Annotated in this window: 53 protein-coding genes and 5 pseudogenes (2 of these 58 running past the window's edge); 20 read left to right on the top strand and 38 right to left on the bottom strand. The window is 48.1% G+C overall.

Translation table 11 applies throughout. From position 1 onward, the window contains the following. Positions 1-149 carry the 5' portion of a VOC family protein gene (locus DFP94_RS05120; protein WP_114495315.1) on the bottom strand. The gene continues 265 nt to the left of window position 1, outside the view, so the window shows 149 of its 414 coding nt (coding positions 1-149); it begins with the start codon at positions 147-149; its stop codon lies beyond the left edge, outside the window. Between the two features lie 185 nt (positions 150-334). Between DFP94_RS05120 and DFP94_RS05115 the strand changes: the two genes are divergently transcribed. Continuing rightward, positions 335-1,090, top strand: coding sequence for an ATP-binding cassette domain-containing protein (locus DFP94_RS05115; protein ID WP_114495314.1), 756 nt, complete (start codon positions 335-337; stop codon positions 1,088-1,090). A 40-nt stretch (positions 1,091-1,130) separates the two neighbouring features. Next, positions 1,131-1,484, top strand: a complete 354-nt coding sequence (locus DFP94_RS05110; RefSeq protein WP_342768214.1) for an ABC transporter permease — start codon at positions 1,131-1,133, stop codon at positions 1,482-1,484. A 56-nt stretch (positions 1,485-1,540) separates the two neighbouring features. Here the strand turns inward: DFP94_RS05110 and DFP94_RS05105 are convergent, their stop codons facing one another. The 3 genes from DFP94_RS05105 to DFP94_RS05095 all read right to left on the bottom strand — a co-directional run bounded on the left by DFP94_RS05105 (position 1,541) and on the right by DFP94_RS05095 (position 4,083). Then, a complete protein-coding gene (locus DFP94_RS05105; RefSeq protein ID WP_114495313.1) occupies positions 1,541-2,560 on the bottom strand; it encodes a phosphotransferase in 1,020 nt (339 codons plus the stop codon). Positions 2,561-2,642: 82 nt separating this feature from the next. Then, the gene (locus DFP94_RS05100; protein WP_114495312.1) at positions 2,643-3,431 is read right to left on the bottom strand and encodes a TetR/AcrR family transcriptional regulator; all 789 of its coding nucleotides are present in this window, start codon (positions 3,429-3,431) and stop codon (positions 2,643-2,645) included. A 76-nt stretch (positions 3,432-3,507) separates the two neighbouring features. Next, a complete protein-coding gene (locus tag DFP94_RS05095; RefSeq protein ID WP_114495311.1) occupies positions 3,508-4,083 on the bottom strand; it encodes a TetR/AcrR family transcriptional regulator in 576 nt (191 codons plus the stop codon). Between the two features lie 205 nt (positions 4,084-4,288). Between DFP94_RS05095 and DFP94_RS05090 the strand changes: the two genes are divergently transcribed. Continuing rightward, on the top strand, positions 4,289-5,485 hold the full coding sequence (locus DFP94_RS05090; RefSeq protein WP_114495310.1) for an MFS transporter: 1,197 nt from the start codon (positions 4,289-4,291) through the stop codon (positions 5,483-5,485). Positions 5,486-5,630: 145 nt separating this feature from the next. Here the strand turns inward: DFP94_RS05090 and DFP94_RS05085 are convergent, their stop codons facing one another. Together DFP94_RS05085 and DFP94_RS05080 are read right to left on the bottom strand one after the other, a co-directional pair. After that, complete coding sequence (locus DFP94_RS05085; RefSeq protein WP_114495309.1) at positions 5,631-6,497, bottom strand: alpha/beta fold hydrolase; 867 nt, start codon at positions 6,495-6,497, stop codon at positions 5,631-5,633. Positions 6,498-6,634: 137 nt separating this feature from the next. Continuing rightward, a complete protein-coding gene (locus DFP94_RS05080; RefSeq protein WP_114495308.1) occupies positions 6,635-7,678 on the bottom strand; it encodes an HD-GYP domain-containing protein in 1,044 nt (347 codons plus the stop codon). Positions 7,679-7,883: 205 nt separating this feature from the next. On the opposite strand from DFP94_RS05080, the gene DFP94_RS05075 reads away from it, so the two are divergent. From DFP94_RS05075 to DFP94_RS05065, 3 genes are all read left to right on the top strand, one after another. Beyond that, a complete protein-coding gene (locus tag DFP94_RS05075) occupies positions 7,884-9,485 on the top strand; it encodes a spore germination protein (protein ID WP_114495307.1) in 1,602 nt (533 codons plus the stop codon). Beyond that, positions 9,482-10,678: a Ger(x)C family spore germination protein gene (locus DFP94_RS05070; RefSeq protein WP_114495306.1), complete on the top strand. Its 1,197-nt coding sequence runs from the start codon at positions 9,482-9,484 to the stop codon at positions 10,676-10,678. Before DFP94_RS05075 ends, DFP94_RS05070 begins: the two co-directional genes overlap by 4 nt. A gap of 252 nt (positions 10,679-10,930) precedes the next feature. After that, positions 10,931-12,052: a GerAB/ArcD/ProY family transporter gene (locus DFP94_RS05065; protein WP_181873023.1), complete on the top strand. Its 1,122-nt coding sequence runs from the start codon at positions 10,931-10,933 to the stop codon at positions 12,050-12,052. A 17-nt stretch (positions 12,053-12,069) separates the two neighbouring features. Here DFP94_RS05065 and DFP94_RS05060 read toward each other — a convergent pair whose 3' ends face one another. After that, complete coding sequence (locus DFP94_RS05060; protein WP_181873022.1) at positions 12,070-12,909, bottom strand: prohibitin family protein; 840 nt, start codon at positions 12,907-12,909, stop codon at positions 12,070-12,072. A 278-nt stretch (positions 12,910-13,187) separates the two neighbouring features. Between DFP94_RS05060 and DFP94_RS05055 the strand changes: the two genes are divergently transcribed. Continuing rightward, positions 13,188-14,051: a GNAT family N-acetyltransferase gene (locus DFP94_RS05055; protein ID WP_114495303.1), complete on the top strand. Its 864-nt coding sequence runs from the start codon at positions 13,188-13,190 to the stop codon at positions 14,049-14,051. Here the strand turns inward: DFP94_RS05055 and DFP94_RS05050 are convergent. After that, a complete protein-coding gene (locus DFP94_RS05050; protein WP_114495302.1) occupies positions 14,048-15,766 on the bottom strand; it encodes an ABC transporter ATP-binding protein in 1,719 nt (572 codons plus the stop codon). The genes DFP94_RS05055 and DFP94_RS05050 overlap by 4 nt on opposite strands. Before the next feature lie 233 nt (positions 15,767-15,999). Between DFP94_RS05050 and DFP94_RS05045 the strand changes: the two genes are divergently transcribed. Then, complete coding sequence (locus DFP94_RS05045; protein WP_114495301.1) at positions 16,000-16,863, top strand: class I SAM-dependent methyltransferase; 864 nt, start codon at positions 16,000-16,002, stop codon at positions 16,861-16,863. 2 nt (positions 16,864-16,865) lie between these two features. Beyond that, the gene (locus tag DFP94_RS05040) at positions 16,866-17,633 is read left to right on the top strand and encodes an RluA family pseudouridine synthase (RefSeq protein ID WP_114495300.1); all 768 of its coding nucleotides are present in this window, start codon (positions 16,866-16,868) and stop codon (positions 17,631-17,633) included. A 322-nt stretch (positions 17,634-17,955) separates the two neighbouring features. Here the strand turns inward: DFP94_RS05040 and DFP94_RS05035 are convergent, their stop codons facing one another. Both DFP94_RS05035 and DFP94_RS05030 read right to left on the bottom strand, forming a co-directional pair. Then, positions 17,956-18,372, bottom strand: coding sequence for a MarR family winged helix-turn-helix transcriptional regulator (locus tag DFP94_RS05035; RefSeq protein WP_114495299.1), 417 nt, complete (start codon positions 18,370-18,372; stop codon positions 17,956-17,958). A 225-nt stretch (positions 18,373-18,597) separates the two neighbouring features. Continuing rightward, positions 18,598-19,671: a branched-chain amino acid aminotransferase gene (locus tag DFP94_RS05030; protein WP_425459240.1), complete on the bottom strand. Its 1,074-nt coding sequence runs from the start codon at positions 19,669-19,671 to the stop codon at positions 18,598-18,600. Between the two features lie 116 nt (positions 19,672-19,787). Between DFP94_RS05030 and DFP94_RS05025 the strand changes: the two genes are divergently transcribed. From DFP94_RS05025 to DFP94_RS25910, 4 genes are all read left to right on the top strand, one after another. Then, the gene (locus DFP94_RS05025; RefSeq protein WP_114495297.1) at positions 19,788-20,675 is read left to right on the top strand and encodes a LysR substrate-binding domain-containing protein; all 888 of its coding nucleotides are present in this window, start codon (positions 19,788-19,790) and stop codon (positions 20,673-20,675) included. 185 nt (positions 20,676-20,860) lie between these two features. Beyond that, positions 20,861-21,826: a hypothetical protein gene (locus DFP94_RS05020; RefSeq protein ID WP_114495296.1), complete on the top strand. Its 966-nt coding sequence runs from the start codon at positions 20,861-20,863 to the stop codon at positions 21,824-21,826. Between the two features lie 181 nt (positions 21,827-22,007). Further along, positions 22,008-22,187, top strand: a complete 180-nt coding sequence (locus tag DFP94_RS05015; RefSeq protein ID WP_114495295.1) for a small acid-soluble spore protein H — start codon at positions 22,008-22,010, stop codon at positions 22,185-22,187. A 277-nt stretch (positions 22,188-22,464) separates the two neighbouring features. Beyond that, on the top strand, positions 22,465-23,154 hold the full coding sequence (locus DFP94_RS25910) for a ParA family protein (protein WP_245954487.1): 690 nt from the start codon (positions 22,465-22,467) through the stop codon (positions 23,152-23,154). Positions 23,155-23,180: 26 nt separating this feature from the next. On the opposite strand, the gene DFP94_RS05005 is transcribed toward DFP94_RS25910, so the two are convergent. Beyond that, positions 23,181-24,134, bottom strand: coding sequence for an aldo/keto reductase (locus DFP94_RS05005; RefSeq protein ID WP_114495294.1), 954 nt, complete (start codon positions 24,132-24,134; stop codon positions 23,181-23,183). Positions 24,135-24,292: 158 nt separating this feature from the next. Here DFP94_RS05005 and DFP94_RS05000 point away from each other — a divergent pair, with 158 nt between their 5' ends. Then, positions 24,293-24,958, top strand: a complete 666-nt coding sequence (locus DFP94_RS05000) for a TetR/AcrR family transcriptional regulator (RefSeq protein ID WP_114495293.1) — start codon at positions 24,293-24,295, stop codon at positions 24,956-24,958. Between the two features lie 184 nt (positions 24,959-25,142). On the opposite strand, the gene DFP94_RS04995 is transcribed toward DFP94_RS05000, so the two are convergent. Then, the gene (locus tag DFP94_RS04995; RefSeq protein WP_114495292.1) at positions 25,143-25,373 is read right to left on the bottom strand and encodes a hypothetical protein; all 231 of its coding nucleotides are present in this window, start codon (positions 25,371-25,373) and stop codon (positions 25,143-25,145) included. 143 nt (positions 25,374-25,516) lie between these two features. Between DFP94_RS04995 and DFP94_RS04990 the strand changes: the two are divergent. Then, positions 25,517-25,804 (top strand): annotated as a pseudogene (locus tag DFP94_RS04990) (transposase); the annotation flags it as partial. Positions 25,805-25,955: 151 nt separating this feature from the next. On the opposite strand, the pseudogene DFP94_RS04985 reads toward DFP94_RS04990, so the two are convergent. The 5 genes and pseudogenes from DFP94_RS04985 to DFP94_RS04965 all read right to left on the bottom strand — a co-directional run bounded on the left by DFP94_RS04985 (position 25,956) and on the right by DFP94_RS04965 (position 31,683). Continuing rightward, positions 25,956-26,854 (bottom strand): annotated as a pseudogene (locus DFP94_RS04985) (VanZ family protein). 672 nt (positions 26,855-27,526) lie between these two features. Continuing rightward, entirely contained in the window at positions 27,527-28,735 is a 1,209-nt protein-coding gene (locus tag DFP94_RS04980) for an L-serine ammonia-lyase, iron-sulfur-dependent, subunit alpha (protein WP_114495290.1), read from the bottom strand. 22 nt (positions 28,736-28,757) lie between these two features. After that, positions 28,758-29,522 carry an enoyl-CoA hydratase/isomerase family protein gene (locus tag DFP94_RS04975; protein ID WP_245954486.1) on the bottom strand — a complete coding sequence of 255 codons (765 nt, stop codon included), beginning with the start codon at positions 29,520-29,522 and terminating at the stop codon, positions 28,758-28,760. A gap of 61 nt (positions 29,523-29,583) precedes the next feature. Beyond that, positions 29,584-30,423 carry an enoyl-CoA hydratase/isomerase family protein gene (locus DFP94_RS04970; protein ID WP_014278044.1) on the bottom strand — a complete coding sequence of 280 codons (840 nt, stop codon included), beginning with the start codon at positions 30,421-30,423 and terminating at the stop codon, positions 29,584-29,586. A gap of 33 nt (positions 30,424-30,456) precedes the next feature. Continuing rightward, positions 30,457-31,683 (bottom strand): M20 metallopeptidase family protein, encoded by a 1,227-nt coding sequence (locus tag DFP94_RS04965; protein WP_114495786.1) that lies wholly within the window; start codon positions 31,681-31,683, stop codon positions 30,457-30,459. Between the two features lie 224 nt (positions 31,684-31,907). Between DFP94_RS04965 and DFP94_RS04960 the strand changes: the two genes are divergently transcribed. Then, positions 31,908-33,221, top strand: coding sequence for a transcriptional regulator (locus tag DFP94_RS04960; protein WP_114495288.1), 1,314 nt, complete (start codon positions 31,908-31,910; stop codon positions 33,219-33,221). A gap of 23 nt (positions 33,222-33,244) precedes the next feature. Here the strand turns inward: DFP94_RS04960 and DFP94_RS04955 are convergent, their stop codons facing one another. The 8 genes and pseudogenes from DFP94_RS04955 to DFP94_RS04920 form a co-directional block, all read right to left on the bottom strand. Further along, positions 33,245-33,517 (bottom strand): type 2 periplasmic-binding domain-containing protein, encoded by a 273-nt coding sequence (locus DFP94_RS04955; protein ID WP_114495287.1) that lies wholly within the window; start codon positions 33,515-33,517, stop codon positions 33,245-33,247. 68 nt (positions 33,518-33,585) lie between these two features. Beyond that, a pseudogene (locus DFP94_RS04950) lies at positions 33,586-34,524 on the bottom strand (VanZ family protein). 734 nt (positions 34,525-35,258) lie between these two features. Next, a complete protein-coding gene (locus tag DFP94_RS04945) occupies positions 35,259-35,498 on the bottom strand; it encodes a NifU family protein (RefSeq protein WP_114495286.1) in 240 nt (79 codons plus the stop codon). Positions 35,499-35,536: 38 nt separating this feature from the next. Next, entirely contained in the window at positions 35,537-35,761 is a 225-nt protein-coding gene (locus tag DFP94_RS04940; protein WP_114495285.1) for a hypothetical protein, read from the bottom strand. Between the two features lie 57 nt (positions 35,762-35,818). Continuing rightward, complete coding sequence (sufB, locus tag DFP94_RS04935) at positions 35,819-37,216, bottom strand: Fe-S cluster assembly protein SufB (RefSeq protein WP_114495284.1); 1,398 nt, start codon at positions 37,214-37,216, stop codon at positions 35,819-35,821. A gap of 53 nt (positions 37,217-37,269) precedes the next feature. Then, the gene (sufD, locus tag DFP94_RS04930) at positions 37,270-38,577 is read right to left on the bottom strand and encodes a Fe-S cluster assembly protein SufD (protein ID WP_114495283.1); all 1,308 of its coding nucleotides are present in this window, start codon (positions 38,575-38,577) and stop codon (positions 37,270-37,272) included. 23 nt (positions 38,578-38,600) lie between these two features. Further along, a complete protein-coding gene (gene sufC, locus DFP94_RS04925) occupies positions 38,601-39,380 on the bottom strand; it encodes a Fe-S cluster assembly ATPase SufC (RefSeq protein ID WP_114495282.1) in 780 nt (259 codons plus the stop codon). Further along, entirely contained in the window at positions 39,361-39,882 is a 522-nt protein-coding gene (locus DFP94_RS04920; RefSeq protein ID WP_114495281.1) for a MarR family transcriptional regulator, read from the bottom strand. Before DFP94_RS04920 ends, sufC begins: the two co-directional genes overlap by 20 nt. Positions 39,883-40,306: 424 nt before the next feature. On the opposite strand from DFP94_RS04920, the gene DFP94_RS25905 reads away from it, so the two are divergent. From DFP94_RS25905 to DFP94_RS04895, 4 genes and pseudogenes are all read left to right on the top strand, one after another. Next, the gene (locus DFP94_RS25905) at positions 40,307-40,477 is read left to right on the top strand and encodes a helix-turn-helix domain-containing protein (protein ID WP_245954484.1); all 171 of its coding nucleotides are present in this window, start codon (positions 40,307-40,309) and stop codon (positions 40,475-40,477) included. A 53-nt stretch (positions 40,478-40,530) separates the two neighbouring features. After that, positions 40,531-41,202, top strand: coding sequence for a FadR/GntR family transcriptional regulator (locus DFP94_RS04905; RefSeq protein WP_114495280.1), 672 nt, complete (start codon positions 40,531-40,533; stop codon positions 41,200-41,202). Between the two features lie 54 nt (positions 41,203-41,256). Continuing rightward, positions 41,257-41,421: pseudogene (locus tag DFP94_RS25900) on the top strand (multidrug ABC transporter ATP-binding protein); the annotation flags it as partial. A gap of 337 nt (positions 41,422-41,758) precedes the next feature. Next, positions 41,759-43,000: pseudogene (locus tag DFP94_RS04895) on the top strand (CynX/NimT family MFS transporter). Positions 43,001-43,424: 424 nt separating this feature from the next. On the opposite strand, the gene gyrA reads toward DFP94_RS04895, so the two are convergent. From gyrA to DFP94_RS04830, 13 genes are all read right to left on the bottom strand, one after another. Continuing rightward, positions 43,425-45,860, bottom strand: a complete 2,436-nt coding sequence (gene gyrA, locus DFP94_RS04890) for a DNA gyrase subunit A (protein ID WP_114495279.1) — start codon at positions 45,858-45,860, stop codon at positions 43,425-43,427. 13 nt (positions 45,861-45,873) lie between these two features. Then, positions 45,874-47,859: a DNA topoisomerase IV subunit B gene (parE, locus tag DFP94_RS04885; RefSeq protein WP_114495278.1), complete on the bottom strand. Its 1,986-nt coding sequence runs from the start codon at positions 47,857-47,859 to the stop codon at positions 45,874-45,876. A 115-nt stretch (positions 47,860-47,974) separates the two neighbouring features. Then, on the bottom strand, positions 47,975-48,985 hold the full coding sequence (locus DFP94_RS04880) for an ABC transporter permease (protein ID WP_245954483.1): 1,011 nt from the start codon (positions 48,983-48,985) through the stop codon (positions 47,975-47,977). Next, on the bottom strand, positions 48,966-49,949 hold the full coding sequence (locus DFP94_RS04875) for an ABC transporter ATP-binding protein (RefSeq protein ID WP_245954481.1): 984 nt from the start codon (positions 49,947-49,949) through the stop codon (positions 48,966-48,968). Before DFP94_RS04875 ends, DFP94_RS04880 begins: the two co-directional genes overlap by 20 nt. A gap of 19 nt (positions 49,950-49,968) precedes the next feature. Continuing rightward, on the bottom strand, positions 49,969-50,781 hold the full coding sequence (locus DFP94_RS04870; RefSeq protein ID WP_114495277.1) for a GDSL-type esterase/lipase family protein: 813 nt from the start codon (positions 50,779-50,781) through the stop codon (positions 49,969-49,971). Positions 50,782-51,116: 335 nt separating this feature from the next. Further along, positions 51,117-51,623, bottom strand: coding sequence for a DUF4178 domain-containing protein (locus DFP94_RS04865; RefSeq protein ID WP_114495276.1), 507 nt, complete (start codon positions 51,621-51,623; stop codon positions 51,117-51,119). Positions 51,624-51,664: 41 nt separating this feature from the next. Continuing rightward, positions 51,665-52,336 (bottom strand): PspA/IM30 family protein, encoded by a 672-nt coding sequence (locus DFP94_RS04860; protein ID WP_114495275.1) that lies wholly within the window; start codon positions 52,334-52,336, stop codon positions 51,665-51,667. Between the two features lie 110 nt (positions 52,337-52,446). Further along, complete coding sequence (locus DFP94_RS04855; protein ID WP_114495274.1) at positions 52,447-52,740, bottom strand: RNA polymerase alpha subunit C-terminal domain-containing protein; 294 nt, start codon at positions 52,738-52,740, stop codon at positions 52,447-52,449. Positions 52,741-52,786: 46 nt separating this feature from the next. Further along, positions 52,787-53,299 carry a CAP domain-containing protein gene (locus DFP94_RS04850; protein ID WP_114495783.1) on the bottom strand — a complete coding sequence of 171 codons (513 nt, stop codon included), beginning with the start codon at positions 53,297-53,299 and terminating at the stop codon, positions 52,787-52,789. Positions 53,300-53,496: 197 nt separating this feature from the next. Then, on the bottom strand, positions 53,497-54,504 hold the full coding sequence (mglC, locus tag DFP94_RS04845) for a galactose/methyl galactoside ABC transporter permease MglC (protein WP_114495273.1): 1,008 nt from the start codon (positions 54,502-54,504) through the stop codon (positions 53,497-53,499). A 24-nt stretch (positions 54,505-54,528) separates the two neighbouring features. After that, positions 54,529-56,040, bottom strand: a complete 1,512-nt coding sequence (locus tag DFP94_RS04840; RefSeq protein ID WP_114495272.1) for a sugar ABC transporter ATP-binding protein — start codon at positions 56,038-56,040, stop codon at positions 54,529-54,531. 157 nt (positions 56,041-56,197) lie between these two features. Continuing rightward, positions 56,198-57,226, bottom strand: a complete 1,029-nt coding sequence (locus DFP94_RS04835; RefSeq protein WP_114495782.1) for a galactose ABC transporter substrate-binding protein — start codon at positions 57,224-57,226, stop codon at positions 56,198-56,200. A 184-nt stretch (positions 57,227-57,410) separates the two neighbouring features. After that, positions 57,411-57,671, bottom strand: the 3' portion of a protein-coding gene (locus tag DFP94_RS04830) for an MBL fold metallo-hydrolase (RefSeq protein ID WP_114495271.1). 549 nt of this gene lie beyond the right edge of the window; only the last 261 of its 810 coding nucleotides appear in the window; the start codon falls outside the window, past its right edge; it ends in the stop codon at positions 57,411-57,413.

Here is a 57,671-nt window from a genome sequence, read left to right as displayed (position 1 = left end):
ACCATCATCTGCTTGTCCCCCACGATAATACCTGCTGACTCGTCGCTGCCAGCTTGCCGTTGATTCAGCGTAAACCCCAATTTTACGAAAAAAACTTTCGACTTCTCGATATCCTTAACCGGAAGATTAATCCACAGATCCCTGGCCACCTTTGTTCCTCCTTTGACTTTTATCATCAACACAGTAAAAATTTGCAACATTACCATATCATATTTCAGCCTGAATCAAAATCCATCTGTCGTAAAATGAATCTTGCAGTACTATTGTTTACTAAATATACTGTTTATATAAGGCACTGTTTATAACATATACAATTAAAGGAGGTTTTTTCGTTATGAAGGCACTTGCCATTGAAATCAAAGGAATGCGAAAATCGTTTCGACACCAACGTGTTCTTGACGGGATTGACCTGGAAATTCCGCAAGGATCCGTCTTTGCATTGCTCGGCCCCAACGGTGTCGGCAAGTCTACTTTAATTAACATCCTGAGTACCCTGATAACACCCGATTCAGGGATCGCTCGCATTGCCGGATTCGATCTGGAGACGGAAAAGAATAAAGTCAAAGCATCTATCAGCCTTACCGGACAGTTCGCGGCCGTGGATGAGGTATTAACCGCCGAAGAGAATCTGCTCATGATGTGCAGGCTCAGTGGATTGTCCCGCGCCGAATCCCGAATTCGTTGCAAAGAACTGCTGGTGACTTTCGATCTCTCCCCTTCGGCCCGCAAATCCGTAAAAACATTTTCGGGCGGCATGCGAAGACGCCTCGACCTGGCGATCAGCCTCGTTGTCGAAAGGCCCGTGTTGTTCCTGGATGAACCCACGACCGGTCTCGATACGCGCAGCCGCCGCGCGCTGTGGGACAGCATTGTGCAATTGAAGTCAAGCGGAATAACCGTATTTTTGACGACCCAGTATCTGGAAGAAGCGGACCGGCTGGCGGATAGCATAGCCGTCATTTATGATGGGAAGATTGCGGCGGTCGGAACGGCGGAACAATTAAAATCCCGGGTGGGCGGCGAGGTCATCGAAATCAGGGATAAACACGATGAAGTGATAAAAAAGCCACGGGGATCGTTATCGGAGTAGCTTTATTGATCGGCTTCCGGCCTACTGGTAATTTTTCAGAGTGGATTCTGGCTATTTCGGTCATTTCCCTGTTCATTTTGGCCTTTACCTGGCTGTTCGCCGCCATCGGTCTTGTTTCAGCAGCCCTGCGGCAGCTAACGGCTATGGATTTGCCCTCCTGTTTCTCCCGTATCTCTCCAGCGCCTTTGTCTCAACGGATACGATGCCGACTTGGCTTCAATGGATTGCCTCCAATCAGCCCATTACGCCGATTATCGAATCCCTGCGCAGCCTGCTGACAGGAACGGAGATGCAGAATCATCTTTGGTTGGCCGTTGTCTGGTGCCTTGTCCTTCTAGCCGGCTCCCTGTTTTGGAGCAACTGGGCGTTTCAACGAAAATCCAACCGCCGTTAATCGGCATATCTAAAAATAACGGCGGCCCGCTCAGTAGCGAACCGCCGTCCATCGTTTCAATCCCAGCCCAGCCGATCCAACATATACTCCCTCAGGATCTCGCGAATCCAAATTTCATCCTGACCGAACTCCTTAAGCTCGGCTGCCAAAGCCACAGACTGGACTCGCAGCACATCCGGACCATCCGTTCCGTTCAGATAGCGGCTCATGAAATGCAGAAATACATCTACCTTCCTCAACCGGATTAACGTAGGGATATGGGATATTTCTTCAGGTTTCAAACGCAGCAGGCTGCCAAAACCGACACAAAACTCCCGGATTGTCTCCTTTTTCCCTTCATACCCGAGCAGGTCGGAAATGACGACAGCCGGTTCCATCGCTCTGACATCCAGCGTACAGAACTCAAAGTCAAGCAGTGCGGCGATCTGATCATGATGTTGCTGATCGACCAACAGGTTCGACGGATTAAGATCTCCATGGACAAGCTGCCGCGGCAGCTTTTTAACCTCTTCCAGGCGGTCGCAAACATCATCATAGGCCTCTCCCAGTGTTGTTATACTATCATGCAGATTACGGAAAACTTCAGGCGGATGCTCGCAAAAATGACGCACGACATCATAACTGCAGCTCGGATAGGACTGCTGCAATTCATAATAAGGGCGGTATGAGGGACTGAGTTCCGGTTTCACTTTCGCAAGCGCGATCACTAATTCCGCCACCGCTTGTCCAAAGGAATGGGCCGCCTGGAAACTGCCGTTCTTCGGAAGGGCTCCTTCGATATATTCAAACAGGCAAGCATACCGTGCACTGCCGTCTCCCATTTGCAAAATCGTTTCTCCGTCGGGAGTCCTTACCGGCTGAGGCACTTTGAAGCTGAGCTCGATCTCCTGCAATCGGCTCAACACCTCGTGCTCATATTGTATTTTGTCCCGGTCGCGGTGGCTCTCATAAATTCTGAGCACACAGCTTAATCCTTTATTTTCAATATAACGGGTCGTATTGTTCCAGCCGCTTGCACCTTCCCGGATCTCTCCGTTCCATTCCGGCCAAAACTGCTTAACCATCGAATCTGACATCTTCTATTCCTCTCCCGGTCGTATCAAACTAACTACCAATTACTCCACTTACCGCAAAAAGCTGACGGAACTTCCAATTCGCCTATCGGCTCTTTTCGTCAAGATAGCATTCAACTCCGTCCAGAATCCGCTCCAGGCCGAACTCGAAATCACTGGCAGCGCTATCGAACTCCTGATTTTCTTCGGTATAAGCGCCCGATACAAGCACCGGATACAAATCCGGATAACGGTCCTCCGTTACGAGCATTTTCAGGGCGGATCCGTAATCCGGATCTCCGTTTTGTTCCTGGCCGCTGCCCGCAGCCTTTACTCTATCCACGTCCCGCTGGATGATTCCGCTCGATCGCGCAAAACTGCTCAACAAGACGACTATGGACATTTTTTCGTAATCATTCAGCGCGAAATTCCGCATGCAGCGCAGCCCCCAATCGACGATCCTCAAGAGATTGGGCGTCACGGGAGAGCTGGTGATCGGAATATCTCCGAACCAAGGATGCTCCCTGAAGACATTCATGCTGCTCCTGACAAAGTCTCTCATGCTATCCCGCCAGTCCATTTCCTCTTCCACTGGAGGAATCGCAATGTTGGATACCGAATCCTGCATCAGCAGCAAAAGGTCCCCCTTGCTCGGTATGTATCTGTAAAGCGACATAGCGGTAAAGCCGAGCTCTGATGCGACCCGACCCATCGACACCGCAGCCAGACCTTCCGCATCAGCCAAATTTACCGCAGTCTCGACGATTTGCGCTATGCTTAACTCCCGCTTCGGTCCTCGCTGCGGTTGCTTTACCAAGCCCCAGCTAAGTTTTACCCCGCCGGGCAATTTTTCGATTGCCGAATTCTCCGTTTGAGGAGCTTTCTCTTGATCCAATTGTATCCCTCCTCTGCAGTCTCATGGTCACGCGTAAATTGTATACTGAACAAACAGTAAATCACATTAAACCCCCTCAAACTGCAAGCCCCGCAAATGCGTATTTGACCAAATTTTCAACGTACAAATCATCCATATCATTACTCAAAATTAGCAATCTATAAAAAATCGGCCCGTAAATAAGGTCAATGCCTAATTCAATATCCAGGTTTTCCTGCAGCTCCCCGCGTTGAAGCCCCCGTTCTATAAGCTGTCTGGCTTCCAGCCTGCGAGGATGAAAAAAACGGGTTCGATAAGCTTCTGCGAGTCCTGAATCGACTTGTCCTTCTCCAATCAATTCCATAATGATGTTGCCCTCCCGGCTTGTTAAAAACCGGGCTAAATTGGCGGCATGGATCACGATGTCGTTTAATGCGGAGCCCGTGTCGGGGACGGGCATTCTTTCCGCAGCCGAAGACAGGAAACCATCCATCACAACAGCGGCTTTATTGGGCCACCATTTATAAATGGTAGCTTTACTAACCCCGGCACGCTCCGCAATTTTCTCAACGGTGACCGCACCGAATCCATTTTCCAACAACAGATCATAGGAAGCGGAAAGAATAGACTTTTGAGTTTCAACATTACGCGGACGACCTCTCTTAGCATTCATAAGATTCCACTCCTTTCGCTAAAAAAACTGTACGTTCATTATACTAAAGTTTCATAAAAAAAGAGATGCGAAAATAACTATTTACAAAACGATACGTTCAGTATATTATTTAATTAATAATTACTAAACTATACGTTCAGTATATTATTTAATTAATAATTACTAAACTATACGTTCAGTATTTAATTATGCGAGGTGGATGAAAATGAAAACAACGCAAGTCGTCAAAGGAAAACAAATTTCAAGCTGGATTCTGTTTGTATTGTCGTCCGCATGCGGTCTCATCGTGGCAAATCTATATTATGCTCAGACCCTTATAGGACCCATCAGCATCGATACCGGTCTTTCTTCCGTAGCAGCAGGATTGATTGTTACCTTAACGCAAATCGGTTATGTTATCGGATTGCTTTTTATTGTACCGCTCAGTGACATTATCGAAAATCGGCGCCTGGCGGTAATATCGTTAATCGTCGTAATCGGTGCATTGCTTACAGCGACATTCTCCGCTAACGCGCCGTTATTTCTGACTTCATCCTTGTTTATCGGACTGGGATCCGTGGTAGCTCAAATCCTGGTTCCCTATGCTACTTATTTAGCTTCCGAAGAACAGCGAGGCCGTGTGGTCGGAAACGTAATGAGCGGGCTTTTACTCGGAATTATGTTCGCCCGTCCGGTCGCGAGCTTGATCGCAGGCCTTTGGGGTTGGCAAGCGGTATTTGCATTCTCCGCAGTAGTTATTACGCTTTTGACAATTCTGCTGTCACGTATTCTTCCTGAGCGTAAGCCTTCCCCTGCATTAAGTTACGGAAAACTAGTCGTTTCTTTAGGCGTCCTTTTAAAACAGACACCGATATTGCGCCGACGGGCTATCTATCAGGCTTGTTTATTCGGAGTCTTTAGCCTCTTTTGGACCGTAGTTCCCTTGCGATTGGCAAATGACTTCGCCATGTCGCAACAAGGGATAGCCTTATTCGCCTTAGCCGGCGTGGGTGGAGCCATAGCCGCCCCGATTGCCGGAAGACTCGCGGACCGCGGCTTGACGAGAATTTTGACCGGACTTGCCATGATCATTGCTGCTTTGTCATTCGTGCTGACCTATCTTGTTCAAGGCCACTCTGCAGTGGCGCTCGCTTTGCTCGTTCTTGCCGCGATTCTGCTTGATATGGCCGTATCGGGAAATCTTGTGTTGGGACAGCGTGCGATTTACTCCTTGGGGAATGAAGCAAGAGGCCGGCTGAACGGGCTTTTCATGTCCATATTTTTCATCGGCGGAGCCATCGGTTCTTCTCTGGGAGGTTGGTCATATGCGCATGGAGGCTGGAGTTTCACATCTCTAATCGGTATTGTCATTCCGCTTCTGGCTTTGCTTTATTTTCTTACCGAAAAAAAGAGAAATGTGTAATATTACGTTCATATAGCGCTGCATACGTATATTCTGGTGTTTGGATTTTTATTTTTCCTCATCGTGCCCATGATCGGCGAGCTGTTCGAAGAGCCGTTCGGAGTTCTACCTCCGAGCGGCTCTTGTTCATTCGCCAGCTATAGATTTAATAGCGATCCGGCACCGAATGGATCCATTCGGCTAATAGTGCCTCAAATCGTTCCGGTTCCTCCAGCATAGGATTATGCCCGCTGCGGTCAAACACAACCTTACGAACATAATCGTGCTTCTCCTCGATCCCATCCCACAGCGTAAGGGGGCCAATCAAATAATCATATTGTCCGAGCCCTATAAAAACCGGCTTATCCAGACCTTCCAAACGTTCCAACATGTTAAGCCGCGCAAAGGCGTCTCCCCATAAAACATCTATGACCGGCATATTCGTGTGCACATCTTCCCACATGGCAGTTGCATCATACCCGTAATCATAAAAGCTGTGCGCCCCCATACGAATGCACATATGGGCAAAACGCCGTTCTGGCTCCCGCTCTATATCTCCGGGAAGTAACGCAAAATCCTGTTGAAATTTATCTTTTCGTTCTTCCGAGGCGTCAGCTTCAAAAAAGGCGATACTCTGCTGTTGCCGTTCCGAACTGTTACTCGGAGCAGTGTTCAAAAGCACGATTTTCCGTACTTCTGCGGGGTATTTACGGGCATATTCCAGAGCCAAAAAGGCGTTGCCTGAATGACCTGCGACGATCAGGTCCCGTAGACCGAGATGCTCCCGGATCGCCTCCACATCATCAAGCACCCGGTCCAATAATCCATCCAAATCGGACCCGGCCTGTCCGGCCGGTGACGGGACATGCCCGCGATGATCGATAAAGATGAGCCTGAATCCGCTTTTCAATGTATTTGAAAATAGCCTCCGATAATAAACCGCGCTCCCGATGACCATCAGCGGAATTCCTTCTCCCTCGATGCTATATCCCAATGAAAATCCGTCTCTTTCAACAATGCCGCTATTCTCCATTTCGTAACTCCTCTCACTTCCCTGCAAGATTCAGGGATTTCCTTCCTTTCATTTTACGAAGCACGGACCGACTTATCAACAAAAACCAAAACAGCCGGATTCCTTGTTAGGGACCGGCTGTTAGGTGCTGTTGGCATTTACAAAAAAATCTCTTCCACTACGATATCCCGCTCCACCGATAAATCGCGGAACTGGTCTTTGACCTGAACGAGCGGTCTGAAGAAATCGCTTGGATTGTTCCACACGATCGTAGCCGTTTCTCCGTTGCTTAGCACGGCCTGCTTTCCGATAAATTGCGGCAACAGATGGCGGGCAAGCGCCTGAACCGCCTTCTCGTTCAGTTCCCCAAACCCGAGCTCGTATACTTTGCGCAGTACGGCAAGCAATCCAGGCCGGCTTTTTCCTATTACCGGCGAGGTTAGACCCACATACGTATTGGCCACGGCGACGATTTGGGCGTAAGGATGAATTTCTTCCGCTTTCAGACCCTGCGGATACCCGGAACCGTCCTCCCGTTCGTGGTGCTGAAGCGCCACCAGCGCCGTAACCATGTCCGGCATGGAATCTCGGATGATTTCGTAGCCGTACCTCGTATGCCGCTTCATTTCGTCGGATTGTGCCTCATTTAGCGCCTCGGACTGATTCCGCAAATCCTGACGGATCTTGCTCTTGCCGATATCGTGCAAATATCCTGCCTTGCTGATCTCATAGCATTCATCCGGAGGATATCCGAGCCAGGAAGCGATGTAGTAGGACAATAGGCCCACCTGCAATGAATGATTGTACAGGTTGACATCTTCGTCACCGAAAGCAATCAGCAAAGAAACGACATCTTGTTCGCGATCGATCACTTCAAGCATCGGCTGCAACTTTTCTTCCACCATGGACTGGTTGAATTTCCCCGTCGTCAACGCTTCGAGGAAGATGGACTGGTAACCCTGAACCGTCCGCTCGAAATTATCCTTCAGCCGATTCTTGAAGTTTGTCCGATCCAATCCTAAAAGGGAAGGCTCGTCCTCTCTCGGTTCAATATCAACGTAGTTAATACTTTGTCTGATGAGCAGCGCAATTTCTTCTTTATGTATACTTGTCCCTTTGGGAAGAACATGGAGTCCGGCCTGATTGAATATGTCCGTCCTCAGCCGATCCCCTTCCTGAATCTCCATAACATGAGTTTTCACTTTGGACCCTCTCTTCTCTCATAACTCGGTATAGGAATGTGGATGTTATTGCCCTAAAAAGCCGATTATTGCAGCTATATCTTAAATATCGATCATTTAGCCCTATAAATAAATAGTTCCAAAGTCTGTTTTTACCTGCGAAGAATAATTTTCCTGATTTACGAGAATTTTATAGAATCATACGCACTCAAGGGAGGGAACCATTTTGCCGCAATGGAGACGACCGCATCGTTCTGCGCGCCACGGCGCGTCTGCATCTGACCAGGCGGATTCGCAATCGAAAAGTACCGCTCCCGCAACCGCAACCGAAACTTCTTCAAGCAAGAGTCTCGAGGACCGGCTCGGCTGGTTTCAACAGCAGTTGCACAACTGCTCCGATATTATTTACAGGCAATTCGTACTCAGCACCGGCCAAAGCTGTACGCTGATCTATATACGCGGCATGATCAGTCAGGATTCCGTCCAGAATTTCATTATCCGGAGTTTGCAGGTAGAAGCGGAAGAACTGAAACGCCGTGATATTTACCAGTTGCTGTTCGAGGATAAGGGGTTGTCGGTATCCCAAAACAAAATCATTAACGATCTGAATGACGGTCTTCATGCCGTGCTGGATGCGGGAGTCCTGCTGTTGATTGACGGGGACGAACGGATGATGACTTTTTCCATTTCGTCATACCCGACGCGTTCGATTGACGAGGCCCCCAACGAATCCGTTATCCGCGGGCCAAGGGAAGCGTTTATCGAGGACCTGGAGATCAATCTCACCTTGCTGCGTAGACGCATAAAAAATAAGCACCTCAAAACCGAGGCCATTATCCTCGGAGTTGAAACCAAAACCGACATCGTATTGACTTATATCGAAGGCATATGCAAACCGGAACTGATCAAAGAAATAAAGCGGCGGTTGTCCTACATCGAGATTGACGGTGTTTTGGGATCTTCGTACATTGAAGAAGCCATTGAGGACAATCCCTACTCCCCCTTCCCGCAAGTTCAATATTCGGAAAGACCCGATGTTGTCGCTGCCGGTTTGTTGGAAGGACGGTTCGCTATCTTTGTGGACGGGACGCCGATGACGCTTATCATCCCCGTCACTTTGCCGATGCTTTTGCAATCTGCGGAAGACTATTACCAGCGTTTTGTCGCCGCCACATGGATTCGCTGGATTCGTTACTTTTTCGTGTTCAATTCTTTACTGCTGCCTTCCCTTTACATTGCCATTACTACGTTTCACCCGGAAATGATCCCGGCGCAATTTTTAAGGACAATAGCCGCTTCCCGGGAAATCGTGCCGTTTCCAGCCTTGCTGGAGGCGTTTATCATGGAGCTTGCCTTCGAAGCGCTGCGCGAAGCCTCCGTGCGGATTCCGAAGTCGATCGGCCAAGCCGTATCCATCATCGGAGCCTTGATCATCGGCACTGCAGCCGTCGAAGCCGGCATCGTCTCGGCCGCCATGGTCATCATCGTCTCGTTAACCGGGATCGCATCCTTCATTATTCCTCATTTCGATTTGGGATTGTCGTTTAGATTGCTCCGGTTTCCAATCATGTTCCTGGCGTCGATGTTCGGTCTTTATGGCATAGCCTGCGGGTTGATAATAATCTATATCCATTTGATCAACCTGGAATCGTTCGGCATTCCTTATATGTCTCCGGTGGCTCCCCTGGTTACGACGGATCTCAATGACACCCTGGTCCGGGCGCCATGGTACAGCATGATCAAAAGACCGAAGCAACTCACGCGGAAATCCACCCGGCAAAATAACAACTCCAGAGGCTGGGCCAAAGTAAAGGGTGATGAGTCATGAATGCTATAAAAAGGGCCTGTTTACGCTCCATTACGGCTATCATCCTGATGACGTCGATTGGCGGCTGCTGGTCTTCCGAAGAAATCAACAACCGGGCGTTTGTAACGATGATGATTGTTGACAAAATGGAGGACGGGCAAATCGAGCTGACCCTCGGCTTCCCCTTGCCGAACCGGATGATTCCCGGGCAGGCCGGCGGAGGAGGAGGAACCTCAGGGGACCCTTATTCGTTTGTCAGCAAAAAAGCGGAAACGATAAGCGAGGCATTGGAACTGATCCAGGTCGATAACAGCAGAAGAATTTCCTTCGGGCAAACCCAGGTTATCGTCATCGGCAGAAGATTTGCCGAACAAGGAATTGACCCTTTGCTGGAATTCGCCGCCCGCCAACCGGCTTTTCATATAAGCTCCAATATATTCGTTACGCCAAACAAGGCAACGGAAATCACGAAAACTCCGTTGGTTTTCGAGCGCTTCCTTTCGGATATTTTGTCAAAGTATATAAGCCAGAGCCAGACTCTCGACACGACGGTCAAGGATTTTTTAGTCGCAAAATATAAAGGGGGCGACATTCTATTACCGCTGCTCAGTTTCACCATCAAGCCTGAGATAGGTGCAACTGACCCCAAAAAAAATCGCTGGCTGGGGTCGGACGGGGCCGCCATTATGAGCAATGGAAAAATGTCCGACATCGTGATGACTACGGAAGAACTAAGGGGAGCGCTTTGGCTTAGTTCCCAGCTCAAAACTTCGGTAATTAACGTGAAGTCTCCGACCGACGGAGGAATTATCAGCGCAGTTGCTCAAGACATCGGCACAAGCATCAAACCCGTGGTTCGGAACGGGAAGGTTTCATTCAAAGTAAACAGCCATGCCGGTGCCTTCATCCTTTCCTCTCTTTCCGATATCGATTTGAAAAAACCGGATAATTTACTGCGATTGCAGGAGGTATTCGAAAAAAACATTGCGGAACGAATGAATCGGGTGCTGGAAAAAACCCGGAGAGCCAAGTCGGACGCCTTTCTTATGAGCCAGTATCTGGATTGGAGGTACCCCAAGATGTGGGGCAGAATGAAAGAAGATTGGCGTGAATACTACGCGACGGAGCTGCCGATTGATATTTCGGTCTCGATTACCATTAAACGGACGGGCGTAGTTTTCCGCTCTACTAAGCAGGAAGAATCAAGGGATTAACGTTGGAAAGCGGGGAGTAACCATGATCTGGATCGGAATATTGTTTCTGGTCATTATGCTGTTCGAATGGAGGAACCAGAGCGGCGGAAGGGCTAAGCGACGAGACCGATGGGCTGTACTGGCTATTTCGGTCTGCTGCTTACTTCTGAGTGAGGTACTGTTTCTCCTGAAAAACAAATGGAATCTCCCGATTCTGTTCAGCTTTCTCAGCAAATGGATATTTGGAGGATCTTAAACAAGGAGGGGAAGGGCATGAGCAAAAGCATTACCTCGAATCAAATTTTTTCTCTATTTAATTTACACCTTTTCACCACGGTCATCGCCTTCATTATGGGCCTGCTGATTTCCGGCAGCAAGTATTCGACACCGGTCTCCGTCTTGCTTGGCTCGTTCCTCGCCTTTGTGCTCGTCTACCCTTCTTATAAAGTAGCCTCGTCAAGGCCCGATGAATTCGTTACCGAATTTGGAGGCCAGCTTGTCGGCCGGGTACCGCATGTTATTTTAATTCTATATCTCGTGTTGATCAACATTCTTTTGTCTGCCTTGAACCTGAGGGAAATGACCAATTTTCTGCTGTCAGTGTATTTAATCAACACACCTTCCTGGGCAATCGTAATGATCTTCGGGATTTGCATCGCCTATGCGGTAAGATCAGGGTTGCCGACAATTTTCCGGGCTGCGCAAGGTATTTTTCTGGTCAGCGCTATAGCCTTCCTGCTGATCCCGTTCCTGGCGATGCAAGAAATCGATCGTGACGCCCTCATCGCATTAGTAAGCCATTTGAACGTCAAAGATGTATCTATGGGCGTCTACTATAACATCAGCATGTTTGGCGAACTCGCTTTTCTTTTTCTTCTCTATCCTTTTTTGAAAGAACCGAAAAAAGTCATGAAGACTTACTTTTGGACCATCGTCATTTCACTTGTCATCATTATGTCGCATCTCATTCCCGTCCTGCTCACTTTCGGTGCGGAACTGGCCCCCAATCTCATCTACCCCGATGCCGAGCTGATCCGGTTTATCCGCGCAGGCTCGTTTATCGAAACGTTAGACCCGATACTGATTATTTTATGGTTGACCAGTATCTTTGCTAAAATCGCCTTTCTTAGCTTTACGGCAGTCATATGCGTCTCGCAACTGATGAAGGTGAAAGATCACAAACCGTTCGCTTTGCCGATAGTCGCGTTCATATGTATTTTCTCTATCGCGATAGCCAGATCCCAGCCGGAACTAACTGAATTCATGGGCAAAAATCTGACTCCGTTCGTACTCATTGCCGAGTATATAGTCCCGATATTCTATTGGTTGATGATCTGGATTAGGGGACCTAAGAAAAAGGCAAAACCCGTCGACACGGAGTCGGCGGGTTCCTGAGAACGGCTAGTAAAGGATTATTGATTGGTGAGTGACTGGATGTCGATAAACGGCGTAGCTCCTCCCGTCACCGATGGCAGGCGGCCGTCCCATTTCTCAAGCGCCTTCTCCTGTACTTCGATCTGCTTCAACTGAACCAGTTCAGGCGTAACTTCCTGCTTTTTCAGTTTCAAGGATTCAGCTTCAGCCTGGGCTTGCGCCACCTTCTGTTTCGCTTCAATCTCAATCCGCTTAAGGTCGTTGCTTGCCTTGAGCGCCTGCTGCTGGGCTACCTGCTTCGCTTCGATCGATTGGTTAAATGCATCGGAAAATTTAAAATTAACGATGTTGATTTCATTCACGATCAGATTGTATTTGGCCAGACGATCCGTCAAATGCTCGCTGATCTCACCGGCCACAAGATCCCGCTTGGCTATCAGGTCTTCGGCCTGATACCGCGCCGTCACTTCCTTCACGATTTCCTGTACGGCCGGATTAATAATGATGGTGTCGAAATTGCCACCGATATTATTCATTAAGTTATAGGCCGATTCCTTGTTCACGGAATAGTTTACCGCAACGTGAGTAGATACAGGCTGAAGGTCTTTGGAGGAAGCGCTTGTGTCCGTCTCCGCTTTAGTCACCTGCGTATTTACCTGAATGACCGTCTGGATAAACGGAATCTTCAAATGAATTCCCGGCGATAAAACATTACTGTTCAGTTTCCCGAAAGTTTTGTAAAGTCCGACATGACCGTACTCGACTTGTGCAAAACTGCTGGCTCCTACGATAATCAATAAAACCCCGATGATCACGGTTGTTGTCAATCCCCGTAAGGGGACCCCCTTTTTTGGTCCTGGATTGGTTCCTGTCTCCATTTGCATCCCTCCGCGTAGTCTGTTGCCGGTTTTGCCGACAAAAATGATGTTTGATGATTTTGATTACTAGTTACTACGCATGACCGGGAAAAAGGTGGCAAAACATTCTGCAGTCTGATCCCTCGAACAAGCAGCCGTCAAGACCGGTCGATCTTCCTTCTCCCCCTCCCGCCGGCATTTCAGATATTCCTTCACCCCTCTTACGCTCGATAACCGAATTTTTTTCGTGCCATTTTTCGGAAGATCGGCTAGAATACTTGCGGAAGGAAGTGATCTTGGTGATCTATAAAATCAACCTGGATGAAGTAATGCTGCTTCAAAAAGAATGCGAAGCCCACGAGGATATTGTCTTAAAATTGAATTGGGATACGCTGAATTCCCGAAAAGAAGATGAGAGGATGGATCTGGCCGAATACCGGGACGGAAAACTCGTCGCATTTTTGGGGAAATACGATTTCGGAAGTTCGATAGAAATTTGCGGTATGGTTCATCCGGATTATCGCAAACAAGGTATTTTCACCTCACTCTTAAAAAAGGGACTGGATGCGGAGACGGTTTCCAAATACTCCCGGATTCTGCTTAATGCTCCGGCAAGCAGTCCTTCGGCTAAATTGTTTCTGAAATCCGCGCCTTTCGTCTATGATTTTTCCGAATATCAGATGAAATACGATAAAAACGGCGATTCCATGAAACCGGTTCGTGCCGACATTCGTTTTCGCGGTGCCGGGCCGGATGACGTCCAGTTTCTCGCCGGAATGGATACTGACGGCTTCGGCATCGATGCCGAAGAAGCCGAGGAATATTATCAAACTACGGACCCCGGCCAAATTCCGGAATCCGAAATCCTGCTCCTTAACGGAACACCGGCCGGTAAAGTCCGGGTGTCCACGCTTCATGGCGAGGCATGGATATACGGATTTGTGGTATCGTCCGGATATCGGGGCCAAGGAATCGGAGCTGCAGCGTTGCGGCAAATCGTGGAACGCGAAACCGCGGCCGGTCATGAGGTATGGCTGGAAGTAGCCCTGGATAACCCGAATGCCATGAAACTGTATGAATCTACCGGATTTCAAGTCATTCGGGCCCAGGACTACTACCTGTATACCGCTTCGAAGAAGACGGCAGAATCAAGTGCAACTTAATAAACGCCAAATTGAGCCTGGTGCAGGCGGCTGTAATGGCCGCCGGCGCCGACCAGTTCCTGATGGCGGCCCTGCTCGGAAATGCCTTCCTCCGTCACGACGACGATGCGGTCGGCATTTTTTATCGTTGCCAGCCGGTGCGCAATCACGAGCGTCGTCCGCCCCGCCGACAATTCGGTCAGCGACGCCTGGATTGCCAGCTCCGTTTCGGTATCGAGCGCCGAAGTCGCCTCATCGAGAATCAGAATCGGCGGGTTTTTCAAAAACATCCGCGCGATCGCGAGCCGCTGCTTTTGGCCGCCGGACAGCTTGACTCCCCGCTCACCGATGACTGTGTCCATGCCTTCCGGCTGCGCAAGAATGAAATCTTCCAATTGGGCCCGCCGCGCCGCCGCCCAGATTTCTTCATCCCCTGCCCCCAACTTGCCGTAGGCGATATTTTCCCGGATACTGCCTGAAAACAAATAAACGTCCTGTTGAACAATCCCAATATTGCGCCGGAGGGAAGCCAGGGTCATATTGCGGATGTCCGTGCCGTCAATGGAAATACTTCCGCCGCTCACCTCATAGAATCTCGGCAGCAGGCTGCATAGCGTCGTCTTTCCTGCCCCCGAAGGACCGACAAAAGCGATGGTTTCGCCGGGGGATATTTCAATGCTGATGTCTTTTAACACCTGGTCCCCGTCATCATATCCAAAGCTGACCTTGTCAAAGACGATATCCCCTTTCAGCCATCCGGCGTCAACCGCATCGGCCGAATCGGCCACATCCGGCTCCGTATCCATGATTTCAAGATACCGTTTGAACCCTGCGATGCCTTTCGGATAGCTTTCGATAATCGCATTGATTTTTTCGATTGGGCGGATAAACACGTTTGCCAGCAGCAGGAAGCCGATGAATTCCCCATAAGACAGCTCGCCGCGAATAACGAACCATGTGCCGCAGACCATGACGAACAGCGAAACGAGCCGCATCAGCATATAATTGACCGACAAGCTGCCCGCCATAATTTTGTATGCTTGCAGTTTGGTCGCCCGATAGTTGCCGTTGTTTTCATTGAATAGCGCTTTTTCGTGATCCTCATTGGCGAACGCCTGAACAACGCGAATCCCGCCGATATTTTCCTCGACCCTGGAGTTGAAATCCGCCAGAGCCGAGAACAAGCCGCGGTATGTTTTAGTCATTTTCCCGTTAAAATAAAGCGCCGTCCACACTAACACCGGTACAACGAGAAACGTCAGAACGGCCAGTTTCCAGTTGATTGCCAGCATGAGGAGGAACGAACCGATCAAGGTCATCCCGGCGATGAATACGTCCTCCGGGCCATGGTGCGCCACTTCGCCGATGTTGTCCAAATCGTTCGAAATCCGTGACATCAAGTGGCCGGTTTTATGATTGTCGTAAAAACGGAACGACAGCTTCTGCAGGTGATTGAACATGCTTTTCCGCATATTCGTCTCGATATTGACGCCTAGCATATGGCCCCAATAAGTTACGATATAATTCAGTACCGTGTTGAGTACATAAACGCCAAGCAGCGCTGCACAAGCCCACACGATCATGGCCCAGTCCTTGCCCGGAAGCAGCTTGTCGACGAACTGGTTTACGGCGATCGGAAAACCCAGTTCGAGAAGGCCGGCAACCACGGCGCAAGTGAAGTCCAAAATAAACAATTTCTTATACGGCCGGTAATACGAAAAAAAACGCCGAAGCATCTGTTCCCTCTCCCATCTATGTCTACTGCAAAACAGACTAACATAGATTTCTTTCCATTCAAAGACCTCAATTCGGATTTAGCTATTTGCTACTGAAGCATTTCCCGAGAAGTTTTGACATAGGCTGGCATGCATGTAGAAAAATAAGGTACAATAACTAGCGAATCGAGAAGTTTGGGATTGGCTCAGTGCGAACGGGTTCAGCCGTTCATTAGACGGAAGGAAGGTTTAGAATGTACGTAGCAAACGACTGGAATGACTATGAAGTCATTGATACCGGAGACGGTGAAAAGTTGGAACGTTGGGGAGATGTTGTCCTCCGGCGGCCGGATCCGCAAATTATTTGGCCGATCCGCGAGGAGAACCGGGAGTGGCGGGAAGTCCATGGTCACTATCACCGCAGTTCTTCCGGTGGCGGGCAATGGGATATGAAGAAGCAACTGCCCGAGCGGTGGACGGTTTCCTATGACCGCCTTAAATTTTATATTCGGCCGACCAACTTCAAGCACACCGGATTGTTCCCCGAACAAGCGGCAAACTGGCGCTGGATGATGGACAAGATCTCTTCGGCTGGCCGGCCGATCCAGGTGCTCAATCTGTTTGCATATACGGGCGGCGCAACCGTGGCAGCCGCTTCAGCAGGCGCCTCGGTCGTTCATGTCGACGCAGCCAAAGGGATGGTGCAATGGGCCAAGGAAAACCTTGCGCTTTCCGAGCTTGGCGACCGTCCCGTCCGATTCATCACGGACGACGTATTCAAGTTCGTCCAACGGGAACAGCGGCGCGGCAACAAATATGACGCGATAATTATGGATCCGCCGTCTTACGGGCGCGGGCCTAACGGTGAAATGTGGAAGCTGGAGACCAGCCTGTATCCGTTTGTGGAATCCTGCCTTTCGATTCTGTCGGATACCCCGCTGTTCTTCCTGATCAATTCCTACACGACGGGAATCTCGCCGACCGTTCTGCACAACATGCTGTCGATGACCGTGAAACGGCAGTATGGCGGCCGAATTTCCGCAGGGGAATTGGGGCTCCCGATCACGAAGTCCGGGCTTCATCTTCCGTGCGGAATTTTGGGCCGCTGGGAGGAATAAGCATGGAAGCCGGACCATTGCGAACGTCGGGACATCCGGCGATGGCGATTCTTTATGAAGATAACCATCTTCTGGGGATTGAAAAGCCGGTTAACGTGCCGACCCAGGAAGATGCCAGCGGCGATCCGGACCTGCTGACGCTGCTCAAGGAAGACATCAGAGAGCGGTACAGGAAACCGGGGAACGTTTACCTGGGCCTGGTGCATCGGCTCGATCGCCCTGTAGGCGGCGCGATGATCTTTGCCAAAACTTCCAAGGCCGCCTCCCGCCTCTCCGACGCGGTAAGAACCCGCCGGTTCGACAAATGCTACGTGGCAATCGTACGCGGTTTGCCTCCTCTGCAAAGCGGGAAGCTGACCGATACGCTGCTGAAAGATGAGCGAACGAATACCGTAAGCATCGTGCCCAAGGGGACGCCTGGCGGCAAGGAAGCGATTCTGGATTACCGCGTGCTCGGCAGCTCGCCGCAGGAAGGCCTGTCCCTGGTGCGGATCAAGCTGCACACAGGCCGGTCTCATCAGATCCGAGTCCAATTTAGCCAGCTCGGTTGCCCGCTGTACGGGGACCAAAAATACGGCTCCGCCGTCAACAAACCCGGAGAACAGATCGCCTTATGGTCGCTGTACGTCGGCGTCCCCCACCCGGTTACCAAGGAACCGGTCGATCTGGTCTCCATCCCGCCCCGCCTGTACCCTTGGAATCTGTGGGAGGATGTCGTCTACTCTCAGATCGCCGAAGATTGCACAGCGGGTTGGGATGGCGGGTTTTAGCTAAGAAAAGAGGCTGCTCCATAGTCAAGTCGATTTCGGATTGCAAATGCAATGCGATCTCGACGGCTATAGAACAGCCTTTTCGAATTAACTGGAATTCTTACAGTTATTTTGCATGTTTTCGCTTAAATTCACAATTTTACTGTAAAATCTACATTTAATTACTGCAAATCCTTTATCATCGTAATTTCCGGCTGAATTAGCTGTATGTGCTACAGTTAACTTACTGATGACTCCAATATGCACAAAAATAACTGGTGAAAATCCAGTTATTTTCACTTTTTCATATCATCCATAGAAGAATCAAGTCGTTGAAGCAATACTAGGATGATTTCACTCCGGATATCTTCCCCATCAAATAGACCAGCAACTGCTGGTTATGTGTCGAGATGCGGTCCAGCACCATGCTTAAATACTCGTTGCGCACCCGTACCCCTCGCTCAGCCTCCTGCTTGCCCTTCTCCGTAATCGACACCCATACGATGCGGCGGTCATTCTCATCCCTGTCCCGGCGGATCAATTCGCCCCGTTCCATCCGGTCAAGCAGCATCGTCACCGCAGCCGGCGTCGTCGCGAGGAAAGGGATGAGATCGGATGGCTTCAGGTTTCCTTCCCGCTCCAGCACCTCCAGTACAGCCAGTTGTGACGTCGTCAATCCGGGAGCCAGTTCTTCCTCCATATGCGTCTGATAGTCCTTCATGATGATGCCCAAAAGTCTGGCAAACTCGGTAGTATGCATTATGTCCCCCCCATATCTTCCAATCAATGCTGGTTCCACCTGTTGATTTACGTCATTAATAGTTCGACAACATTCCGGTAAATTCCTTCAAGGCACCAATTTAATCCAAATACATCCGCAGAACCGGACATCTTAAGAGCCTCTATCTTTTAAAAAAACAAACAAGTCATCCGGCGATTCCCGGATGACTTGGTATGGATTATATGTGAACTGATGCTTGTTGGTTTATGAAATGGTATGACGCCATCCGAGATGATCGTCACGCTCGCCTTTCTGAATGCCGGTAATGGAGTCATACAGCTTCTTCGACCATTCTCCGGTCTGTCCGCCGGCGATCGAAATTTGCTCATTCTCCCATTTCATCGTACCGATCGGAGAAATCACGGCCGCCGTCCCGGTGCCGAAAGCCTCTTCCAGGACGCCTTGGCGCGCCGCTTCAAACAGCTCCTCCACGGAGATTTGCCGCTCAACCACCGGAATTCCCCATGAAGCAAGCAAAGCGATCACGGAATCTCGCGTAATACCGGCAAGAATGCTGCCTGTCAGTGCCGGAGTGATTATCTCGCCGCCGATTTTGAAAAATACATTCATGCTTCCTACTTCTTCGATATATTTCTTCTCGACGCCATCCAGCCACAAAACCTGGGAATAGCCATCCTGCTTGGCCGCTTCCTGCGCTTTTATCCCGGAGGCGTAATTGCCCGATGTTTTCGCCATCCCCGTTCCCCCGCGGACCGCGCGCACATACTGGTCTTCCACATAAATGGAAACCGGGTGAATCCCTTCGGGATAATACGATCCGACCGGCGACAAAATGACGAGCAGCTTATACTCCTTCGCCGCCCGAACGCCGAGACAAGCTTCCGTAGCGATAATGAAAGGACGAATATACAAGGAAGATTCCTCTCCCTCCGGAATCCACTCCCGTTCAAGGTTCACCAACTGAACAATCCCCTCTAGCAATACCTCGGGATCAACCTGCGGAATGCTGATCCGTTCGCATGACGCATTTAGCCGCTTCAAGTTCATGTCCGGCCGGAACAGAGAGATGTTCCCGTCTGCCGTTTTGTATGCCTTCATGCCTTCGAACACTTCCTGGCCGTAATGGAAAACCATCGCCGACGGATCCAGCGAGATCGGTCCGTAAGGTACGATTCTGAGATCATGCCACTGTTGGTCCGCCGAATAATCCATCACCAGCATATGGTCCGTAAAATATTTGCCGAATCCAAGGCTATTTGCATCAGGTTTGCTCTTCAATTGTTCAGCCTTTACGACTTTTATGTTGTTCACTGAGATACGCTCCCTCTCTTAAACCGTTACTTTTATGTTAACTATACTCTCAGATTAAACATTGATCAATAACATGATATCAATTATAATCATAGAAATTATCTATAATGGAGAGGATTGCTATGGAGCATCGGCTTCTCGATTATTTTTTGGCTGTTGCCGAGGAACTGCATTTTACAAAAGCCGCAGAGAAGCTCGGGATCACCCAGCCGACACTCAGCCATCAGATCCGCCTGCTGGAGCAAGATGTTGGCACCCCGCTCTTTCACCGCTCCGGGAAAAAAATACACTTGACCCAGCCCGGGATCATATTGATGGAGCACGCCCGGCGCGTCTTTCACGAGTTGGAACAGGCGAAGCTGGAGATCGGCGAATTGGCCGGCCTAAAGCGAGGACGACTGCGAATCGGCTGCTCCGGCAACCATCTGATTACGCACGCGCTCATTTCCTTTCACCGCCAGTACCCCGGCATCAACCTGAACGTGATCGAGCTTGCGACCGATGAAACCCATGAAGGCCTGCTTGGCAACCGCCTGGATCTCGGCGTCGTATTTTTGCCGCTGGAAGACGAGCAGTTGGTGAGCTTGCCGCTTTTCGACGAGGAATTGGCCCTGATTGTGTCCCGTGAACATTCTTTGGCCCGGTCCGCTTCCGTCGAACTGAAACAGCTTGGCAGTCTTCCTCTTGTCTTGTTCCAGTCCAAGTTTTTAGTGCGGCAGATGATCGATGCAGCCTGCGAATCTGCCGGCCTGAGTCTCAAACCCGTTATGGAGCTGTCCACGATGGAGTCCCAGGTCGAAATGGTTACTCATCGCGTCGGAGGTACGATTTTGCCCGCTTCTTACGCCAATACGCTGCAAAATCCCGACGTCGCCGTGATTCCGTTCGCACAGCCGGCTCCCCGAAAAAAAGTCGGGCTTGTTTATCGCAAAAATATGTTCCTGGACAACACGATCCAGGCGTTCATCAACCACCTTTCCCACAGATCCGGCGGCATTTCCGATTATTGAACGAAGGGGAACCTCGCGGTAGCGGCAACTACGCAACATTCTAGCCGTCTTCACCCGGAAGACCAGGCGATTTGTGTGTTCTGATTTCTGCCTCCCTTCCATATATTTAACAGCGAATGGCCGGCCGGACCTTTCGATGCGTTTTATTCAAAAGTTAAAGCGCTTTAATTATCCGCGAAAGGAGATTGGCATGTTTACTCTCTCAAGTAAAGGAAAAACGTGACGGCTCCGTGTATTCTTTTGAATACGGAAATGCCCTCTTTCTGATTTTCAACACGCAGTATGCCGGAGAACTGTCCAGTAACGGTGAGATCAAGCGACAGGACCGGGAGTTTGAGGATCAGGTCGAATGGATGAAGTATGTCGTCGCAAAAAGCAATGCCAAATGGAAATTTGTAGCCCTTCACAAAAGCCCAAACTCTGCGGGTGACAATGCGGGGGAATGGGAGGATGATCGCGTTCAATTCTATAAAAAAATCCTCGTCCCGGCCTTCGACCAAATGGGGATCGACCTGGTATTCGAGGCGCACGACCACATGTATATGAGATCTTACCAAATGCTGAACGACAAAGTGGTGCCCCCCGGTCAAATCACGTTTGATGAACAAGGAAACGCCGTCAACCCCAAGGGGACAGTCTATCTGATGTCCAATGCTTTCGGAGATAAATTTTATACCAAGTATCCGGGATACGATGATTATTTTGCCGCGATCCATGCCCAACCTTTTAAAAAGATGTTCACCGATGTATTCGTATCTGATGACCTGCTAAAGATTAAGGCATATACCGCCGCCAAAAAGGATGAGTCTTCCGGCAATAACGGCGTCAAAAAATACGACGAGTACGGAATCAAGCGGACGGACCTCAAGCCTGAGCGTGTCAGCGACCCCAAAATCCAGGTGAACACCGGGAAAGCCACAATTTCCTGGAAGCTGCCCGCATCCAGCGCCGAACCCGTGAAAGGCTTCCGAATCTATGAAGAAAACGGAATGATCAAGCCCTATTGGAATGCATATGTTAGCGTCGAGCCCGGCAAAACGGAGTATAGCTTGACCGTTAGCAAGATCAGCGCTGCGGAGAACTACCGGTTTGTGATCCGCGCGGCAGGCAGCCGGATGAACTCCGATCCGGTGGAACTGAACATCGAATAATCTATGATGAAGAGAGCTCTAGGACATCGTCCTTGAGCTCTTCTCGCTTAATCCCAGGCCATGCTGTGAAGCGAAATGGGCAGGCATGTACGAAGCAGCGCTCCACAAAGAATATTTCCCAGAAAGATGGGAAAACGTATTACAGAAACCACTCGAGCATCATCACCCAGGAGGAATAAAAATGAACAGCCAACGCGCCAAAGAAATCGTAGCCTCGCCTACGATGGTAAACGTCGCCTGTAACGGCGTACCTATCTATATTCAGCATGTGAACGAGCGTAATGAAACCGCCCGGATCTATCCCCTCGATCAGCCAGAACAAGAGCAAGAGGTGGCGCTGTCCCAGTTAACCGAGACATAAGCAAACCGCTTGCGATTTTGAGTCGCACACTCTATTGCGACATGAGCAGAAGTTAAGTCCAAGAAGAGGAATTTAAAACCCGCGAAAAGCCTTGTGGAATCAAGGCTTTTCGCGGGTTTTTCCGTTGAAATCAGAGCCAGTCTGACTTCCCGACGATCACTGAAAAAGTAGCCATTTTGGAACGTTGGGAAGAACTCGGAAAGAACTGAAGCAAAGCCAGCCCGCCCCTACCATTGACCAAATTTACGGAGCGAATGCTCCAGGGAGGGTATATTTCATGGCAAAAACCACCGTTATCACCATCGCCAATCAGAAAGGCGGTACAGGTAAAACGACCACTGCCTACAACCTTGCTTACGCCTTATCTAATGAAGGAAAAAAAGTACTACTTGTCGATTTCGATCCACAAGGCAATCTTTCTATGTGCTTTGGTATTGAGCAACCAGATCAACTTCCGTTCTCCATGTTCAATGTCATGAACGCCATTATGAGCGACGAGCCGCTTCCGCCTGCTGAAGATTACATTCACTCGCACGGCAATATCGACCTCATCCCGAGCAACATTGAGCTGTCCGTTGCCGAAATCAACTTGCGGGATGAAATGGGCGGTGAAAAAACTCTAGCCTCTCTGCTGGAACCGATGAAGCCAAACTACGACTTCATCATTATTGATACTAATCCTTCGCTTGGCTTGCTGACGATCAATGCTCTTGCAGCCAGCATATATGGAATAATATGGGTGGTTCTATTTCATCCTTGTTTCGTCATGCCCTTTCTACAAATCCCAGCTACCACCTCCGCCCTTGCCTTCTTCCTCCACGTTAACTACAGAGTAAAATCCTGCGAATTCATGAGTTTGAGTGAGGAAATTGAATCATTTCGAGGGAGCTTACTCGCCCTTACTTTTAAAACTTCGATCGTAATCTGCACTACATCAACATCCGCTGTGATTAGGATTTATATTTAGCATTATTCCGCAACAGGATACTACTATTAATAACGACCACCAAACGCATTTGGACTAACAGCATCAATACGAGCAAAATCATCAGACGTAAGATGAATATCAAGTGCCTTGATATTATCCTCCAAATATTTACGGCGTTTCGTACCAGGAATCGGCAATGTGCCTCTTTCTACTGTCCATGCTATTGCTAGTTGAGGTACCGTACAGTTCTTTTCTTTGGCGATTGCCGCTAGTTTATCAACGATATTAATATTCTTTTGAAAGTTCTCACCTTTGTAACGTGTAAAAAGATTGCGCATATCATCAGCTTGGAAGTTCTCATTCATATGACGTTCCCCCGTAATAAAGCCTCTGCTTAGAGGACTGTAAGCTACAAGTGTGATTCCTAATTCTTTTACGGTAGGTAGAGCTTCTTCTTCAATTTCCCGACTCCAAATGGAGTATTCCGATTGGACTGCGGAAATAGGGTGTACTTCATGCGCTTTACGAAGTGTAGATGCACTAATAACTGATCCATTTAGGCCATTAGAAAGACCAAGATAACGTACTTTACCTGCTTTAACTAAGTCAGCCATAGCACCAACTGTCTCCTCAATTGGAACATTAGGATCTACCGCATGTTGATAATACAGGTCGATATAATCGAGACCAAGACGTCGAAGGCTTTCATCAATAGCTTTCTTTACATAGTCCGGGTGTCCTCCGATGAATTCCCAATTTGGACCATACGAAAACTTGGTAGCGACAATTGCCTGTTCTCTTCGTCCCTTCAACGCTTTTCCTAATAGCTCCTCATTATGGCCGTTGCCATATGTATCAGCAGTATCAAGCAAAGTTACCCCGAGATCAAGCGCCCGATGAATGGTTTTAATGGACTCCTCATCATCAATGGCGCCATATATGCCGGGGGACATTCCCATCATACCCAATCCGATAGAAGAAACGACGATATCGCTGTGACCGAGTTTTTGCGTTTTCATTTTAGTTCCCTCGCTTTTTATATGTTTTAGCTTCGAGTTACATCTTAGCATAAATACATTTACACAGTAAACGCTTTTAATCATTTATGTATAATATGCAAAATGTATTTGTGCCGAAAGCGAAATTCCGGTTATAATAAAAGTAAGGGGGGCTTTATGTGAATAGCCAGATATCAGATAAAAAAAACGAAACACGAGCTAAGCTTATGAATAAGCTGCTTCCTTATTTACGAAAAAATGGCCTTCAATCCGTTCGGATGGACGAAATTTCTAGAGTAATGGAAATAAGCCGAGCGACTTTATATAAGTATTTCTCAACCAAGGAAGAAATTGTCGAGTTCATCGTAGATGGTTTTATTGAATACATGAAGGAACTGACTCACAACCCTTTGGATTCGGTTCAAAGTTTCGGTACTCGTTTTTTGCAAATATTTGAACAAACCATATCTCTAGTCGTTTATTTCTCGGATATTATCCTTCAGGACCTCGAAACCAGTTACCCGGATTTATTTGATCGCTTTAATGAAGCTATGAAGGAGCGAGAAGAGAAGATACTGGCTTTCTTTGAGGAAGGTAAACAAAAAGGGATTTTCAATCAACTTAACGGCAGGCTATTAATAAAGCAGGATGAAATTCTAAGAGGGATGTTCGATGTTAAATTTCTGATGACCAATCAATTCACGGTTCAACAAGTTTTATATGATTATTTTCAATTAAAGAGGATTCAGTTGTTTAAGCCCGAAAAGCTGACAGCAATTGATGATGAAGTGTTGATGCCGAAAATAGAACATTTAACTCAAAAAGTGACCAAAAACCTTTTTTAACATTTACTAACGCGATACCACAATGATAAGAGGCCCACCAAATTAAATTAATGGGGGTTCTTCACTAACCGCCCGTTAGCTTAATGAGGTCGCCCGATTGGTCTGCGGCGGCCTCATGATGTGTTTTCTGCGCTAACGTTTCCCGTTAGTTGAACGTTATATAATGATCTTCTCTGCTGAAGCATTAGTTAAATTCTCGATAGTAACTTTCATACAGCTTTCCACTGTATCTGTTAATGAATTTGTAGAGTAGAGAACTCCAAAAGCCCTTCTCTCCTATTATCTCGCTTATTTCTTCATCATGTTCAATCCATTTGAAGACCTGTGAGGTAAATAAACCATCCTTGGAGCGTTTAATTATCTGCGCTTTATAGACCCCGCTTGGAGATATGATTTCCTCAATTACACTTTCCATAACTGTTCACGCCTTTTCTGAACTATCCTGCTAATTAGCTTAAATGTAGCATTGACAGCCTAATACTTTATTTTCCCAGTCTACAACTTTATTTCCTTAGTCTAACACTTTATTTTTCAGTCTAGAACTTTATTTTCTTTTGACACTCGGATCAAGGATTTCAATATACCTCAAAGCCCTTTAACCCTAAACTGAAACAACTCGGCATGCTAGGAAGTCACTCTAGGCGTGAAAATTGTCCAGACAACGCTTGTATCGAGTCCTTCTTCTCTCATTTGAAAACGGAGAAAATATACTTGAATAAGGCAGCAGACAAAGCAGAGGTCGAACAATTAGTAGGCGAATACATATTGTTCTACAACCAAAACCGATTTCAAAAGAAACTAAACGACCGTTCCCCAGTAGAATACCGGGAAACGGTCGCAGCTTAAACTTTTTCATTTTTGCACTGTCTACTTGACAGGGGGATGACCATTCCTGCGTGATACCCCAACCAATTAACAAACGAACAAGTATTGTCCGGCGAAGCGACACGCAAGTCGTGCAATGAAACACCAGTTCCCCGATGCCAATCATGTTGACTCAGTTCCAAAAATAGTGCATCCTCTGATGCCCGACATCCCATACTTTTTCGTTCCCCACAATGGTGATCTTCAGCTCGTTCCAAGGCTCAAGAGGAATCTTGAAAATTGACGGGAATAGTTCAGGATCACTCCGCTGATCTTCTCCAGAGACAGTCATGATCTGTCTTCCATCAAGGGTAACTTGGATACTTCCGGAATAATCTGTAGGTTCAGGGATTCCGTAATAAAAAGAGAAAATCGTCTCCCCCTCAGATGTATACGTGAACGTTTAGAACCGCCGCCTTCAGGACCGTACATGTTATAGCGGGGCCTTATAGTCTGATGGCTTATTTGGATGCTACCCGGCTTGTCTCCAGTGGATGAATGGCCCGAACTATCCATCCATACATTGATCGCCACAAACGGGCCCTCAACTTTAGTTGTTGCTTTGTCTAATGCCCCGAATAATCCCCATAAAACTAATAAAAGAACCATTCCGGAAAGAGCCGTTACCCCCAGATTGCGCCAGAGGCTCCGGGAACGGAAACCAAGTTTGTACGCTCCGAAACCGACGGCTGCGCCTATCGTATTCTGAATGGCATCGTTGATATCAAAACTGCCGAGGAATGTAAGCGCCTGAAGGGTTTCCATTACAAGAATCGCTATAAAGAATAAGGTAATGAACCGGATTAAGGTGGTCCGGTACAGCCATGGAAACAATACACCGAAAGGGACAAAGGCGATGGTGTTACCGAAATCCACCAAAGTCATGAGACTGGGATGCAGGAGATCAGATAGAGCAGGCAGCCTAAATATGTTTTCAGGCAAAAATATAAACGTGTAGCCAGGCAGGTGCTCTGTAGCCTCTACTCTACCGAAGGCGAGGAACATAAAATAAAGAATAAACAATGTCAACAAAAGATGCTCGGATCAGGCTCAACAGATTATACCCTGAAATTTAGGCGATACGCAGTACTAGATTTTTAAGGATCATGGGGGCACCATTGATTTTGGAACCTCAATTTGGCAAATCAATGTTATCGGTGGCTTTGAAGGAAGTACGCCCTCGGGGGATTCACATTGGAAGCACTACTGCGGAAATAAATGAGGCTTACCCTGACGCTGTTCCTTCTTCAAGTGATGAGTAGTTTATACGCTCAAAAGATGCATAGCTTCAACACTCAACAGATAATCAGTACTGGATTCAATTCAGTATAAAGGATGGGAAAGTTATCGGCATCGTCATTACCAAAAATCTGACTATGCAATAAACTTATATATCTATACCTAACCTAAAAAACGGGTGGTCATGAGACAATCCGTTTTTTAGGTTTCACATCATCTATGGGTTAACTGAACGAGATATTCTGAAATTTATAAAGACCAGGGTCGGTTGTCTGAACATAGTTAAGGCCATATTCACACACGCAGCCGATACGTTAGCCATCCGCGGTATACTTGGGATTTTCACCCGTTAGCACGATGCGGTGTCAATCGCACAAAAGAACATCCCTTCTGCCAACCACCAGTTAGGGATGTTCTTCAATCTCGTTACATAAGTATGGAATTAATGCCCCATCATCGCATCATTTAGCTGTCCATTTTATAGAGCTTAGCGAGCCCGCCCTCTGAAGTTTCGCGGTAACTACTGTTCATATCCAGGCCTGTCTCATACATGGTCTGTACAACCAAATCAAAGGATATCTTACGGGTACCAGACAAGAATTTGGCCAGACTCAGCGCATTGATCGCCCGCATCGCACCGACAGCATTCCGCTCAATGCAAGGAATCTGAACCAGTCCGTTAATCGGATCACAGGTTAATCCCAAGTGGTGCTCCATGGCAACCTCCGCCGCATACTCAATCTGATCGATCTCCATACCAGACAGTTCAGCCAGTGCAGCTGATGCCATCGAGCAAGCCGTGCCAACCTCTGCCTGGCAGCCGCACTGAGCGCCGCTGATGGAGGCGTTCTGCTTGACCAGATTGCCCATGAGCCCTCCGACGGCCAGAGCCCTAAGAATCTGTTCGTCCGGGACCCGCATCTTCTCCTGCATATAACAGAGCGAGGCAGGGACAACACCGCTGGCTCCGCAGGTCGGGGCCGTTACGACTGTGCCGGCAGCGGCATTCTGTTCGTTGACGGCGAAAGCGTATGCGCTGACGATCCGGTTCTCCCGTGTCTCCGGGCTCTCATCCACATGCCCCTGATGATAGAGATATTTCGCCTTGCGTTCGACATTAAGACCGCCTTCCAGAATACCTGTTACGGACAGCCCTTCGTCGATCGAATACTTCATCGCTTCCCAGATTCCTTGGAGGAATTCCCAGATCTGTTTGCCTTCACGCTGCTCGACGTAATCGCTTAGCCGGATATGATTCGCTTTACAAAAGGTACTGATCTCTGCAAAGCTGTTCTCCGGGTAAACATCAGGCCCATGCGTTTCCTCCCGCCCCTCAATCACGATATCCCCGCCGCCGATACTGACAGCACGCATGGATGCGGTTTGCCGCCCGCCTTTGTAAGCGAACAAGTCCATGGTATTGGGATGGGGCAGAACAAAATCTGCCTGCGGAACAAATTGAACCTCCGCCCTAACGGGTGACAGTGCTCTAATAATAGCTTTGTCCGTCATATGGCCTTTACCTGTTTTGGCAAGGGAACCATAAATCAACGCCTTAAATTGGTCTGCATCTTCATTTTCTGACTTGAAGATTCTGGCCGCTTTCTCCGGCCCCATGGTATGGGAGCTGGACGGTCCACTGCCAATCTTATAGAGTTCAGTCAACGATCTCATAGCACCCATACATCCTTTCCGGCTATTGCCCACTCCTCTGAAAACGTTCCTTGATCTTCATCAGCCGCTCATGAATTCCCTCTTCATCAATGGCCATATCATACAATTGGTGAGTAAGCTGGAGACCTTGATCCTCTGCAAGAGCTTGTTTCCACAGGTGCGACACAATCGAATGAGTAAGATGTCTCACCGAGCGGGGGGCCTGAATAATGCTTTCTGCCAGCTCCCATGCCCGTGGAAGAAGCTGTTCACAAGGCAGCACCTCACTGACCAGACCGAGCTCTAATGCATCTTGGGCAGTAATGTTCATCCCCGTGTATGCATAGTATGCCGCTTTCTTGCTTCCCAGTATCTTTTGAAGTGCCAGAACGATTCCATCTCCAGGAGGAATACCGCCCAGGTAATGGGCATCGAAGAACGCTGTGTCTTCCGCGCAAATGGTAATATCACAAAGCGTCCCCAGCTGCCAATGTGAGCCTGTGCCATTGATCGCCCCAATCGTGGGGATGTCAAGGCAGTGAATCATATTTTCAATCATTCTGAGCGATTCATGATACATTTCCAGCTTCCGGCGATTCGGCCAATCCATCAATTTGGTTGTCCAGACTTCAGGATTGCCTATTTGCCACAACTCTCCTGTCCCTGTAAGGATCATGACCTCATTCTCAGGATCACGGCCTATATCTGACCATACATGACCATAAGCTGCTTGAACCGGCCAGTCGAATTGTAACGGTCCACCGTGAGTGTGCATACGCACTTCGAGTATGCCGCCGCGGCGGGTCATGAGGAATAAGTCCTTGTACTTCTCCGAGTATTCTTCGAACCGTGTAGGTCCCGTCATCTTTCTATTGAACATCTTTGCCCATTAGGCGTCCCTGCATTTTCTTCAGCCGCTCCAGCGCCCCTTCTTCATCAATAGCCATGTCGTACATTTGGTGGGCAAGCTGGAATCCTTGATCACTGACCAGAGCCTGCTTCCATGGACGGGAGATAATGGAGTGAGACAGATGTCTCGTTGAACGCGGTGCCTGCATGATCATCTCCGCGAGCTCCCAAGCGCGGGGAAGAAGCTGTTCACGGGGCAGGACTTCACTAACGATACCCAGGTCCAAGGCGGTTTGACCATTGATATTCTTGCCGGTGTATGCGTAGTAGGCTGCTTTTTTGAAACCGATCATGCTCTGAAGTGTGAGCAGCATTCCATCTCCTGGAGGCGTGCCTCCCAGATAATGCGGATCGAAAAAGTCAGCGTCTTCCGTACAAATGGTAATATCGCAGAGTGTTGCAAGTTCACAGTGCGTTCCCGGACCGTTGACCGCCCCGATGGTCGGGATGTCAATGCAGAAGATCAAATTCTCAAGCAGTCTCAGCGATTCATGGTACTGTTCGAGCTTCTTTTGCTTCGGCCAATCCATAAATTTCGTATTCCAGACCTCCGGGTCCCCGATCACCCATTTATCTCCTGTCCCTGAAATAATCATAACTTCGTTCTCAGGATCGCGGCCAATATCTGACCAGGCATGGGACCATGCCGTATGGGCTTCCCAGGAATGCTTGTACGGTCCTCCGTCCGTGTGAAGCCGCACTTCAATGATTCCGTCACGGCGGGTCATTAACAGGAATTCCTTGTATTTCTCCGAGTACTCTTCAAATTTGGTCGGTCCAATCATACGTCTCTCTGTCATCTTAATTCCTCCTCGTATAGTTTGGTTTAGAACTTATCTATTACTTTCAATCCAATCTCTGGCAAAAGCAGCGTAAGCCGCAGCCCCTCTATGAAGCACCTCATCCGAGAACATCGTCTTTGGATGGTGTACAGGGTAACTATAGCCTTCCTCGATATTGCCTGCGTTAAGGAACACTGTGGTACTTGGCACCGCCTCTGAGACAAATGCGAAGTCTTCTGATCCCATTAATTTACCACCGGGTACCAGTTGGGTTATACCGATGAAGGAACTCGCGCCAAAAGTGTTGGCAATCGTCGTTCTCATTTGCCGGTTCAGCCCGCTGTCCGTTTTCACCTCAGGACATCCCCTCGTATAGATCACTTCCACCTTGGCCTGAAAAGTTTCTCCTATTCCTGCGGAAATTTTACGGATACGGGTCTCCATTTTATCCCGCAATGCGGCGCTAAAGGTACGTACACTTCCTTTCATTCTGGCCATATCGGGAATCACGTTGTTTGTACTTCCGCCTTCCATCACGCCAATGGTAAGCACTGCATTATCAATTGGCGAAACCTCCCGGCTAAGGATACCCTGCAACGCCAGATGAAGATGAGCAGCCACATTTAAGGGATCCACTGCGGCCTCGGGCATTGCGCCATGTGAGCCCCTTCCGCGGATGATAATTTCGAACCAATCCGAAGAAGCAGATATCGCTCCACCTTCCTCAGGAACTACAAATTGTCCGGTAGGAAGCGGCATTCCAGTTAATACGTGAAGCATCATGGCTGCATCCACCTTGGGATTATCGAGAATCCCGTTCTCCAGCATCATTTTTGCCCCGTGCAGCGTCTCTTCACCCGGCTGAAACATAAGCTTAACCGTCCCGCGAAGCTGCTCTTCGTTAGCCTTCAGAATCTCCGCAGCTCCCAGCAGCATGGAAGTATGCATGTCATGACCGCAAGCATGCATGTTTCCATTCAACGATGCGTAAGACAGCTCCGTTTCTTCTTGAATCGGCAGCCCGTCCATATCCGCACGGATCAAAACCACCTTCCCTTCATGCTGTCCGCCAATGGTAACCATTAAGCCTGATTTTCCTACGGGAGCGGGCTTAAGGCCCATTGACTCCAAGGCCTCTTTTACATATGCGGTTGTCCTGGGCAAACTTAGATCAAGTTCCGGAACCGTATGAAGATGATGCCGATACTTGACCAATTTGTCCTGCAGCTGATGCGCCATAATCAAAAAGTCTTCAGCTTCTTCAAACACAATGAACATCTCCCAAAGCACAAATTAAATGAACGTTAGAACAGAGTTAACATTCCCCCCTTTGTATTTTAAGACTTTTTAAGAACAAATTTATCGTACTTGCATTTTTATTCCTTGTCAAGAGATATTAAGACATTTTAAGAACATTAATTCAGAGGCTGGCGGAACATTGTAATATCACATTTATTGTGATATAACTCTTTTGATTGAACTGTTTATGAAAGGAATCTATCATGAAAATCAAGCTGGGTATTATCACGCCTGAGACCCATATGGACTATTTCCGCGCCATTGAAGAAGAAATGCGGCCACTATGTCAGTTCCGGTTTCTTACAATCAGCAATTTCCGGGAAACAACAGACATCTATCTCAAAAACCTGGATTCGGTGGATGGATTTGTGATCAGCGGCAGGATGCTTTACGAGTCCATCGATAAGGAAAGCCTGGATGACAAGGTGCCTGTTCACATTTTGCAGGATGATGAGAACCTGCTGTACAGGGAGCTTTTCCGGCTGCTGGTTACAGAACATGGGCTGGATATCTCTCGGATCTATGTGGATTATGCGTATATCATCGAGTCTTTCAGCGAATTCCAGCAATACCTGACTCATGAGGGCAAACCCATTGACAGCGGAGATTTGCTCAAACGGGTGGAGATCATGCTGGAGAACCATATCACGCTGTGGGAAGATGAGAAAATAGACCTATCCATCACGGCGTTCGGCCATTTTGTCCCGGAACTGCAAAAGCACGGAGTCAGATATATCTTAATCCGCCCCACCTTGGAGAACGTCAAAGAGACCATAAGCGAGATCATCAACGAAATTACCATCCTCAAGCTTAAGAACCAGAGGGCAGTTGTTGCATGCTTATCGGCCATAACAGAGCAGCCACCCTCTGAAGAGCAGCTTCATGAGCTAAAAGTCCTTGTCGGCAGGTTTCTGGACAGCATGAATCTGGCAGACACGGCCCAAATTTCAGAAGGCTTTGTCAGACTGTACACTACCTACGGAAATTTCATGAGGATCACCTCTAACGCGCATAACTGCACCCTGCTGGAATATCTGGAAGAGCGCATAAGCGACAAGGTGAAGATTGGGTGGGGCTCGGGGCATGAATATTTTCAAGCGAACGTCAACGCTACCAAAGCTCACAGACAGGCGGAGGCCTTTACGGGCAGTTGCAGCTTTTTTATAGACGAGAATCAGAAGGTTGTCGGCCCCATGCGGAGCATGAATGTCATCCAGTTCTCCGAACAGGGGGACCCGGAAATCATTGCGTTAGCCAAAAGGATCGGAATCAACAACATCAATTTGCAAAAAATCATGTCCTATGCAGAAATCATGAGAACCAATAAATTATCCTCTGAGGATGTTGCCGAGTGCCTGTCCATGACCGTCAGAGGTGCAAACCGTATCCTTAACAAAATTGAAGAAAGTAAGTACGTACAAACGGTATTTGAAAAACGGGACAACAGTAAAGGGCGGCCAAAAAAATACTACGAGCTGTTGTTTCTTGACAACGAAGGACGAAAATTAAGCAAATGATGACCATTGGCAAAAAGGCATGTTTACTGGGTCAAATCACTCCCTGGCCGGACGACCAGCTCTGCACATGCTGCAGAAACCGCCGCGTTGCTGGTGAAGCATATTTCATCGAGTTGACCCGCGAGGCCAAGGGAACGGAAGTTGCGCTCTTCCAGCTCAAGCATGGCTACATGCTCATGCTGGAACCGGGTGACCAGCTCCGGGAGGATGCTGCTGCCCAGGCCTTTTTCCACCATGGCAATAATGGCGTAACCGTCCCCGGCCGAGAACTGATGCCCGCCTTTTTCAGCACCCATCGCACATCCTAGTCGGAATCGGCCTTGGGAATGATGAAGTCCTCGTAAGTCGAATTTAATCAATGGACTCAATTCCAAGGATATTGCATCTTCCTATACCCGACATCCCATACTTTTTCGTTCCCCTCAATAGTTATCGTGAGTTCACCACCTGCTTGAATAGGAATTTTAAACATTGCCGGGAACAGCTCAGGATAGAGGCGTTGAACTTCTCCAGAACTATTTAAAACTTCTTGTCCATCAACGGAAACCCTAACGCTTCCCAAATAATCCGATGGTTCAGGAGTTCCATAATACAAAGACAATGTCATCTGCTCTTTATACTTATACGTGAACGTTTCCATATTCCTACCTTCAACGCCATATATATTAAAGCGGGGTTTTATGTCTTGAGGGCTTATTCTAAAGCTGTTTATATTGTTACCAGTTGATGTATTTCCGGAACTGTCGATCAATTCGTTTATCGCCAGAAAGGGACCTTCTTCTTTGGTTAACGCTTTATCCACAATCCCAGATAATCCCCATACCCCTAGAAACAGAACCATACAGGAAATGGAGGTTATTACAATATTGCGCCGAATATTACTTGAACGAAAACCAAGCTTGTACGCCCCAAAACCGATTGCTACGCCTAATGAATTCAGAAGGGCGTCGTTAATGTCGAAGCTGCCGAGAAACGATAGTGCCTGCATGGTTTCCATTACCATAATCGCCAGAAAGAACATTGTAATGAAGCGAATAAAGGAGATACGATATAACAATGGGATGAATATACCGAAAGGGATAAAGGCTATAAGGTTTCCGAAGCCCACCAAATCCATGAGGGGAGGATGCAGAAGGTCAGATATTGTTGGCAAATTAAAGGAATTGTCCGGCAAAAAAATAAAGGTATAGCCCGTTGTTTAGTCTAAGGCATCCATTCTATTAAAGGCGGAAAACATAAAATAAAGAATTAAAAGTGTATAGAGTATGGTTATGGTAAAAAAAATTTTACGTTCTTTTGTCATTGTTAACTCCTCTATTGAGACCTTACGTTCGGAAAAACTGGTCTTGTTAATTTTTCAATTTACTACAATCACCATTAACAGAAAAGTGAGTTTAATGAACTTACCGCCACCAGCAACTATACCGCATTGAAACCGGCTTCACAGGCCCTTCGCCAAAAGGAGGTGTGGATATCCCGTCGCCGAAGTATTCATACCCCGGAGTCTGCATACCTACGCTATATTATACATATGTAACAGCGTAGTACTCTCAAACCAATTCTCACCCGTCATATTCTCAAGCACCTTCGTATAACCAAGTTGATTACCCATTATGAGCCAGTTATCAATAAATACGCAAAAATGAAATCATTCATGAAGATTGCAAGCAACAGTTGACAATTACTTTTATACTGGCAGTTAGTTGCATTGATTTTTATCTTTACAACTAATTATTTGCAAAGCCATATGGAGTACACTTCATATGGCTTTGCATTTTTCAAAATATTTAATTTTAGCTAAATATTATCATTTTATTCTATATATAGTTGCCTTTCTCATTCCATATTCCCATTTATAAGAAGCCATAACTTTGACTGCTTCTTGATCTTTTATACCTTCATATTATTCACTTCAAGTGTGCTCCTTTCTCTATGGTGAGTACGAGCGAATGAGTGTTGACAGCTCTCTCAAGATGCCTCAGACACACAGTATGCGTACATTTGAGGATACATTTAGTGTCTTTTACCTAAATAAATTCAGAATACTTGTACAACTTCTTTAATCTCTTCAATCTCTTCAAGAATTGCGCGCTCAATAGCAGCCTTTAACGTAATCGTAGCACTTGGGCAACCATTGCAAGCTCCCAAAAATCTTAATTTGGCTGTACCGTTCTCAACCTCGACCAGTTCAGCATCTCCACCGTCACGCAGTAAGAAAGGACGTAGTTTGAGAAGCACTTCCGATACTTCATCGAATAAAATTCTCTTGTCCTCCATTATGCCACCCTCCTCTCATTATTTTAACAATAGTCAATTCAGGCCCTGTTTCGTTCTGGATGTTCTGATTGATCCTTTGACTTTTTTATTAGAGAGGCCTCTTGATCTGAAAGTTCCATTAAAATCGTATAAATTGGATCTGTAGGTATCATCACACCACAACTTGCACTCAGTCCTAAGAGCATATTAAGATAGAACTGAATTTTCTTTTTCTCTCGAGTAATTTGCTCTAATTCTGAGATGTCTGAGTTATTTTTCTTCATTAAAATACACCCCATGCCTCCTAAAAAGTAAAACGCTTGATTGATTAAATTAATAAATCAACCGATGCTTCCTTCCATTTCAAATTGAATCAGCCGATTCATTTCAACGGCATATTCCATCGGCAGTTCTTTGGTAAACGGCTCAATAAAGCCCATTACAATCATTTGTGTGGCATCTTGTTCTGTAAGCCCGCGGCTCATTAAGTAAAATAATTGCTCCTCGGACACTTTGGATACTGTTGCTTCGTGCTCCAAAGTAATCTGATCGTTTTTAATTTCATTGTACGGAATCGTATCTGATGTTGAGAGATTGTCCAAAATTAACGTATCACACTTAATATTGGACTTGGATCCTGCGGAATCGCGGCTGAAGCTTGACAATCCCCGGTAGTTTACTTTGCCACCCTGCTTGCTGATAGATTTGGATATAATCGTAGATGTTGTCTCGGGAGCAAGGTGAATTACTTTCGCGCCGGCATCTTGATGCTGATCTTTACCGGCTACGGCAATAGACAGGATGGACCCCTTGGCTCCCCTTCCTTTCAATATTACAGCCGGATACTTCATGGTTACCTTGGAGCCGATGTTGCCGTCCACCCATTCCATTGTGGCATTTTCCTCTGCCACAGCCCTTTGGGTTACCAAGTTGTAGATATTAGGAGCCCAATTCTGGATTGTCGTGTATCGGACACGGGAATCTTTCCGGCAAATAATTTCAATAACTCCGCTATGCAGAGAACTGGTACTATAAATAGGTGCTGTACATCCTTCAACATAATGGACAAAGCTACCCTCTTCGGCAATAATTAATGTCCGCTCGAATTGTCCCATATTTTCAGAATTAATACGAAAATACCCTTGTATAGGAACCTCACATTGAACGCCCCTCGGAATGTATACAAAGCTGCCGCCTGACCAAACCGCACTGTTAAGCGCCGCAAATTTATTGTCAGCGGGAGGGATGATCGTTCCAAAATGTTGCTTGAACACTTCAGGATATTGCTTTAAAGCAGTATCCGTATCAAGGAAAACAACGCCCTGATCCTCCAGTTCCTTCCGCATACTGTGATAGACTACTTCCGACTCGTATTGAGCGGATACGCCTGCCAGAAACTTTTGCTCCGCTTCAGGAATCCCCAGCTTGTCAAAGGTTGCTTTAATCTCGGAGGGAACTTCCTCCCAGGTCTTTCCCTGTTTTTCGGAAGGGCGAACGTAATATTGGATGTTATCAAGATTTAGTCCGGACAAATCCGCTCCCCATTGAGGCATCGGCATTTTGTAGAATTGCTTCAAAGCTTTCAGCCGAAAATCGAGCATCCACTCCGGCTCTTCCTTGATCCGGGAAATTTCTCGGACAATCTCTTCAGTCAGACCTTTTCCAGATTGAAAAATAGACTGGTGCTCATCGCGAAACCCATATTTATATTCACCCATGTCCGGCGCTTTTTTAGCCATTGTTATCGCTCCTTTTAAACTCCATAAGACTCAATTTGATTGGCTCTGATTCCCTATGATCTGCCAAGTTTTTTCTCCACTACATCCTGCAGGCGGCTACGCACTCCCTCCAGCGGGATCTCCGAAATGACAGGAGCGAGGAATCCGAAAATAACAAGATATTCGGCTTCACTCCGTGAGATCCCGCGCGACATCAGATAATAGATTTGTTCCGCATTTACTTGCCCCACGGATGCAGCATGACCGGCGGTTACATCATCCTCATCTATCAGCAGGATCGGATTGGCATCACCGCGCGCATTTGGACTTAACATCAATACACGTTCTGTTTGCTGACCATCACAATGGGTTGCACCTTTTTCAATTTTTGTAATCCCGTTGATAATGGCCGTAGCTTCTTCACGCATTACTGCGCGTGTGATCATTTGGCTCACCGAGCTTCTGCCAAAATGCTGGGCTTGCGTAGTATAACTCAATTTCTGGTCCCCAGAGCCTATCGCAATCACCTTAGCGTCAGAGACGGACCCGTTGCCCTGGAGTATTGTCTTGGTATCACTGGCGGTATAGCCATTATTCATCTCACCGACAATCCATTCTACACCGCCATCCGCAAGCACAATCGCACGCCGCTGGGTGAAGTCCGTTGTTGCTGCAGCAAGCTGATGAACAGAAGCGACCTGCACCTTGGAGCCTGCCCCTGCAAACACCTCTACCACACCATTATGCAAAACCTTGATATCATCTCTTCTCGATATACAATGATCCACATAGCTGATCTTGCTGTTGTTACCAGTCACAATCAAGATGTGAGGAGCAAAAAGCGCCCCGCTCGTATCGCTATAAAAGATCGCTTGAATGGGAACTTCAACCTCTATACCATCTGGGACATATAGAAAAACGCCACCACTCCATAAGGCACTGTGCACAGCAGACAATCTGTGCTCTTCCGGCTTCACTGCCTGATAGAGATAACGCTGAACCAACTCCTCATGCTCTTTTGCCGCAGTATGCAGGTCCGTTAAAATTACTCCCTGGGCGGCTAAGCTCTCGGACAATTTCGTATACACTACATCCGAATTGAACTGAACGATTAGTCCTCCATTCACTGGAGAAGCAACCAAACCTCGAACAACCTCCGGCGCATCTTCCAAACCTGACCACGGATGCTCCGCTTTGTAATCTCCGGTTTCGTAGATATCCCATTTCTCAAGTTTGGTTTTCTCCACTTTAGGCAGCTCCAGCGCTCCTGCCAGCTCAAGTGCCTGAATCCGGCGTTCAAGCAGCCAATGAGGCTCACCCATAGCACTTGACCAAGCGCGTAAAGCGTTCGCATTCATTGAAATTCTCGTCTGTATACCCACTTGCGTTTCCTCCTCTCCCGCTTTTAAACTTCCTCGCCTACCTTCTCATCCGCAATCCCAAGCTCCTCTTTCACCCAATCGTACCCTTCGGCCTCCAAACGGTGGGCAAGCTCCGGACCGCCAGATTTAACTATCCGGCCTTGCATCATGACATGCACAAAATCCGGGGTAATATAATTCAACAGTCGTTGATAATGGGTGATGATTAAAAAGCCTCTATCCGGGCTGCGCATTTCATTTACGCCATTGGCCACAATACGCAGTGCATCAATATCAAGTCCGGAATCCACTTCATCCAGGATCACAAACTTGGGTTCAAGTAGCATCATTTGCAAAATCTCATTCCGCTTTTTTTCACCGCCGGAGAATCCCTCATTCAAATAACGATGCGCAAATTCCGGGTTCATCTCCAGCCCCTTCATTTTGCTCTCCATTTTACGGATAAAACGGATTAAGGATATCTCATCGCCTTCTTCACGCCGTGCATTGATGGCACTTCTGAGAAAGTCCGAGTTGGTCACGCCGGCAATTTCACTTGGGTATTGCATAGCGAGGAACAAGCCTGCCTGGGCACGCTCATCCACCTCCATCTCCAGAAGGTCTTCATTGTCCAATGTCACCTTGCCGCCGGTAACCTCATATTTGGGATGGCCCATTAAAGCTGAAGCCAACGTACTTTTCCCTGTCCCATTAGGCCCCATAATCGCATGAATCTCTCCACCATGAATCTCCAGTGTGAGCCCTTTTAATATTTCTTTCCCTTCAATCTTGGATCTTAATTCCTCAATCTTTAATGTCGTCATTTATCGTAAACTTCCCTTCGGAGTATTCTTCGGCACGCGCCACCAAATCACTCATAAATTTTCCAATAGTCTGCAGCTCAGCCTCTGAATAGGACTCAATGAATTGGTAAAACCTTTCTTCTTTTTCTTTGTGCAGCTCTTTATGCAAACGATAAACGTGTCTCCCCTTATCCGTTAAGCTAAAGTAAATCTCCTTACGATTGTTGTTCAGCTGACTTTTCCTAATAAAGCCCGTTTCCAGCAGCCTTGAACAAATATTAGTAATGCTTGCTTTGGATAAATCCATTTCCCTTACAATTCCGGTATGATTTATAGGCTCATAATCACCAATGCAATCGATAACGTGGACACTGGTAATATTGTTAGAGAGCATGTCAATCTGGTGCTTTCTGGCTTGTTGCCGAAACATGTTAATTTCATGCTCCGTATACAACTCATTCAGATGCAGCATTTTAATATATTGCTCGTAAAGATGACCTTTAAAATCATTTTGAAACTCCAATTTCGCAATCTCCCCTCTCTTGTAGTAGTTGCAGACCAAGTTCAGTATCAGCAATAGATTGTTTTTCTTTTTTTGTTCACATGTAAACAAAATAATATTAACATAATTGATATTGATAATCAATATCAATTATGTTCAGTGTGAAGCAATTCTGGAGACGCTTTTTTCTCAAATTTCTGAAATATCGTATCTAACGTCAAAAGAACAAAGACATATGTACCTTAAGTATTACGAAGATAAAACAGACAAGGAAATTGCTCAACTTTTAGGAACAGCAGACAAGCTGTTTCCAAAATGAAATCAAACGTTCTGATGAAGCTTAAAAGCATTATGGAGAAGTAAAGGCTCGTTTACTTGTCGCAGTCCTCCCGCTTTATCATACAACGCTGATATTTTGCAATTGGATTATAAAAGGAGGATAAACATGAATAGTACTTCTACTCTGCTCCATTTAGCGCAGAATGGTGACAAAGGGGCAGAAGCCACGTTGATCTCTCGTTATGAGCCAGTTATTTCTACCTTTCAACTGGATTCTCTGAAAAAACTCAATGATAATCATTATCAATTTCATCTTTCCAAGTCAAAGTCAATCTGATATAATAACACCGAAATACCAAACATCCTACGTTTTGCAAAGGAGTGATGCTGTTGTTAACTCAGACTCAACGTTTAACCTTGGTGGAACAGGTGGCCTACCAGATCCAGGAGAAGATCGAAAACAGCGAATGGCAAGTAGGGATGCGTATTCCTCCAGAGCCCGAGCTAATGGAACAGCTTCAAGTCAGCCGTAATACCTTGAGGGAAGCTATTCGGGCTTTAACGTATGCGGGTCTGCTGAAGACCAGACAAGGGGATGGGACCTATGTCTGCTCCTCAAGTGTTTTGGGGTCAGTGATTAAAAAAGTGATTCAGCATACCGATAAGCTTGAGAGCCTGGAGGTCCGATATGCATTGGAAAGAGAGGCTGCTGCCCTGGCTACGCTCAGGAGAGGCGAAGAAGATTTGGAGGCGATTCGGACATGCTTGGACCAGTGCAGACAAGCAGCCAGCCAGCAGGATCTCAAAGCTTATGCTCACTGGGATGTCGAGTTTCACAAAATGGTGATTGCTGCTTCACATAACCAATTGATGGCGAATTTGTACAATCATATTTCCGAGGCGCTGCAAAACATGGTTTTGGAAACGAAGGACTTCAAAAATGCGGCTTTTTATCTCGACTCTCATGACCTGCTTTATCAAGCCATTGCCAATCAGGATTGCCACCAAGCCGAGGAGGCTGTTCGTTTATACATTGAAAAGGCCCGTGCAAAACTGTGCTAAATGAAGCCTTCAAGTGCACGGACACGACTAGTCCCATGAAAAACAGGTTTGAAGCTTATCAACATGCTGCTACGCTTTTATGAAGTTACACAAGGCAACATACGAATTGATGAAATGAACATCACCGATATTACCCTCCCCTGCCTTCAGAGCAATATCGGGATTGTCCAACAGGATGTCTATTTATTTTCGGGAAGCATCCGTGAGAATATCGCTTATGACAAGATCTAGGAATCCGCTCACCGGGCTTAACTAGAGGCCTTTATCCATGCAATTTAGTGATCGGAGAACGTGGGGTAGATTGTCCGGGGGACAAAAACAGCGACTGGCTATTTACGGTTGTTCCTCAACCATAAAGAGAGCAGATCAAATTGTAGTCGTACCGCATATAGCATTGAAGAACAAGGAAAACAGAAACATTACTTGCCGCAGTTGGACATTACAGTCGTTTTATCACCCACAGTTTGGTGATGTACAATACATTCCCTCTTAAGGGTACTTCCTCCACATGGATGAAATTGACGATTAATTAACTTAAAACGTAGGAGAATCCCTTATGAGTTCACCAGAACAATTGTTAAAAAAACAGGATGGAATATCCAGTACCGGCATTCGCAAGCAAGCGACACTCTGGTTCATGATCGTAGGAATTATTTTTATCGCAGCGAATTTGCGTGCTCCCCTCACATCGGTGGGACCATTAGTCAGTCTTATTCGAGAAAACGTGCATATTTCGAATACCTTAGCAGGCCTGATTACCACAGTTCCACTAATTGCATTTGCATTGTTATCACCTTTTGTACCAAAATTAGGACGTAAATATGGTGTAGAACGTATTATCCTGATTTCCCTTATTTTTTTGGTCATCGGTATTGCTGTTCGCTCGTTATCCGGAGCAGTGACCTTGTATGTTGGAACTGCAGTTCTGGGGTTTGCTATTACCATATGTAATGTATTACTACCTAGCCTGATTAAACGGGAATTCCCGCAGCAAATGGGTACTATGACAGGGATTTATTCTGTTTCCATGAATCTATGCGGGGCGATTGCTTCCGGTATTAGTGTTCCCTTAGCTGTGGGGGCAGGCTTGAACTGGCAAGGTGCTTTGGGAATATGGGGGATACTTAGCGTCATCTCCATTCTCTTTTGGGTACCGCAACTCAAGACTCCAGCGAAACCAGCCGCTGTTGCCAACAGCGCAGGTTACAACCATCAGGTCAATATATGGCGCTCTCCATTGGCTTGGTAGGTGACTCTTTTTATGGGAATACAATCGGCCATTTTTTATGTGCTGGTGGCATGGCTGCCTGAAATACTAAAAGATCAAGGCATTAGTTCAAGTCAATCCGGCTGGTTTCTCTCGGTTCTGATTATGGCTTCGCTCCCCTTTGCATTTATCGTTCCAGTTATGGCAGGTCGCATGTCTAGCCAACGGTTGTTAGTGGTTATTACAACAATTCTACTTTTGATCGGAACACTTGGACTTCTCTATAGCAGTATCCATCTAGTTCTGTTTTGGGTTATTATTCTTGGAATTGGAGTGGGCTTTGCCTTTGGCTTGTCCATGATGTTTTTCGGCTTGCGTACCCAAAATGCCCATCAGGCGGCTGAATTATCGGGCATGGCCCAATCCATCGGATATCTACTAGCAGCAATTGGCCCAGCGCTGATTGGATACTTGCATGATGCCAGTCATAGTTGGAGCGTTCCACTCCTGATATTGGTTGGCGCCTCTGCTCTACTCGGTATCGTTGGTCTAGGTGCGGCTAGAAATCAATTTGTTGGTTCTGCGAAGTAAGTCCATGATATAAAAGACTTAAACACAAGATTCACATTTATTCTAACATGAAAGACAAGTATACAGGCACGCACTTTGGTGTGCTTGTGCTGCGCCAGCTTCGAGCCAAGTAAGAAGGCTTCGCCGCGGCCTTAGCATCACTTGCAGAAAGCGAGCTCAGACAAATTAGAGAGATAATGGCCGCCTTTTGAGTCCGTTCTTCCCGGGTGGGCGGATACGCTCATACTCGACAATAAAAAAATGAATATAAAGGACCCTAACCATAATCCTTTTTTCATCTGCCATCCCCCTTTTGGTTCATTTTTCCAAACAACACTAGCCTAATATATAAAAGCAATCTTGTCGATAGATAATAAATTATTTATTCGGCTAAAGCCGCAAAACAAAAAAGCTTCACGGAACGATTCCGTGAAGCTTTATCATTTCAACTTCGAATCAGCAGATCAACGATTCCATCTTTCTTGTCCACAGGAGCGACCTGTTTGCCGATCGATTTCCGCTCGGCAAGCGGCGCATCCTCCGAGTTGAAATGATGCATTCCGCCTTCTTTTGTTACCGCCAGCAGCGAGAGCGGTTCCTTGCAATGGAAACCGCCGGCCAAAATGCTGCCGTTTGGTTTGACGCGTTTGCCTTCCTTGAATTCAAACGACTGAACGCCTTTACCGCCGCGGCTTTGCACCGGATAGTCCAGCAGCAGCGTCCGCTTGCCGTAACCCAAATCCGATACGACGAGCACTTCGCCTTCTTCGCCCTCTACCCACATAGCGCTTATGACATCGTCTTCCTCTTTCAATACGATGCCTCGCACGCCCGCCGATACGCGGCCCATGGCGTTGACTTCGTTCTCGGCAAACCGGATTGCCATCCCTTGCTTCGTCAACAGCAAAATTTCGCGGCTGTTATGGCTGACGGTAACGCTGATGATTTCATCTCCGTCAGCAACTTTGCAAGCGGCAACCGCGCCCGACCGTTTCGTCTCGTACTCTTTCAATTCAGTACGCTTCACTTGGCCGCGTTTTGTTACGAATACCAGGCTTACCTCTGGATCGTCAAAGCTCTTCAGCGGAATCGCACTGACAATCCGGTCCTCCTTGGCCATCGGAATGACGTTGACGATGGCGGTGCCGTTATCCTTCCACTTGAATTCCGGAATCTGATGGACCGGCAACAGGAAATATTGGCCGCGCCGGGTGAAGATTAGGATGTTTTGCAGCGTATCCACATCAAGCACATGCTTGATATAATCGCCTTCCTTCACCCCCGATCCTTCCCGTTCCCCGCCGGAGCGCGTAAAGGAAAGCATGCTGGTCCGTTTGATATACCCTTCGTGGGAGAGCGTGACGAGCACGTCCTCCTGGGCCACTAGGACTTCCAGGTTGACCTTCAGTTCCTCGACTTCGCCCTGAATCTCCGAGCGCCGGTCGATGCCGTACTTGTCCCGGATTTCGATCAGTTCCTTTTTGATCAGCGCAATCAATTTCTTGTCGCTTTCCAGGATGCCACGCAGGGTGGCGATTTTTTTCTGGATGTCGTCCAGCTCTTTCTGCAGGGACGTAATCTCCAGGTTAGTCAAACGGTACAACTGCAGCGTCAGGATGGAATCCGCTTGACGCTCTGTAAATCCGAACATCCACTGCAGGTTGTTCTGCGCATCCTGGCGATTTTTCGACGCCTTGATTGCGGCAATGACCTCGTCCAGAATATTCAAAGCCTTAACCAGGCCTTCCAGTACATGGGCACGGTCTTCCAGCTTCTCCAGCTCGTACTGGGTGCGGAAGGTGACCACTTCACGCTGGTGGGCGATATAAGCATCCAGCATCGCCTTGAGGCCAAGCTGGCGCGGCGCCTTGTTGACGATCGCAACCATATTGAAGTTATAAGTCACTTGCAAATCGGTTTTCTTTAGCAAGTAAGCGAGAATCCCTTGGGCATCCGCTTCCTTTTTTAGTTCGACCACAATCCGCAAGCCGTTACGTCCGCTTTCGTCGCGGACCTCGGCAATCCCGTCCACTTTCTTCTCCAGCCGGATATTTTCCATAGCCGTAACGAGCCGGGATTTGACGACCTGATAAGGGATCTCCGTAATGACAATCTGTTGTTTGCCGCCCCGCATATTATCGATCTCCGTTTTGGACCGGAGATAAATCCTGCCTTTTCCGGTCTCGTAGGCGTCACGGATTCCTTCCTCACCCATAATGATACCGCCGGTCGGAAAATCCGGTCCCTTCACATAGGCGCGGATTTCTTCCAAGGAAAGCTCCGGCTTCTCCATAACCGCGATGCAGGCATCAATGACCTCGCGCAAATTATGCGGCGGAATTTCCGTCGCAAAACCGGCGGAAATCCCGCTCACCCCGTTGACGAGCAGGTTCGGAAAACGTGCAGGCAGAACAACCGGCTCCATCGCCGTGTTATCGAAGTTGTCCTTGAACGGAACCGTACGTTTCTCGATATCACGAAGCAGTTCCAACGCAATCGGCGAAAGGCGTGCCTCCGTATACCGCATGGCAGCGGCCGGGTCATCGTCCTGGGAACCCCAGTTGCCGTGGCCGTCCACGAGAACATGCCCCATCTTCCATGGCTGCGCCATCCGGACCATGCCCTCGTAGATCGAAGAGTCGCCATGGGGGTGATAATTCCCCATGACGTCCCCGACCGTTTTGGCCGATTTGCGGTAAGGCTTGTCCGGGGTATTTCCCGAATCGTACATCGCATACAAAATACGCCGTTGCACCGGCTTTAAACCGTCTCTAACGTCAGGAATGGCCCGATCCTGAATAATATATTTGGAATACCGGCCGAAACGGTCGCCTACGACTTCTTCGAGAAAGGCTGGCAAAAAATTCTCCAATGAACTCAAATCAAGTCACCTTCTATTCCTCATACTCCGTGAAATCCACATTCTCCACAATCCAGCGTTTCCGCGGATCGACCTTGTCCCCCATCAGCGTGGAGACGCGGCGTTCCGCCTTGGCGGCATCTTCGATCTGCACCTGGAGCATCGTGCGGGTTTCCGGATTCATCGTTGTTTCCCACAGCTGCTCCGGGTTCATTTCCCCAAGCCCTTTGTAGCGCTGAAGCTCGAAATTTTTGCCGAATTCCTTCAGGTAATTTTGAAGCTGCTCATCGCTCCACGCATACCGCACCGTCTCCAGTTTTCCGGACCTGCGGGTAATTTTGTAAAGAGGCGGCTGGGCGATATAAACCTTCCCCGCATCGATCAGCGGCTTCATATAGCGGTAAAAGAACGTCAGCAGCAGCACTTGAATGTGCGCTCCGTCCGTATCGGCGTCGGTCATGATAATGATCTTGGAATAATTGCTGTCTTCCACGGCAAATTCCGGTCCGATACCCGCACCGATCGCCGAAATGATCGCCCGATATTCGTCGTTTTTCAAAATATCGGCCAGCTTTGCCTTCTCCGGATTCATCGGCTTGCCTTTCAACGGCAATATCGCCTGAATCTTGGAGTCACGGCCCTGTTTGGCAGAGCCGCCGGCGGAATCCCCTTCGACGATGAACAGCTCGTTGCGCGTAAAGTCCTTCGACTGCGCCGGAGTCAGCTTGCCGCCAAGATTGGAGCTTTCGCTCCGCTTCTTGCCGGTGCGCATTTCATCCCGCGCCTTACGGGCCGCTTCCCTGGCGCGCGAAGCCTGGATCGCTTTCTTGATCAGCGTCTGCGCCACCTGCGGATTTTCCTCCAGGAACAAGGCCATTTTCTCCGCCACAACCGCGTCCACGGCGCTCCGAGCCGATGCGCTGCCGAGTTGATCTTTGGTCTGGCCGACGAATTCCACTTCGGACATTTTGACGCTGATTACCGCCATCATGCCTTCCCGCAAATCGTTGCCTTCGAGGTTTTTGTCCTTTTCCTTCAGAAATGCATTTTTGCGCGCATAGTCGTTCATTACCCGTGTGTAGGCTGTTTTAAAGCCCGTTTCATGAGTCCCCCCCCCACGCGTAGGTATGGAGTTGACGAAGGAAGCCAGCGTTTCCGTATAACCCGCATTATATTGCATGGCTACTTCCACTTCAATCTCATCCCGCTCGGCATAAAAATGAACCACGTCATGCAGCACATCTTTCCCGTCGTTCAGAAACTGAACAAACTGGCTGGCGCCGCCCTCGTAAAAAAACTCGTCGGAACGATCCGAGCGCTCATCCTTCAAGGTCACTTTCAGGCCCGAATTCAGAAAAGCGATCTCCTGTAAACGTTCCGCGAGCGTATCGTAATTTAATCCGATTCCATTAACAAACACCCGGATGTCCGGCTTAAACGTGACCTTGGTTCCCGTCCGGTTCGTATTCCCCAGAATCTCCAGGCCCGTCACCGGCTCACCGACATGCTCGATCCCTTGCTTGTCCATCCAATACTCGAACCGCATGCGATGGATTTTGCCTTCACGGTAAATTTCGACTTCCAGCCACTCGGACAGCGCATTCGTAACCGATGCGCCGACGCCGTGCAGGCCGCCGGATTTTTTATATCCCGAACCGCCGAATTTTCCGCCTGCGTGCAAAATCGTATAAACCACTTGCGGTGTAGGAATGCCTGTCTTATGCATCCCGGTCGGTATGCCGCGGCCATTATCGTATACGGTAACAGAACCGTCCTTATTCAGCGTAATGTCGATTTTAGAACAAAATTTCGCCAAATGCTCGTCGACGGAATTATCCACAATCTCCCATACAAGATGATGAAGTCCCGACGAACTCGTACTGCCGATATACATACCTGGTCGTTTACGTACCGCGACAAGCCCTTCGAGCACCTGAATGTCGTCCGCGTCGTATCCCGAAGCCGCACGGCCAGGCGTGCCTCCTGAGGCGTCTTCGAACAAATCGATTTGTTCGGCCATTCATGCTCCCCCTTTTAGCTTCATTAGGTAGTTCACCTAGATGTTGTTCAATACGTTATGAACACGCACTATATGTACTACAATGCAAACAGATGTTTTGTTATCCTTGTCCATTTTAATTCAATATATCCTGTTTCGTAAAGACAAGGAATGAAACAAACAGTGAAGCGGCTGCCCAAACCGCCAGAACCGCAAGCGAAAATCCTAGATTCATCCCCTCGATCGGAGCTGGAGTTCCCGCCAAATAATTAGTTAATCCCAGGTTCACCATAAACAAGTACTTGGCGCTGGTCCATGAGGCAGCCATATTGCTTAAAATATTACCCGCGATCAGCGCTGCCATCATGATCACGATGCTCGCCGCCGTACTTCGCACCAGAACGGAGACCATAAACGACAACACCGCAACGGTGATTCCTACAAACCAGATCAGGCCCGCTTGCATTAACAGGTACTTCCACTGGGACACCGCATGGACCGAGGACATATCTACTTCCGCACCATGCAACTGAAACCCGGTAAACACCGGGAAGGCGAATCCTTTGTACCCGAAAAAGATCCCCGAAATCAGATAGCAAATAACGAACGAGGACAGTACGATAAGCGAAACGAACATCAATAGCGTGATCAACTTGCTGAGCAGCACTTTCCAACGACGGACCGGCCGGGTCAGCAGCATTTTCACCGTTCCTGCCGTTCGTTCCGAAGAAACGATGTCGGATCCGATGCACATAATCAGCAGTGGAATGAACAAGGTTGATGCATTGTCCAGAAACTCCCGGGTAAACGAAACCCCGCCAGGCTGAGCCGGATTCACGTCATGCTCCAGGTAATATTTCATCTGCTGAATATAAATTTGCCGGTACTTCTTCCATTCCTCGGGAACCCGGTCGCTGCCAAGCGAATTTTGATTGTCCGTTATCGCCTGCTGTACTTCTCTACGCCAGTCCGTCCCATAGGTTTCGCGCTTATCTTCCGCCTGTTTCATCTGGGCATACGCAAAAATCGGGACAAGCACCAACAGTACCAGCAAAACTACATAGAACCGTTTTTTCTTGATCATTTTGATCGTTTCGTTTTGAATTAACGAAAACATCTGATTATGATTATTCAATGGTTTCACCATCCGTCATCTCCAGGAACAATTGCTCAAGTGTGGGATTGATCTTGTGCACGGAACCGACTTTAACCCCTGCATCAACCAAATTTGATAGCAGCTCCGGAATATCTTCGGACTGCATCTGCGTCACTAACGCCTTAGACGATGTCCCGGCAATTATCGCGTCATCCAGTACATCCCCCGCCTTTTCAACCATCGTCACGCCCGCCCGCTTTAGCAGCTCTTCGCCCTGCGGACGGGGATCCAGTTCCCAAACCACATAATTTGAGCTACCCTCAATCAGTTCGCTTACCGTACCCGTCGCAAGTACGCGACCCCGGCTGATGATCGCCACCCGATCACAGAGAAGTTGGATCTCGCTAAGCAGATGGCTCGATACGAATACAGCCATCCCCTCCTCAGCGAGACTGCGGATAAACTGGCGGAGCTCCTTGATCCCTTTGGGATCAAGACCGTTAGTCGGCTCATCCAGGATCAACAGCTTGGGCCTGCCGAGCAGCGCTTGGGCAATGCCTAATCGCTGGCGCATCCCTAGCGAATAAGTTTTCACTTTATCGTGAATCCGCTCGTCCAATCCTACCATCTCGACCACCTCGGCGATTCGCGCGGCATCGACGCCTCTCATCATTCTGGCAAATTGCTCAAGATTTTCCCAGCCGGTCAAATAGGTGTAGACTTCCGGATTTTCCACGATCGATCCGACACATGCCAGCGCTCGTTCAGGTTCTTGGCTCACTTCGAATCCGCAAACCCTGACGCTGCCTTCCGTGGGACGAATCAGATCGACCAACATCCGGATCGTTGTTGTTTTTCCCGCCCCGTTCGGGCCCAAAAAACCGAATATCTCGCCTTCCTTTATCTCAAAAGAAACATCCTGTACGATCCATTTTTTGCCGATGCGCTTCTTCAAATGCTCCACGGTCAGCACCGTTTCCCTTGGCTTGCGCCCGGCTTCATGATGCTCTGCCACTAGCCTACACTCCTTATGTTCACTCTTTAACGGCGATGCCCTGAACGATCCGATCCGCGATAGCCTGATATCCGGTCGCGTTCGGATGAAAATGATCCCCGGAAAGGTATCGTCCGGCCTGCAGCGTAAACAAATCAAACGTCGGAACGATAAGACCCCCTTCAATAGAAGCCATCGCCTCCGCAGCAATGCCGTTCCAGCGTGCTACAGCCTGATCGCCGGTCTCCTTCAGTTCTTTCATATCTGAAAATGGATTATACAAGCTAACGTAAACGAGTTGGGCCTGGGGGTTGATATTACGAATTTTGTCCAGAATTTTTATCAAATTGTCCGATGCGCTTTTTACACTCTGCTCCAGCTCAGCTTCCGTCGGAAGTTCCGTCCTCGTTTCCAGCGGCTCTTCCCCGTCAAACAAATCGTTTGCGCCAATGGAAAGGAGAATAATTCCCGCCTGCCCGAGCGAATATTGAACCCCATGCTGATCCAACATCGGCAGTAGTTCCTTCGTCGTGAGCCCGTTGATGCCCAAATTGTTGATGAGCTTGCTCGATGCACCTTGCTTCGTTAAAAGTTCAACCGTTCGCTTGGCAAATCCGCTCCCCATGTCGTCCCCTGTCCCCTTGGCCAGGGAATCGCCGATCACCGTAACATCCAGCGGGGATGACTGCTCAGGTGCCGCATAGGCATGGTCTTCCATTACGTAAGATTGTTGGTTTTCGGTTCCCGGATAAATGACATCGCGTACCGCATACAAGAAACCAAACAGCAACATTAGCGTTGCTGCGGCCGAGACGAGGCCGACCGTTCGCCAAATTCGGGACGCAGTAAACATCAGCAGCACTCCTCTTTGTAAATAGTCCCTTATAATCTCTCCAGTTTATGTAATAAACATAAAACTTCTTGCCCGGAGAAGCAAATTCAAGGACGTCCTCAACCTCCGAAAGGGGGAATGATTGAATATGGTTGCTCATTTTACGCATATGTCTTATAATTCATAAGAACATACGTTAGCTCCTACTTATACTAGACACTCATCTTTTCATTTTCATGTTACATAAGTATTCTCACTTTGATTGTCGTTTAAATATGTTTTTGCAGCACTTAGGAACGCAAATAAAGCAGTGCCCGGAGGCACTGCTTTATTTGCGCTTGTGTTCCGCATCACCGTTAACTGGCTCTAATCACCTTAACATCACCAGGGATGACCTTCTCGCCTTCATATAGCATGAAGCGGCCGTTTTGCCATTCAATGCGCAGCAAGGCAAAATCATCGGACTGAAATTGCCATACATACTGCTCGCCCCCCTGCATGAAAGGAGTACGGCCGGTAACCGTCACCGCGCCGATGTACTCCTCATCCAGGAAATAGGTTCTACCGTCCAGTTCCATCTCCGAGGGAACCTCATCCGGCGTGTCCAAACGTCCGTCGATCGGACGATAAAGCTGGTAGTGAAGATTCTCGCGTTCCTCGATCAGCAGATAACTGATTTTGGCTCCGTCCTGAAGCGTCAGCACGACCGCATTTCTGCCCCGGTTATGAACCCGTCCCGTCACTTCATAAGTGACTAATGACACTTCGCACATATCGCCCGGAGCGAGTGTCAGCATACTTTTCTCCACTTGCGGCGGCTCCGGTTTCGCGAACAGATTGCCGATTCTTTTCCAAACACCCATGAGATCATATGCCTCGCTTTTCGTTCAATTCGGGAGCGTCCTTATTTCTTATCTTCGTATTGCTTCATCAGAGCGGCCAATTCATCCTCGACAGCCTGATCTTTTCCGAGCTTCTCGAATTCGTCGTCCAGATCGGCGCCTTTGGAATTCAATTCGTTGCTCGCTTCGGCTTGCGCTTCCATCTGCATCATTTTTTCTTCCATGCGTTTCAGGCCGCTGGCAGCCGAATCCGAGCTGAAGCCGGTCATCGCCTTGTTGATTTCGGTTTGGGCTTTTGCCGCGTTATAGCGGGCAACTAATGTTTCCCTTTTATTTTTCATTTCGGTCAACTGTTTGCGCATTTCTTCCAGCTTGCCGCGCAGGTTGTCAGCGGAAGCTTTGTTCTGCTCATAATTTGCTTTGTATTCATTCATCTTGTCTTCGGCGGCCTTCTTCTCTTCCAGCGCGCGGCGGGCCAGATCTGCGTTCTGGGCTTGAGCTGCCGTGTGTGCCTGTTGCGTACGCTTGGCGACCAAAGCCTCCTGCTCTTCAAAAAGCGCCTTGAATTTCTTCTCGATCGCAATCTGAGCGGCTACCGCTTTCTCGGCATCCTCCAGGTCCTCTGTCATATCGCGGATATATTGATCCGTCATCTTGATCGGATCCTCGGCCTTATCAATCATTGCGTTAATATTGGACATCGTTAAATCGCGTAATCTCTTGAAAATCGACATTGTGGTTTTCCTCCCCAAAAAATTTAAACTTCTTGATAGATGTTTACGTATCGCAGGTACCAAGGTTTCATCGTCGTCAAAAAAAATTTTTTTCGAGCTTAAAAGAGTATCTATGCTTTAAATGATAATCCTTGATCCCGCAGAGCAGTCCTCAGTTTAGGCAATGAGGCCGGGCCCATGCCGTGAAATTGCAAAATCTCTTTTTCGCTGTATTTTGAAAGCTCTTGCAAAGAAAGAATTCCATGGTGTTCCAACGCTCGTCTTGCCGGCGCCGACAAAAGCGATAAAAACCCGCTGTCCGGTTTGCGTTCTTTCTCGCAGACCGGGCAGGTCGGGCAATCGCTGCTTTTATAGTATTGATGTCCCTGTGGACAAGTTCTCATAGTTTTGTTCGATTCCGTCATTCCCACATCCCTCCGTATAATAAAAGAACCGGCGTTAGCCAGCCCTTTATTTTGGATTGCCGATAAATTCTTGCACCCAACATCCGTTGTAATAGCCGACACCGATCAGATTATAGTTGGCATTCAGGATATTCGCTTTGTGGCCGGGGCTGTTCATCCAGTCCTCCACGACCTCTTTGGCGGTGGTTTGACCCATGGCGATATTCTCGCCGGCATAGCGGTAAGTAATGTTGAAGGAATCCATCATATCGAACGGAGAACCATAAGTAGGTGAGGTATGATTAAAATACTTGTTTTTAAACATGTCGATTGCTTTGGTTTTAGCCATTTTTGATAAGTTCGTGTGTACGGTCAGGGGTTTAAGTCCGGCAGCCTTCCGCTCTTTGTTAAGCAGCGCGACAACCTCTGCCGCCCGTTCTGTCTGAATTTTGTCATAAACCGCAGCTACCTGTTTCGATGTTGCAGCCTGTGCCGTTCCCGGTCCCAGCGGAACGAACAACAGGGATCCAGCCAAGACGGAGAATACCAAGCCTGAAGTTATTTTTTTTAAGTTAACCATCTTAATCAATGTAGCTTCTCCCCTTAGTCCATCAATTCAACAAATTTTGTGCTCCTTGTCACATTTTAACATGATAACTGCCCCTACGCATGAGAAAAAGTTGGAAAAATGGAAAATTGGGAAAAAAATTATCAGATTAAAAGCCGCCTTGAGCAAATCATTGCTTCAGGACGGCTTTGGGAGTTTGAAACCGGTATTTATTTTTTGGAGGCGTATTTCCGCATATCGAAAGCAACTGCGGCAACAATGATCGCACCTTTAATGATTTGCTGCCAATATGGTCCTACTCCTACGAAGGTTAACCCATAGTTTATAACCGTAAAAATGAGTACGCCTGCCATGACGCCAGGAACCGTTCCGATTCCGCCGGTCGTCGATACGCCACCGACTACGCAGGCCGCGATCGCATCAAGCTCGTACATGTTGCCGTAGTTGTTGGTGGCCCCGCCGGTTCTTGCGGCTTCAAGCACGCCCGCCAAGCCGTACAGGGCTCCTGCGATGGAATAAATCAGAATCAGATATTTTGTAACGTTGATGCCGGAAACTTTTGCCGCCTGCTCATTGCCGCCGATGGCGTACATGTTTTTCCCGAGCCGGGTTTTATTGAACATGACCCAGACGATGAAACAAACCGCAATCGCAATCAGGACGATAAATGGAAAAGAGTACTGTCCGCTGCCGATGCTTCCCGAACCCAGATTCGTGAAATCTTCGCGCAAACCGCCGATCGGCTGCGATTGGTTGGGTTCCGTATCGAAATACAGCGAGTTGATCCCGTAGATTGCGACCATCGTTCCAAGCGTAGCGATGAACGGGGGAACTTTAAATTTGGAAACGATGATTCCGTTGATCAAGCCGAAAAGTAAACCGACGATAATTGCTATTAAGACGGGAACCAGAAGCGGCAAATGCGGGAGATCCGGGAAGAACCGCCGCGGATAATCCTCTACCTGGAGCATGGATGCCGAGATGACCGCGGTCAAGCCTACCATCCGTCCGGCCGACAAGTCGGTACCGCCGGTGATGAGAATGAACGCTACGCCTAGTGCGATAATGACCCGCGTCGAGGATTGAATTAAGATGTCGCGAAGCGTATTGATACCTATAAAGTTCGGATCGTAAACGGCAATGCCGATAACGAGCACGGCGAGTACGATATAGATTGCATTTTGCGTCACAAAATTTTGTATTTTTTTTGTTTCCATGATCTTCTCCTCCTTCTCTTCCCCTTAATGCTGGGCAGCCAGCCGCATAACTTCCTCTTCCGAAGCCTGGTCTCCCTCCAATATTCCTGTCAGTCGGCCTTCGGACATGACCATCACGCGGTCGGACATGCCAAGCAGTTCCGGCATCTCGGAAGAAATCATGATGATGCTTTTTCCTTGCTGCGCCAAATCCGCAATAATGGAGTAAATCTCGTATTTTGCACCAACGTCTATCCCCCGGGTCGGCTCGTCAAGCAGCAATATCTCCGGTTCGGTAAGCAGCCAGCGCGCTAGCAGCACCTTCTGTTGATTCCCGCCCGAAAGATTCATAATCAACGTTTTCGGGGAAGGCGTTTTGGTCCGCAGCTTTCCTACCATATTGTTGGCTTCTTCCTTTTTTCTGCGGTCATCAATCAGCAAGTAAGGTCTTACATACCGATCCATATTGGCAATGGCAGCATTCTCATGCACGGACAATACCGGAAAAATCCCCGTCGTACGCCGCTCCTCCGTCAGCAGCGCCAACCCGTGCCGTTTAGCATCGCCCGGGCTTTTGATTCTGACCTCTTTGCCATGGATCGAGATACTTCCGGTCTGGATATCGCGCAAACCGAATAAAGCTTCAACCAGCTCGGTACGCTGGGCGCCGACCAGTCCGCCAATTCCCAGAATTTCTCCTTTACGCAGTTCAAAAGAGATGTTTTTAAACGACTTCTGTTGGGATGAAGTCAAGTTATCCACCTTCATAATGACACCGGTCGGCACATTGTGCCGGTCGGGAAAACGCTGGGTCAAATCGCGGCCAACCATCTTGGAAATAATCAGATCCGTCGTCATCTCGGCAGCCGGCCAGGTTCCGATTTTTTTTCCGTCCCGCATAATCGTTACATCATCGGAAATGCGTAAAATTTCTTCCATCTTGTGCGAAATATAAATGATGGCCACGCCGCGTTTCTTTAAATCGTTGATGATGCGGAACAAGTGCTCCACTTCCACGCTGGTCAGTGAGGAGGTAGGTTCGTCCATGACGATGATTTGCGAACGAAACGATACCGCCTTGGCGATTTCAATCGATTGAATTTTGGATACGGACAGTTTGCCCACCAGCGTATCCGGACTTATATCGATATCTAATTGTTTAAACAACTCCTCCGTATTCCGGTACATCTTCTTGTGGTCCACAAGCTTGAATGGACCCCATCCCATGAGCGGAAAACGGCCGAGCCATATATTTTCCATGACATTTCGGAACGGCACAGGGTGCAGCTCCTGGTGGATCATCGAAACACCCAGTCCAAGCGCATCGCTGGAGTTGTTGATTTCGGCTTTTTGTCCATGCAAAAAGATTTCGCCGCCGTCCGGTTTATATATCCCGAACAGGCATTTCATTAATGTTGACTTCCCCGCTCCGTTTTCGCCCATAAGCGCATGCACGGTTCCGGGTCTAACTTGCAGGGTAACGCCATCCAGCGCCTTGACGCCGGGAAATTCCTTAGAGATCTCTTTCATTTCCAGCGCATATTTCCGGTCAGTCATTGTTCCGCCCCCTAACTTGTTCTTTACCGACAGAGGCACAGCATGCGTTTCTACAGGCTCTATCCTTAAACTATCCCCTCAAAACAGCGGGAGGTTCGTACCCTCGGGTTCCGAACCTCCCATGTTCGCTTGTTTATGAGAAGTCCTGCTGCGTGGCTTATTTGAAATCGGCTGCGTTTTCTTTCGTTACTTTTTGGTAAGGAATCCACACATATTGATTGTCCGTAATTTCAAACCCGACGCTGTCCTTGTTGATTTCGCTGCCTTTGGCCAGCAATGAAGCCAGCGTTACTGCCGCTTTACCTTGGTTCTCGGCATCATTTAGGACCGTGCCGAGCATCGTGCCTTGCTCCAGCGCTTGAAGAGCAGGCGCGGTTGCATCAACGCCGACTACCGGCATATATTTGTCGCCCGAGAAATATCCCGCGGCTTTCAGCGCTTCAATGGCACCCAGCGCCATGTCGTCATTGTTGGCGAAGACCGCTTCGATTTTGTCGCCGTTCGCTGCCAGGAAGGCGGCCATTTTCTCCTGTCCTTTTACCCGGTCCCACATAGCGGTATCTTCGGCGACTTTCTCAACCTTGATGCCCGCATCTTCCACGGCTTGAATGGAATATTGCGTGCGAAGCTCGGCATCCTGGTGACCCGGTTCGCCTTTCATCATGACATATTGGAGCACGCCGTCGCCGTTTTTATCGGCCTCAGGATTCGCTTTCCAATAGTCCACGATAATTTGGCCCGATAACGTTCCCGATTCTTCCGCTTTAGCTCCGACATAGTACACTTTGTCCCACTTCTTCATATCTTCCGGAAGCGGTTCGCGGTTCAGGAACACTACCGGCGTATCTTTCGCCTTGGCTTTATCGATAATGACTCCAGCCGCCGTACGGTCAACCGGATTAATGACCAGGGAGTTCGTTTTCTTCGTCAGGAACAAGTCAATTTTATCGTTCTGGGTCGGCTGCGAATTCTGGCTGTCGACGATGTCGACTTTAGCGATGCCGCTTGCGTTTTTCTCGATGGAATTCCGCACTCCGGTCATAAACGTATCATCGAACTTGTAAATCGCTACGCCAACTTTCGGCTCTCCGCTCCCGCCGCTTTCCTTGTTTCCGCCGCTGGAACAGCCAGCTAACGTCGCCCCGAGCAATGTTGCTGCTAATAATGCCGTACCGACTTTTTTCATTCTTTTGACCTCCTGAATGATTTTCATTATCTTGGTTTTCCTCTTGGATACGTTTTCATTATGCCTTGATTTTATCGTTTTGCGAATCTAAAATTCTGAGATGTTCTATTAAAATTCTGAGGATGTTAATTCGAATATTTCAAATGAAAAAACCCGGGCATCCCCGGGTCTTGTTTCAACGCTCTTAATCCACATACCTTCCTTGTTCAGGTACGGCAATCTCTTCGAAATGCTCGCATAGCCGGTGGAGCCCAAAGCGTAGTTCCTCGCCGGTCATCGGCACCCCATGACCGGTAATCGCCGTCTCCGGCGACAATTCGGCCAGCTTGCACAGCGACACTTTGGCTGTTTCCCAATCCGGCGTGAAATACATCGGCGGTCCATGGATCTCCTTCTCCTGCCGCATGACGGCAAGTGCCGATTCCTGTTTGACCGTGATAAAAGC

Source organism: Fontibacillus phaseoli (assembly GCF_003337355.1).
GTDB classification, from domain to species: Bacteria; Bacillota; Bacilli; order Paenibacillales; family Paenibacillaceae; genus Fontibacillus; species Fontibacillus phaseoli.
This window is presented reverse-complemented; position numbering and strand designations above follow the sequence as displayed.

Coding starts and splice junctions, on each gene's coding strand:
- DFP94_RS05115 (WP_114495314.1), top strand. CDS start 335: ATGAAGGCACTTGCCATTGAAATCAAAGGAATGCGAAAATCGTTTCGA.
- DFP94_RS05105 (WP_114495313.1), bottom strand. CDS start 2,560: ATGTCAGATTCGATGGTTAAGCAGTTTTGGCCGGAATGGAACGGAGAG.
- DFP94_RS05095 (WP_114495311.1), bottom strand. CDS start 4,083: ATGAATGCTAAGAGAGGTCGTCCGCGTAATGTTGAAACTCAAAAGTCT.
- DFP94_RS05090 (WP_114495310.1), top strand. CDS start 4,289: ATGAAAACAACGCAAGTCGTCAAAGGAAAACAAATTTCAAGCTGGATT.
- DFP94_RS05085 (WP_114495309.1), bottom strand. CDS start 6,497: ATGGAGAATAGCGGCATTGTTGAAAGAGACGGATTTTCATTGGGATAT.
- DFP94_RS05070 (WP_114495306.1), top strand. CDS start 9,482: ATGAATGCTATAAAAAGGGCCTGTTTACGCTCCATTACGGCTATCATC.
- DFP94_RS05065 (WP_181873023.1), top strand. CDS start 10,931: ATGAGCAAAAGCATTACCTCGAATCAAATTTTTTCTCTATTTAATTTA.
- DFP94_RS05060 (WP_181873022.1), bottom strand. CDS start 12,909: ATGGAGACAGGAACCAATCCAGGACCAAAAAAGGGGGTCCCCTTACGG.
- DFP94_RS05050 (WP_114495302.1), bottom strand. CDS start 15,766: ATGCTTCGGCGTTTTTTTTCGTATTACCGGCCGTATAAGAAATTGTTT.
- DFP94_RS05045 (WP_114495301.1), top strand. CDS start 16,000: ATGTACGTAGCAAACGACTGGAATGACTATGAAGTCATTGATACCGGA.
- DFP94_RS05040 (WP_114495300.1), top strand. CDS start 16,866: ATGGAAGCCGGACCATTGCGAACGTCGGGACATCCGGCGATGGCGATT.
- DFP94_RS05035 (WP_114495299.1), bottom strand. CDS start 18,372: ATGCATACTACCGAGTTTGCCAGACTTTTGGGCATCATCATGAAGGAC.
- DFP94_RS05025 (WP_114495297.1), top strand. CDS start 19,788: ATGGAGCATCGGCTTCTCGATTATTTTTTGGCTGTTGCCGAGGAACTG.
- DFP94_RS05015 (WP_114495295.1), top strand. CDS start 22,008: ATGAACAGCCAACGCGCCAAAGAAATCGTAGCCTCGCCTACGATGGTA.
- DFP94_RS25910 (WP_245954487.1), top strand. CDS start 22,465: ATGGCAAAAACCACCGTTATCACCATCGCCAATCAGAAAGGCGGTACA.
- DFP94_RS05005 (WP_114495294.1), bottom strand. CDS start 24,134: ATGAAAACGCAAAAACTCGGTCACAGCGATATCGTCGTTTCTTCTATC.
- DFP94_RS04995 (WP_114495292.1), bottom strand. CDS start 25,373: ATGGAAAGTGTAATTGAGGAAATCATATCTCCAAGCGGGGTCTATAAA.
- DFP94_RS04980 (WP_114495290.1), bottom strand. CDS start 28,735: ATGAGATCGTTGACTGAACTCTATAAGATTGGCAGTGGACCGTCCAGC.
- DFP94_RS04975 (WP_245954486.1), bottom strand. CDS start 29,522: ATGACCCGCCGCGGCGGCATACTCGAAGTGCGTATGCACACTCACGGT.
- DFP94_RS04970 (WP_014278044.1), bottom strand. CDS start 30,423: ATGACAGAGAGACGTATGATTGGACCGACCAAATTTGAAGAGTACTCG.
- DFP94_RS04965 (WP_114495786.1), bottom strand. CDS start 31,683: ATGTTCATTGTGTTTGAAGAAGCTGAAGACTTTTTGATTATGGCGCAT.
- DFP94_RS04960 (WP_114495288.1), top strand. CDS start 31,908: ATGAAAATCAAGCTGGGTATTATCACGCCTGAGACCCATATGGACTAT.
- DFP94_RS04955 (WP_114495287.1), bottom strand. CDS start 33,517: ATGGGTGCTGAAAAAGGCGGGCATCAGTTCTCGGCCGGGGACGGTTAC.
- DFP94_RS04945 (WP_114495286.1), bottom strand. CDS start 35,498: ATGGAGGACAAGAGAATTTTATTCGATGAAGTATCGGAAGTGCTTCTC.
- DFP94_RS04940 (WP_114495285.1), bottom strand. CDS start 35,761: ATGAAGAAAAATAACTCAGACATCTCAGAATTAGAGCAAATTACTCGA.
- sufB (WP_114495284.1), bottom strand. CDS start 37,216: ATGGCTAAAAAAGCGCCGGACATGGGTGAATATAAATATGGGTTTCGC.
- sufC (WP_114495282.1), bottom strand. CDS start 39,380: ATGACGACATTAAAGATTGAGGAATTAAGATCCAAGATTGAAGGGAAA.
- DFP94_RS25905 (WP_245954484.1), top strand. CDS start 40,307: ATGAATAGTACTTCTACTCTGCTCCATTTAGCGCAGAATGGTGACAAA.
- parE (WP_114495278.1), bottom strand. CDS start 47,859: ATGGCCGAACAAATCGATTTGTTCGAAGACGCCTCAGGAGGCACGCCT.
- DFP94_RS04880 (WP_245954483.1), bottom strand. CDS start 48,985: ATGGTGAAACCATTGAATAATCATAATCAGATGTTTTCGTTAATTCAA.
- DFP94_RS04870 (WP_114495277.1), bottom strand. CDS start 50,781: ATGTTTACTGCGTCCCGAATTTGGCGAACGGTCGGCCTCGTCTCGGCC.
- DFP94_RS04865 (WP_114495276.1), bottom strand. CDS start 51,623: ATGGGTGTTTGGAAAAGAATCGGCAATCTGTTCGCGAAACCGGAGCCG.
- DFP94_RS04860 (WP_114495275.1), bottom strand. CDS start 52,336: ATGTCGATTTTCAAGAGATTACGCGATTTAACGATGTCCAATATTAAC.
- DFP94_RS04855 (WP_114495274.1), bottom strand. CDS start 52,740: ATGACGGAATCGAACAAAACTATGAGAACTTGTCCACAGGGACATCAA.
- DFP94_RS04850 (WP_114495783.1), bottom strand. CDS start 53,299: ATGGTTAACTTAAAAAAAATAACTTCAGGCTTGGTATTCTCCGTCTTG.
- mglC (WP_114495273.1), bottom strand. CDS start 54,504: ATGGAAACAAAAAAAATACAAAATTTTGTGACGCAAAATGCAATCTAT.
- DFP94_RS04840 (WP_114495272.1), bottom strand. CDS start 56,040: ATGACTGACCGGAAATATGCGCTGGAAATGAAAGAGATCTCTAAGGAA.
- DFP94_RS04835 (WP_114495782.1), bottom strand. CDS start 57,226: ATGAAAAAAGTCGGTACGGCATTATTAGCAGCAACATTGCTCGGGGCG.